Origin of the sequence: Paenibacillus sp. HB172176, from assembly GCF_011947265.1 — a bacterium.
In the GTDB taxonomy this organism is placed as follows: domain Bacteria; phylum Bacillota; class Bacilli; order Paenibacillales; family Paenibacillaceae; genus Pristimantibacillus.
Genome location: NZ_JAATHD010000036.1, coordinates 1 through 51,051 on the forward strand (window position 1 = coordinate 1; position 51,051 = coordinate 51,051).

Here is a 51,051-nt window from a genome sequence, read left to right on the forward strand (position 1 = left end):
AGTCTTGACGAATTTGAGAACATGGAAACCACATGCCATGCAATAGCAGTTATTTTCATACATTGGGGTGACGGAGCGGCGTCATGAATGTTTTATCGCCAATTAGAATTTGTAAGTTCGGGCTCCGAAAACTTATAAATTTTTATGTGGTAAGAAAAACGCCTGATGGCGTCCTTTGAAAGCAGCGACCTGTTCTAACGGACTTTTTGTCCTCTTAGACGCCGTTTCCCAACACTCGCTTGCTCTAACGGACTTTTTATCCTCTTAGCCAACCAAACGAGCGAAAAAACAACGGGATTAACCCGCTAAGAGGCGAAAATGTCCGTTAAAAATCTGCGCTGGCTAAAAAGAGCTTCTAAGGGTCGAAAAAGTCCGTTACAGTTGCAGGAATTACTCCCAAACCCCATACTTTCGGCCTTTCAGAGTCGGCGACCTAAAGCTTTGCAGTTCAAAGCAGCCTCGTACGCACATTACGATTTTATTTGTCATTTCCTATGACCCGAAATCTTATAAATTCTATAATTACAACAAAAGCCCCGACCTGGCAAAGCAGGCCGGGGCTTTTCACGTTTTAAGCTTCCACTGCTGCTGCTACCGGAGCCAGATCAACAGGGTATACGCTCACTTTCTTGCGATCGCGGCCGAAGCGCTCGAACTTCACGACACCGTCCACTTTAGCGTAAAGCGTATCGTCTTTGCCAATGCCAACATTCGTTCCAGGATGAATCTTTGTACCGCGTTGGCGATACAGGATGCTTCCGCCGGATACGGTTTGACCGTCCGCGCGTTTGGCGCCAAGGCGCTTCGAGCGGGAGTCGCGTCCGTTCTTCGTGGAACCAACACCCTTCTTGGATGCGAATAGCTGCAGATTCAATTTCAACATGGTGTACCCCTCCTTCTTGTAGATATCTTCATTGGAGCATTATTCGTTATAGTGCTCACGCAAGCTCACATGCTTGCCGTATGATTTCGCAATAGTGTCCAGCATCACGATCATCGATTCGAGCAGCAGTTGCACTCTCTCATCCGTATCCGCCTGAGCCGAAAGCGGAATGCTCGAGGACAGCCAGCCGTTCTTCATCTCCGCCGGAAGCCTGACGCCCGTCAATTGTTCAATGGAATTAACCGTGCCGACCGATACGGCCGATACGCCGGCGCAGACAATATCTTTGCCGGGCTTCGCGTATTTGGCATGTCCTTCGACAGCGAATGACGCGACGCGTTTGTCAGCACCCCGCACAATCGTAATCGTAATCATGGAAATCCGCTCTTACGCTTGGATTTTCTCGATTGTTACTTTTGTGTAAGGCTGACGATGACCTTGCTTGCGACGGTAGTTCTTTTTCGCTTTGTATTTGTAGACGATGATCTTCTGACCTTTGCCGTGTTTTTCGACTTTGCCAGTTACAGTCGCTCCAGCTACCAGCGGAGTTCCGGATACGAAGCCGTCGTTGCCGGTTACGGCCAGGACACGGTCGAAAGTTACGCTTTCGCCTTCGCCGCCGTCCAGCTTCTCGATGTAGATTACATCGCCTTCCTGAACCTTGTATTGCTTGCCGCCTGTTTCAATAATTGCGTACATGTGGTTGCACCTCCTTGTTTTCGAAGACTCGCCTAATAGAGGTGGCTGCTGCGCATGATGCCAGCCGCACTTAAACCTTATCGGAGCGGTACCCGTACGTCACTAATCTTATAGGTTGTTCAAAAAGCCCACTTTTGATCACGAAGTATACCAAGAAGCCTATTCGACATCGAATCTTGCATTCAGCCGAAACTTCCGTTGCTCACGTAGTATTCACTACGCTCCGCTACTCATTTTCTAGCTTCATACAACCTTCTCGGTGCTGAAAACTGATCTTTTTGAACACATATTATAAAACATTAGAAACATACACCCGAGTAGTTTACCATAATCATTCGCCTAATACAACCATCCCAAACAAATTTTCGTTTTGGGAATCTACTTCTATTTGCTAAGGCTTGGGCTGCTTGCCGGTGCCACCGCAGGTACGGCAATCCTCTCCAAGCTGCTTGATGGCGTTCTCCCGCATCTTCTTGCGGGTCAGCTCCATCAGTCCGAGTCTCGTCCATCCGACAATCGTGCATTTCGTGCCATCCTTGCTCGCTTCCTCCGTCATGAGAGACAGAATCCTCTGCCGGCTCTCCTCTTGCTCCATATCGATAAAATCAATGATGACCATGCCGCCGACATCGCGCAAACGCAGCAGTCTGGAGATCAGCTCCGCCGCTTCCCTGTTCGTCTGGTAGACGGTATCCTCCAAATGATGAGTGCCTGTAAATCTTCCCGTATTCACATCGACAACCGTCAGCGCTTCTGTCTCCTCCCAGACGAGATAACCTCCGCTTGCCATGGGAACCCGTCTGGAGAAGGCAACCTCAAGCTGCTCGGATACATGAAAGTGATGAAAGAGGTCCATTCCGCTTTCCGCTTGATACAGATGCAGTCTCTGGGACAGCGCCGGCGCCATCTCCCTGAGCAGCTCTTTCATTTCTTGAAAGCTGATCTTATGATCGATCCACACCTCATCGACGGCATCAGTCATGGAATCGCGTATGATGCGATGCAGCAATCTCGCCTCGCTGTGAATGAGCTCCGGCGCCCCGGCGGTTCCGCCGCGCTCGAGTATGGAATACCAGAGCGCTCTAAGCTTCTTCGCATCCTGGCCAAGCGCTTCCTCATTCTCGCCCTCGGCCGCCGTGCGCAGAATGATGCCTTCCTCCCCGCTTCGAGCTCCCTCGCCGAACAGGCGAAGTCTCTCCCTCTCGGCTTCCGCGGCAATCTTCTTTGAGACGCCGACATAACCGGCAAGCGGCATATAAACAAGATAACGACCCGGCAGGTTGTAATGCGTCGTCACTCTCGCTCCCTTGCCGCCCAGCGGATCCTTCACCACCTGCACAAGCAGCTCCTGTCCCGGCTTCGCCACATCCTGAATCGCAGGTTTCTCGCGAGGCTGCTTGTCCGTATGGGGATGCAGCAGATCATCGATATACAAGAAAGCGTTTCTGCCAAGACCGATATCGACGAAAGCCGCCCCCATCCCCGGGAGCACGTTTACGATTTTTCCTTTATAGATATTTCCGACAAGGCTTCCTCCGCTTGATTTTTCCATGAAAAAATCAATGAGCTGTCCCTCATGCAAAACAGCCGTTTGCAGCAAATTCCCTTCCACATGCACCAACATTTGCTTCATAACCCGAATTCGCCTCCAATCGCCGCCGACTTTTCTCTAGTTTAACTGAAAAGCTCGTGAACTGCACGATTTGGATTCGAGCCGGACAAGCAGCCTTCGACGATTCTCTGCTCGGGAAGCATCCGAAGCTCTTGCCGGGCATGCTCCAGCATGTAGACGAGATAGACCTTCTCCCGCTTGAACATGCGCGCGACGGACAGAATCGACTGCTTGCCGCTGACGATTAGCGGCGTTACCCCCTTGCCTCGATCAATGACCAGCTCCGCCGACCGTTCGCGATGCATGAGAAACCGATAAAACAAATAAGGAATATGACGCCGATAGGTCCAGTTCGTCATGAACAGGAAGCTCGCAACGATCAATACATTCAATTGCAAGCCATGCGCCTGAAGAAAAAGCGGAACAATCGCCGTCGCCAGCATTGCCGCGCTGAACAGGAGGCTAAGCCTTGCCGTCCATACGAGCGTTCTGTAATAGTTGAGCAGTATGCTCAGCAGGGCTTGCAGCAGCTTGCCGCCGTCAAGCGGATAAATCGGGAGCAGATTGAACAAAGCCAGCATCACATTCGCTTCAATGATATATTCCGCCCATGCGGCGTCCCACAGCCCTCCGGCTCCGCACCCCCACGCAGCCAGCGCCATCCATCCGTTCTGAAGCGGACCGGCAATCGCGACGATCGCTTCTTCCTTCGCCGATATCCCGCCCGCATCCTCTACTTCCGCTACTCCGCCGAAGGGCAGAAGTTTAACCTCAAGCACTTTCCAGCGGAAGGCTCTGGCCGCGAGCACATGTCCCAATTCATGCACAACGACGATAACGAACAGCGTCAGAAGCTCCGGGAAGTAGCCGGTCAATAGGGAAGCCAGCATAACCATGATAAACAAGGGATGCACAGACCATGCAATGCCGCGCCACTTAATCAAACGGAATCACGTCCACCGGGTCCATATACTGATCATCTTGCTTCACCGCAAAATAAAGCACCGGAACGCCGCTCTCGTTCGCTTCCTGCAGCTTTCCGATTTCGTCGCCGGCTTCGACCCAGTCATTCACGTGAACCTTGGCTTCGCCAAGCTTGCCATAGACGGTTACCCGATTGTTTGCATGCTGAATAATGACCGTATCCTGCTCCTTCGATACTTGAATGACTCTGCCCGTTTCCGCTGCGGACACCGCTGCCCCCGGCTCTCCTGCCAGCTCGATTCCGTTCAGCAGCTCCGCAAAGGTTCGAAGGAGCGAGCCGTTCCGAAGCGGCGTCACGATTGTCTGCTTGACCTGTCCGTCCACCAAGGCTGCGTCTCTCCGGTCATTCTGGAAGATGGGAATGAAGGACGGAGCTCCCGAAAACAGCTGCTCGTACCATGCCGCGGCGGCTTCGAAATCGAATTCATCCTTCATTGCTTGGTGGATGATGCCTTGTCCTTTCGTTGCCCACTCCTCATCGCCGCGGAAAATGCCCCATATTGCCGCGAACAGAATCAAAGCGATGAGGAACTTCCACTTCAATTCTTTGAAGAAAATGCGCATGCCGCTTGACTGTGTCGACCGATTGTCATACTCACCATTATCGGGGTAAGGAGCGCCCACATAGCTGCGCGGCGGCTTCTTGCTCCAATCCTCCTTATCCCATGACGCCCATGGATTCGGATTTTTTTTCCAAGCCAGCTCGGGATCGATCTGCAGCTCATGCTGCGCGGATAGAAAATCGTCTTCCCGGCGCTCGGAGCCGCCTTGTGCCGAAGATGTATCCGGCTGCCGTTGATTCAACTTCGTTCTCTCCGTTTTCGCCGAATCATCTATTTCCCGTATTCTTCCCGGACTCGCACCGCCGGAATCATGGTATCGCTCGACGATCGTTCGAATTTTGGCCTGTCTGCGCTCCTTCACATCATCCCGCAAGCCCATATTTACGCCTCCCCGCCCTCTTTGAACACTATCTTCTTTACATTTGTATGAACGGGGGCGGACAAGTATGCAACAGCAAGCTGCAAGCTCGCCTCATCCCGAGTCCCATGCTTGCAACATTACGTTAACCTCGGGATTGCGAATGAGACGACACTTGCGCGGAGAAAAGACGTTGCCCAACAAGATCGACTCTTGCAATCGGCAACGCCTGTGCTCTGTTCTCATTCAATTGTTTTCAATTCGCATCCATGTTTTGAATGCTGGCCCCTACTCCGCGAGCTCGTACACCTCTTGATGCGCTTTAATGCTGAATACAAGTCCGATAGAGAGCATGTTCAGAATAAGAGAGGTTCCTCCATAACTGATGAAGGGCAGTGTAATGCCTGTTATCGGCATCAGACCGATCATCATTCCGATATTCTGGAATACCTGGAAGACGAACATCGACACAACGCCTATCACAATATAGGAAGCCCTTCGGTCATAACATTTGAAAGCGATAATAATCATTCTGTAGATAAGCAGGAAGTAAAGCAAGAGCAAAATCGCGGCGCCCTGAAAGCCGAACTCCTCGCCCACGACGACGAAGATCGAATCCGAATACGCATAAGGCACGAAGCCGCCGTTTTTCATATCGCCATTAAGATAGCCGTCGCCGCTGAGGCCTCCCGATCCGATCGCGATTTTGGCATTCTCCGATTGAAGCTTGGCGTCCGCGCTCGCTTCTTCGGGATGAATATACGTATTGATGCGATCGAACCAATGCCCCTTCTTCTGTTCGATCAGATAGTCTTGAATTTCCGTGCTGAAGGTGTTGAACAGGAACACCGCAAGAAAGATAACGGCCAAGACAGCGGTAAGACCGACCGCCACATGAAGGTATTTCACATTGCCAATCCATAACATGCCGATGACAATAACGAGAAAGATGATGGCATTGCCGAGATCGGGCTGTATCATGACAAGCATGAACGGCAGGAAGGAGAAGGCTCCTATCGTAAGAAGATCCTGAGAAAAGTTCAGTCTGTCCCCTTGCCTTCTTCCCATGAGATAAGCAATGCCGATAATAAGAATAATCTTCATCATTTCGGCAGGCTGAAAGGAAAAATAGCCGCCCGGCAGCTTGAACCAACCCTTGGCGCCGTTGATCTCCGCCCCGAAAAAGTAGACGAGAACAAGAAGAGCCACTCCAATGCCGTATAAGACATGCCAGCTCTTCAGCACGATGCGATAATCGAACATGACCGCGACTATCGCAAGAAAGAAGCCTAATCCGAAAAATAAAACTTGCTTCATATCGTTATTGGCATAGAGAGGGTTATTGGCCGTGGCGCTGTTGATGACAATAACGGAAATGATCATGAGACAGACGAGAATAAGCAAAATCCCATAATCAAGTTTTTTCAGTTTATTCAGCACAAAGCAATCATCCTATTCCAAGAAACTTGCGGAAGCGCTTGAAAGCGCCGGATTTCTCGTCAAGAAGCATAAGCGGAACCATGTCGCCAAGGATGCGCCTTGCAATATTGCGATAGGCCATGGCCGCCCTCGAAGAAGGGTTCATAACCGTGGGCTCTCCGCTGTTGGCTGCTGCGATTACTTTCTCGTCATCCGGTACAATGCCCAGCAAATCCACGGCCAGCACCTGGCATATCTCATCGATATCAAGCATCTCGCCGTTCTTCATCATCGAAGGCCGAATACGATTTATAATCAGCTTGGAGGGGATTTTCTCCCCTTCAAGCAAACCGATTACGCGATCCGCATCTCTTACTGCCGCATTCTCGGGCGTTGTAATGACGATTGCCCGATCCGCGCCCGCAATTGCGTTGCGGAAACCATGCTCAATGCCCGCCGGACAATCGATTATGACATAATCATGCTCCTGCTTGAGTTCTTGAATCATTTTGCGAATTTGATCGGGCTTGACGGCGTCCTTGTCCTTCGTCTGGGCAGCCGGCAGCATATACAGCTCGTCAAAGCGCTTATCCTTCACGAGAGCTTGATTCAGACGGCAGCGTCCTTCCGCCACATCAACCAAATCATAGATGATACGATTCTCCAGTCCCATGACGACATCCAGATTGCGAAGACCGATATCCGTATCGACCATGCAAACCTTCTTGCCAAGCAACGCCAGCGCCGTTCCTACATTCGCGGACGTCGTCGTCTTGCCGACCCCGCCTTTGCCAGAAGTAACAACAATCGCTTCACCCATGCTCTACACTCCCTTTAAAAGTATTGGATTATTGCGGAAACGATGCAGGTGAGAAAGCTTGTCAATCTGCATCTCCTCTTCTATTAAATAAGCGAATTCCATTGCTGAATCCTGTGAAAGCCATTCATTCGGAGGCCTGCTGACAATATCCGCAATGCGCAATTGCGTCGGCCTCATCAGCGAGGTCGCAATAATCGCATCCTTCCTTCCGTTCATCCCGGCATGCGCCATGCCTCTGAGCGCCCCCAGCACGTAAATGTCGCCGGTGCAAAGAATCGATCCCCCGGGATTGACATCTCCAATCAGGAACAAATCCCCGTCATGCTCCAGGGTTTGACCTGAACGGACTATGGAAGTAAGCATCTGAAGCTTGCTTGGAACGCTGTTCATTGCCGGAGCAACATCCGATTCAATCGAGCTGATCATCAGATTGCCCTGGGCCCGAATAATCGCGGACAGCTTTTCCTTCTGCTCCTCCGTTATTAATCGTGATCCCAGCTTGACTGAGATATGAACAAGCGGTCCCGTCAGCAGCTGTTGATGCGTCTTCTCCAGTTTATATTTCAATTCGTCCAGCAGAGTCTCGAATTTGCATGTATCGTCGAGAAGGAACAGAAGACCTTCCTTTACGCCTTTAATCATTATATATTGCTTCTCGGTCACGGCCGTCCCTCCCCAACCTATTCAATTCTTCTTGAATGGAACAAAATCCTGCTTGTACCATTCAAATTATTCTTCGTCATTCTCTGCTGAGGCTTTGCCCTGCGCTACGAGAACATGCCTGACAGGAACATAACAAGCCAGCGCAAAGGCCAATTGAAGGAACAAGCTCGGAAGAATATGATGAAGCAAGGACCAGGCATAGGTCGTGTTCGTAATGCGGAATACGCTGTAGATGAAATAGAGGGCAGTGTCATAGAGAATGCACCCGAATCCGATAACGGTAAGCGCCATCAGAATAGTAACCCTCTTGCGTTCCAGGAGCACGCCAGTAAAATAACCAATTATCCCCATAATAAAAAAATGTGCGCCCATGAGATTGCCATAATAAACAACATCCTGCAGCAAGCCGAAGCCCGCTCCGAAAAGCAGCGCCTGATGGCGATTGCCGTAAAGCGCCGACAGCATCACAATGACGAATATAAAGTGCGGGATAAGTCTTCCGTCCAGGCTCCCCGGAATCAACCAGGGCATAATTGAGCCTTCAAAGACGAATAGAGCGAGCATGCATAGAACAAAGCGGTTCATGCTCATTCTTCAGCGCCCTCCATCTCCGGCACCTGAACGACGAACACCTCGGTCAGATGATCGAAGCTGGCAGAGAGCTTGACGGTTGCCGTGTAGGTCAAGCCGAAGTTGCCGACCTGCTTCGTCTCCACGGTTCCGACGCGAATGCCTCTCGGATACACATTGCCGAGACCGGAAGTGATAACGGTATCGCCGACCTCCATCTTGTCGTTCTCGGCAATCTTCGTCATAACGATGCGATCCGTTTCTCTGTCATAGCTGCTTAATATGCCAAAGGAATGCTCCTCGCGGCCTTGAATCGTCGCCGCAATGGAATTGAAGGTTGGCGACGCTTCGTTCAGCTCGGTAATCGGCGTAATGGTCGCCGTGTACGGCGTAACTGAGCTGACCAAGCCGATCAGGCCGTCCACCGTCGTGACGGCCATGTTCTTCTTCACGCCGTGCTTGCTCCCAAGATTAATATTCATCGTATGATTATAAGCATCATTGCTGATCGAGATGACTTGTGCGATCAAGTAATTATAATTATACATTTGCTTCTGCTGCTCGGTGAATTGCAGCTCTTCCTTATATCGCTCGTTCTCGTTTTTCACAAAATTATATTGAAGCTTGTCGCGCGAATAAGCAGCCGCCATGCTGCGCAGCTCCTCGTTTTCTTTGTATACATTCCGAAGATCCTTGATATCCTGGAAGAAGCCCGCTATTGAACCGGCGGGCTTGTAGAACCATTGCTGCACATAGCCGGCGGTATCCTTCACGAATTTCTCCGGCCAAGTCAGCTCACTGCGCTTGCTGAGTGAGAACCCGATAATCGCAATGAAGAGAATAAATCCGATCATAAGCATGAATACACGCTTATTTCTCATGAGATTTAACAGCGAGATCACCTGCCTGTCCTTAGAGCGGTAGTTCAAAAAGTCCGTATCATTATCTTTAAATACGAGTTCAAAAAGCCCGGTTTCAAGAATCGAGGAGATTGGATGAAACTAGAAAGTGAGTAGCGGAACGTAGTGGATACTACGTGAGCAACGGAACTTTCGGTTGAATTCAATATCCGATGTCGAGCTACTTACAGTTCTACTTCGTTATTGAAATTGGACTTTTTGAACATCCTCTTTAACGTTTCGAACGTCCGGAGGATGAGCCTCTGGTGCTCAGCATTGGAATATGATCAAGAGAACGTCCCGTTCCAATGGCCACGCAGTCCAGCGGATTTTCGGCTACGATAACGGGCATGCCGGTTTCGCGTTGCAGCAGCTTGTCCAGATTGCGAAGCAGAGCCCCGCCTCCCGTGAGAACGATTCCGCGATCCATAATATCCGCGGAAAGCTCCGGCGGGCATTTCTCGAGCGTAATCTTCACCGCGTCAACGATCGCGTTCACGGTATCCTGCAGCGCGTCGGTAATTTCATCCGATGTGATCGGCAGCGTCTTCGGCAAGCCGGATACGAGATCGCGGCCGCGAATTTCAAGCACCTCGGCTTGCTCCAGCGGCAATGCGGAGCCGATCTCCATCTTAAGCTGCTCGGCCGTTCTTTCGCCGATCATGAGATTATAAAGCCGCTTGATGTATTGAATTATCGCCTCATCCATCTCGTCTCCCGCAATGCGAATCGAGCGGCTGGTCACAATGCCGCCAAGCGAAATAACCGCCACTTCCGTTGTGCCTCCGCCGATATCGACGACCATGCTGCCGGTCGGCTCCCATACAGGCAGATCCGCACCTATCGCCGCTGCGAACGGCTCCTCGATCGTATGCGCATCGCGCGCGCCCGCCTGTTTCGCGGCATCCTTTACCGCTCTCTGCTCGACGGCCGTAATGCCGCATGGCACGCACACCATGACATAAGGATGCCTTGGGAATAGCGAGCGCTGCTTCTGCGCGGAACGGATGAAATGCTTGATCATTGTCGCGGTCGTTTCGAAATCCGCGATTACGCCGTCCTTCATCGGTCTGACCGCGCGAATATTGCCCGGCGTTCTGCCAATCATCCGCTTCGCCTGTTCGCCGACCGCCTCGATTGTTTTCGTATCTGTATTTAAAGCAACCACAGAGGGTTCTCTGACAACGATTCCTTTGCCCTTCACATACACGAGCGTATTCGCCGTGCCCAAATCAATGCCCAAATCCTTCGAAAATCCACCAAACATGTTCTTGCTCCCTTCTCCTTGCACAATCTTTCTTATTATATTACAGATGTCCTTGTTCCTTCAAACTAATAAAGCGGCCATCGCCGATGACCAAGTGATCGAGCACCTCGATGCCGACCAATTGACCGGCCTCCGCCAGTCTTTTCGTGAGCATGATGTCCTCAGGACTGGGGGCAGGATCTCCGCTGGGATGATTATGCGCGCAAATAATCGACGCGCTGCTGCATTTTATCGCCGCCCTGAACACTTCCCTGGGATGAACGAGGGATGCATTGAGTGTGCCGACGGATAATGTTTCCCGGGCAATAATATGATTTTTGGTATCGAGGAACAGCACGACGAAATGCTCTTTCTTCAAGTATCGAAGCTCTTCCATCACATAATCGGCTGCATCCTTCGGTCTGCGAACCGTGACGGTATCATCCAGACGGCTTCTGGTAATCCTTCTGCCAAGCTCGATGCCCGCACGCAGCTGAAGCGCCTTCGCAGGACCGATGCCTCTAATCGAAGTCAGCTCCTCCATGCTCATATCCATCAGATTGCGCAGATTTCCGCATTGCTTCAAGATAGACCCTGCCAAATGGACAGCGGATTGCCGCTGCGTTCCCGTTCGCAGCAATATGGCCAATAGTTCTGCGTGACTAAGCGATTCTGCCCCATATCTCATCATGCGCTCTCTTGGTCGTTCTTCATGGGGAACTTCACGCAAGGTGCTTATTTGCGTTTCCATGTCCCTCTACCGCCTTTTCTTCCCATTATAGTAACCGTTTCCTGTATTTACATTCGCTTCAAATGACATAAATCCGAAATTGGACAAGCATATCCGCCAGCCTGGACAGCGGCAGCCCTACCACGTTGAAATAACAGCCTCTTATGCCTTCGACCAGCGTTGCGCCCAAGCCTTGAATGCCGTACGCACCGGCCTTATCCATCGGCTCTCCCGTAGCGACGTACCGCTCAAGAATGTCATTGCCGTTATTCTTCATGGTTACGAAGGTTCGCTCATGGGAGAGACAGTATTCGCCAGTGCCGCCATGAAGCAGGGCGACACCTGTATATACCGCATGCTCTCTTCCTTGAAGCAAGGCCAGCATGCGCAAGGCATCGTCAGCATTCCCGGGCTTGCCCAATATATCATTGTCCAGCACCACGACCGTATCGGCCGCCAGAATAAGCGAGCTGCTCCATTCTTCCGCAGATTGCGCAAGTCTCTCTTTCGCCGCCATCGCTTTGCGAAGGCTCAGCTGTTCAACGGCTTCCCCAGGCGACCAATGTTCTTCGATGGTCTCGTCCGCATTCGTAGACAAAATAGAAACCGGCAAGGAAAGGTCCAGAGATGCGACCAGTTCCTTCCGGCGCGGCGACGAAGAAGCCAATACGAAACGGCTAATCGATTCGTTTTCACATATTCGGTTGTTCATTCTTCCTTCTTCTCCTTCATTCCTGCTGCAGAAGCAGCTTCATTATACCTTGCGGTACAGCCAAATTGCCGCAGCGGCTCCGATAATGCTGCATAAGCTAAGCTGCAAAGTCAAATTCATGCTGAATGTAAGAACGTATAAATCGAATGAGGGCGTCCAGGTTGTTTCAATTGATCTTGTGAGAAAGGTAAGTCCGGGCACGGAATCCAGCCATCTGGCTACGAGCGCGCCGGCGATTAGACCCAGTACAAGAAACAAGAAAAGGATCCATCCGTTTTTCTTCATCGTCTAATCCCTTTCGTCATGATTTGACACATGATTCTATTATACGCAGGTTGAGAGCCGTTTACAATGTGCTCATAGACTCAAACCATTCTTTTTGAATAAGCACCGCGTTCATGATCGAGGTTTGCGCGGACCACAGCTCCGAACCGGATGCCTTCTTGTTATATTCGACCATCGCCGCAGCAGCCCCATTCATGGCCGAGCCAAGACGAGTCAAGGCAGTATCGCCGCTCTTGTCGCTCATTCCCGACTTTATCTCCGAGAAATCGGCCTTCCATGTTTCAAAGCTTTTCTGCCAGGCCTCCGTAGCCGATTCACCGATCGGAGTGAACGGCGTTAGCTCTAGTTGTGCCGTAATCAACGAAACCCAACTGCCGATCAATTGATTCGTACCGGCGATAAAACCGCTGACATCGGAGACAGCTCCGTTGTAAGGAAATTCGTCCGGCGTGCTGACGACAATCTTCTTCTTATAGACCTCAAGTCCCGGCATGCGGCTGCCAAGCACTGCCGTCTTGCTTTCATCCCCTGTAATTCCTGCATAAACGCGGTAGTCTTTCCCGGTCTGATAAGCCGCTCCCGGCAAGCCCTTGGCGGACAATTGTTGGAGCGCCAAATCCCTTCCTTCAGCGTTGCTGAACACGCCGTACTGAAGCATGAAATAAGGATAGCTCTCGGCTTCCAGGCTAACCGTCCCGGAGACTTGGACGGCCGTTTGTCCACCGGCATCATCGATGGCTGCCGCCCCATCGTTATTCTCGTCCGTTGCGCTTGCCGGTTTGGAATCCCCTTTGCCGGAATCGACTGCGTCGGCAACATCGGCATTGGACGGATCCGCGGAGCCATTCGATGGATTCATCGGCCAGAGGGAGGCTCCCGTGAACAAAGTCAGAATGAAATAGCCGAACAATGCGCCTGTCGCCAGCGCTCCCGCGACCGAGAAGAACACTTGCATCCAGGAAGGACCCTTCCTGCCCTCCCCAAGCTGTTCCGCGTCCGCATAAGCTATTTCCGGATAATGGTCGGCTTCCGTATTATAGAAACCGCGGGATTCCTCGTTTTTCTCAACATACCTCGATCCCGCCCCCGTCGTGCGGATTGCCGTATCCTTCGCGTCTCTAATAAGCTGCTCCAAGGCGCCTATATCTTCTTGGACGGGGCCTTCCCAAGGCTTCTCTTCTCCTTGAGACTCTTCCCGCTCTATTTCCGGCTCTCGATCCCGATTGAACGGCACGACCTTGGCGGCCGCCGCCTGCTCCGTTTTCCGTTCTATGAAAACAGTCGGCTCCTTCGTCACTTCTCCTTGGAAGACCCGGCCTGTATGGTCAAATCGATAGGTAATTCGGTTTTTTGGCGTCATATGTCTCTCTCCTTCATCTAGCATTTGCTATTAGTCTATGAACGATATCTGAGAGATATGACGAATTAGTAGAAGAAACGCGAACAGAGCAGACTTCGCGAAGTCTGCTCTGTTCGTTTGGCATAGGAATCCAATCGCAGGAATCCCTTATGAATCGGCATATTGCTCCTCGAGAGCTTTCGCAAGCCCATCCGCAACTTTCCAAATATCCCCGGCCCCCATTGTGATGACAAGATCGCCGGGAGCTACCCGTTCTTTCAGCGCTTCGAGCACATCTTCCTTCTTTGCGATATATTCGGCGCTCGCATGACTATTGCTGCGTATCAGCTCTACAAGCTTGCTCGAGGATACGCCTTCAATTTGCTTCTCCCCTGCCGGTGAGTATATATCGGTAATAATGACTTGATCGGCATTCGGGAAAGCTTTGCTGAACTGCTCGAACAAGAAGAAGGTTCGTGTGTAACGCTGCGGCTGAAAAACAGCGATAATCCGTTTTCCCGTCGCCTTGGCCGCGCTGATCGTCGCCTGAATCTCGGTTGGATGATGAGCGTAATCGTCAATGACAAGGATGTTGTTCACTTCGCCGAGAACCTGGAAGCGCCGCTTCGCCCCTCTGAAGGTTTTGATTGCAGCTTTGACCGTATCGAAGGACAAGCCGGCCTCGAGGCAGGTAATGACCGTAGCCATGGCATTGTACACATTATGCAAGCCCGGCACGGACAGCTCGATATTGCCGAGAAGCACGCCTTCATGATTCATATCGAAGGAAACCTTGCGATCTCCAAGCACGATGCGATCCGCTTTGTAGGTCGCTTCCTGCTCGACGCTGTACGAAATCAACTGCGACTTGCGGTTATCGGATTCGCCTTCATAAATTTTTGGCAGCAATTCCCTGACCGTTTCGTCATCACAGCATACAATCGCCTTCCCGCCATCCTTCACCTGCTGCAGAAATTGAACATAGGCGGATTTCAGCTTCTCGAAATCTCCATCATAATTTTCCAAATGATCGGGTTCGATATTCGTTACGATGGCAATGCTTGGATGATACTGAAGGAAGGAACCGTCGCTTTCATCCGCTTCGGCAACGACGTACTCCCCTTTGCCCGCTTTCGCGTTCGTTCCGACATTGACAATTTCTCCGCCGATGATGTAGGTTGGATCTGCGCCGCAGGCTTCCATCACCAGCGCAATCATCGAGGATGTCGTCGTCTTGCCATGCGCGCCGGCGACGGCTACGCCTTTGCCTGCATTCATTAATCTTGCCAACATTTGCGATCTGTGGAGAACCGGAATGTTGAGCTCTTCGGCCGCCTTTCTCTCCACATTATCGTTTGTCAGCGCCGTCGAATAGACAACCAGATCCGCGCCCTTCACATGACCCGGTTCGTGGCCGATGAAGATGCCTGCCCCGTTGGCAGCCAGCTTCTCCGTTAATTCCTGCCTGGCGACATCCGATCCCGTTACTTTATAGCCCATCTCCAGCATAACTCTTGCAATGGCACTCATCCCGTAACCGCCGATGCCGATGAAATGAACATGTTCTGCTGTATTCAAAGACGGTTCACCAACCTTTTTCAGAATCCGAGTTATACAATAGGCGGGAGCGCACGTCAGCGATCAGATAAAGCGTCCCCGTCACGACCCCAAGGTCATTGCCCTCGGTTAACTGTTGTAATTTGTTCAATGCCTGCTTCCAATCCTTCTCGACAATCAATTCGAAAGGCTTGCTTTCATCGCTTTGCTCGCGCATTCTCCCAATCAATTCGCCTAACGCTTCCGCATTCAGCTTCATATGGTAATCGGCTTCTGTCACAATCAGCGTATCCACTAGTGGTAGTATATGCTTAATAGTAGCTTCATGATTCTTATTCTCGAGCATCCCGATCATAAGATGCAGACGACCGTAGTGATAGACGTTCCGAAGCGCGTCGGCAAGCATCGAAGCGCCTTCGGGATTATGCGCGCCGTCGATCAGAATGCGAGGCTCCTTCTGCACCATCTCGAGTCTGCCGGGCCATTCGGTCTGCATCAACCCTTCTCTCAGCGCATCATCCTCGATAATCATGGCCTGATACTGTCGCAATACTTCAAGCGCCATAATCGCTACAGCCGCGTTCTCAAGTTGATGAGCGCCGTTAAGCTTGATGGAGAGCCCTTCAATCGTTCGGAACAATCCCTCGAAGGTGAAGATCTGCTCATCCTCCCTCACAGACTGAACAGAGGTTTTGAATTGCTCGCCCAGCAAATAGAAGGAGCTTCCGGTCTCCTGCGCTTTCCTCCGAATGACCTCGATTACCTCAGGCTGGGCTGCAGCGCTGACAACGGGTATACCCGGCTTGATAATTCCAGCCTTCTCCGCTGCTATTGCCTCAAGAGTAGGCCCAAGGCGATCCATATGGTCATGCCCGACATTCGTAATGATGGACATGACGGGATACACGATATTCGTCACGTCCAGGCGCCCTCCGAGTCCCGTTTCCCAAACCACATAGTCAGGATAGACGACCGTCCCGAAATAGAGAATGGCCAGCGCCGTCGACACCTCGAACATAGTAGGCGAACCCAACTCCGTCTTGGCGATAGCTTCAACATGAGGCTTCAGCTTATTCGCGAGGCGAAGCAGATCCTCCTCTTCAATATCATGTCCGTTGTACTGGAAACGATTAGTGAATTTCGTAATATACGGCGAGGTGAACGTGCCCACATCGTACCCGCCTCTTACGAGCACATTCGTCAGAAACGAACAAGTGGAGCCTTTGCCGTTCGTACCGGCGACATGGATGAATTTCAATCTCCGATGCGGATTGCCGAGCCGCTCCATCAATTCGTGGATGCGATCAAGCCCGGGACGGATGCCGAACGGCACTAATCCGGTAATCCAGTCTACCGCGGATCCATAATCCGGCAGCGAAGAGGAAGAATGCTGCGTCATTTCTTGATTGTTTGAGTCTGTCATAGCTTCCTACCTTCCTCCATCTGGATTATCCTCGCAGCTCCGCGATTCGGGCAAGCACTTTACCGCGTTTGTCGCCATAGTCATTCATCTTGGCTCGTTCTTCCTCGATCACATGCGCCGGAGCCTTCGCCACGAATCCCTGATTCGCCAGCTTCTTCTCCACGCGCTCCACCTCTGCGTTCAGATGCTTCACTTCCTTCTCCAGACGAGCGATTTCTTGAGAAATATCGATCAAGCCCGCAAGAGGCAGGTACAGCTCCGCTCCGGTGACGATTGCGGTCATCGCCTTCTCCGGCGCAGCCATCGCCTCCGAGCATTCCAGCCTGGATGTAGCGCAGAAGCGTTTGATAAACTCTTCATTGCGAACCAGGATTGCCGCTTCAGCAGCTCCGGAAGGCTTGATGAGCAGCTCGATCTTCTTGCTCATCGGCACATTCACCTCGCTCCGGATATTCCGAACCGCGCGAATAATATCCATGAGCAGCTCCATTTCCTTCACCGCATCCGGCGCTTCGAGCTTGGCGTCATAAGTCGGCCATGCCGCAAGCGTAATCGTATCGCCTTCATGCGGAAGATGCTGCCAGATTTCCTCGCTGATGAACGGCATGAACGGGTGAATAAGCCGCTGCGTCCGGTCCAGTACATAGGACAGGACCGATTGCGTCGCAAGCCTGGCTGCTTCGTCGCTGCCGTTCAGGCTCAGCTTGGAGAATTCAATGTACCAATCGCAAAGATCATCCCAGATGAAATTGTACAGCACGCGCCCGGTTTCCCCGAATTCGTAGCTGTCAATGAGACGAGTCACATCCTTGACAGTCTCGTTCAAACGATGGAGAATCCAGCGGTCGGCCGTACCAAGCTTGCCGTCAAGCGCGATTTGCTCGTATCGGAAGCCCTCCAAATTCATCAGCGCGAAGCGCGATGCGTTCCAGATTTTATTGGCGAAGTTGCGTGCCTGCTCCACCTTTTCGTAACGAAAGCGGAGATCCTGCCCCGGCGTGCTGCCCGTCGAAATCATGAAGCGCATCGCATCCGCGCCGTATTGCTCGATAACCTCAAGCGGGTCAACGCCGTTGCCGAGCGACTTCGACATCTTCTGTCCATCCTTGTCGCGGACAAGTCCATGAAGCAGCACGTCTTTGAATGGCATTTCATCTGTAAATTCAAGGGCTGTGAAGATCATCCGCGCCACCCAGAAATAGATGATGTCATAGCCCGTCACGAGCACGTCGGTCGGGTAATAGCGTTTCAAGTCGTTGGTTTCATCCGGCCAGCCGAGCGTGGAGAACGGCCATAGCGCCGAGCTGAACCAGGTATCGAGCACATCGCCGTCCTGACGCAGATGGTCTCCGTCCAGATCTTCTCTCGAAACATGAATGTCGCCTGTCGCGTCATCATACCAAGCCGGAATGCGATGTCCCCACCACAGCTGCCTGGAGATGCACCAATCGCGTACATTCTCAATCCAATTGAGATAGATTTTCTCGAAGCGGTCCGGCACGAACTGCACGCCCTTGCCTTCCTTCTGCGCTTTGATCGCCGCCTCAGCCAGCGGCTTCATCGCAACGAACCATTGCGTGGACAAGTAGGGCTCGACAACGGCGCCGCTGCGCTCGCTGTGGCCGACCTGATGCACATGATCCTCAATCGAGACGCAAATGCCTCCCTCCTGCAAATCCTTCACCAGCTTCTTGCGGCATTCAAAGCGATCCATCCCTTGATAAGGACCCGCTTCCTCGTTCATCACGCCGGATTCGTCCATCACGATAATTTGTTCGAGCTGATGCCGCTCGCCAACCTCGAAGTCGTTAGGATCATGCGCTGGCGTAATCTTCACCGCGCCGGAACCGAACTCCTTCTCGACGTATTCGTCGGCAATGATCGGAATTTCCCTGTTCACAATCGGCAACAGAAGCATGGAGCCGATCAGATGCTTGTAACGTTCATCCTCGGGGTGAACCGCAACCGCAGTGTCTCCCAGCATCGTCTCCGGGCGCGTCGTGGCGACCGTGATGAAGCCTGAGCCGTCCTTCAGCGGATACTTCAGATGATACAAGTGGCCGCTGAGTTCCTTGTATTCCACCTCAATGTCGGAGAGCGCGGTGCGGGCAGCCGGATCCCAGTTAATAATTTTCTTGCCGCGATAGATCAGGCCCTTCTCGTAGAGCTTGACGAATACTTCGCGAACAGCCTTGGACAAGCCTTCATCCAGTGTGAATCTCTCTCTTGTATAATCCAGCGACAATCCCATCTTCGCCCATTGCTCGCGGATGGTGTCCGCATATTGCTCCTTCCAATCCCACACCTTCTCCAGAAACGCCTCGCGTCCCAAATCATGTCTGGTTTGCCCTTGCTCGCGCAGCTTCTGCTCCACCTTCGTCTGCGTGGCGATTCCGGCATGATCGGTTCCCGGCAGCCACAAGGCGTCATAGCCTTGCATCCTCTTCGCGCGAATGAGCACATCCTGCAGCGTGAAGTCGAGAGCATGCCCGATATGAAGCATGCCCGTTACGTTCGGCGGCGGAATAACGATCGTATACGGCTCCGCGTCCGGACGTTTCCCGGCAGCGAAATAATTTCCTTTGATCCAATAGTCATACCATTTCTGCTCCGCCGCCTTTGGATCATAAGTAGAAGGCATGCTTTGCTTTGTTTGTTGTTCAGACATTTATTTCATCCTCCATGTGCAAGATAAATGACATACAAAAAAACCTTTCGCCCCTGTAATAAAGGACGAAAGGCATTGCTTCCGCGGTACCACCTTTGTTCCGCCTGCTGCATAAGCAGAAGCGGCACTCCATACAATTAACGGCTGCTGCCGGCCGGAACTAAGGACTAGAAAACATCCGCTCATTCAGGCAACTCCAGGACGACCCGCATGCAGTTCATTCCTATGGAACCTCTCAGCGTAGGCGGTTCCACTCTCTTAAGGCGCGCTGCACACTCTTTCCCTTCAACGTTATTGACACCTATCTATGTGCAATCATACCGTTGTTGGCGGGAAGAGTCAACTGCGCAAGCTGATAATCCTGGTTAATTCGTAATAATTGGGCTTGGAACAATCATTTAAGGAATATAAAGCAGCTGCCCTTCCTCCACGGAAGATTCATGAAGGCCGTTATGAACGAGAAGCTCCCTCGGATTTATACTGTAACGCAGCGCGATCTGCTCCAGTGTTTCTTCCTTCTGCACAATACACATCCTGATTTTACGAAACTCATTCTCGTCTGCCTGTTTGCTGAGGAACAGCTTCTTCCATTCGATTTCTTCCTCAATCGTTTGCTCCCGAGCCGAATCGAGCTCCTGTTGCTGGGAGACAACTTCCTCTGCCGCGACTCTGGCCGCTTGTTCGCGTTTGCTGGATTGAAGAATGGAGCGGAAGCCGAGTCCCGATTCATCCTCGCTCGGCGAAGCGGACTTGCCTGAAAACGCAATCTGCACCTCTTGCCTGATCGGAGGCTGCTCCTCTTGGCGCGCCGCCTCTCCCAGCTCGGCGTTCAGCCGCTCTTCCGCAACAGCTTCCGCCTCCGCTTCCGCTGCGCGCAACGCTTCAATCGGGGAAGAGTCCGTCTCCTGACCGCTCGGAATTTGCTGATCAGTTTCCCTGTTCGAGGTTAAGAAATCTTGACCTCCGCTCTCCATCGACTCTTGCTCCTCCGCTTGCTGGGATGGAGCAAATGACTGCTGCGTCGGCAAGCTCCACTGCTGCCTCGCGCTCTCGAGAGCAGATTCGTAAGAAGGCTCAGTCTGCTCCCCGGACTGGAACTGCTCGCCTGTCGTTTCATCGGCTATGTAGGCTTGTTCCTTCTCCAGACGGCTGAGCGCCTCGTTCGCTTCTGCCTCATAAGCGGATTGCAGCGCTTCATCGGCAAGCGACCCGGCTTCGCTCCCGGTCTGCTGCTCCTCGATGTTCTCCTGCTCCCGAACCTCTCTCTCATGAACGGCCGTGAACGGCTCCTCCTCCCATTCAAGAGGCTGTTCCGCGCTCGATTCGGCCGAAATGCCTCTTAACGACAGAACGCCAGTAATGTTGAGAGTCCGCGCCGACAGCAAATCCACGTCGAAATTATCGATTTCGATCGAGATATCGTCCAGCCGCGCAACCCGGTTCATCGGAAGCGATATTTCTACCGGTATCCAGTGCTCGAGCGTAAGCGGCCCCGTTGCGGCAGATTGGCTCCTATAGACTCCGCTTAGCAGCAGCTGTCCTCTTAGAATGGCCTGATCCCCCTGGTCAATGACTTGAATGCGGGGCACAAGTTCAATTTCCTCAAGCTCATCTATTGCTGCGACATCATCCGGCAGATGAACTCTTTCATAAACGTCAAACCGCAATCCGTTCGTCTGATTAGACATGCCAAAGTCCTCCCTTCCTATACTGAATGCTTGGTCAAAGCTACATTCATTACTTATCTATATGGGATAAGAGGCGGGAGCATGACTGTCTTTTTCATCTCTCTTCAATTCGCTTGGCAAAAGCATGGAGCCAGGACGGTCGTGGCGCTTCAACCACGATTTTATCGCCATGCAAGGGATGTGAGAATAACAGCGTCTCCCCGTGCAAAGCCTGGTGCTGCAACGCCCGGTCCGCCCCTCCGTACAGGACGTCTCCTGCAAGCGGATGGCCGATATAGCTCATGTGCACGCGGATCTGATGCGTTCTGCCCGTTTCAAGCCGCAGCCTCAGAAGCGACCACTGATCGTTTGCCGCCAATTTTTCGAAACGGGTTAACGCCTTCTCGCCGTTCGGAGATACTCTCCGCCGCTTGGCATGATGACGATCTTTGCCAATGGGCTGATCGACAACTCCTGCCTTTTTGGATACATATCCCTCCACAACAGCGAGATAGATTCTCTCGATCCGCTTCTCGCGCATTGCTTCGTCGAGCCTGAACTGAGCCAAGTCGTTCTTCGCATACAAGACGGGCCCCGACGTATCGTCGTCCAGTCGGTGAATATGCTTCACGGCAAGCGGATCTCCCACGTTTAATAAATGGCGGGCAGCCGCCTGGTCAAGCGTGCCAAACTGTCCCGCGTAAGAGCTGTGAACCGGCATTCCCGCCGGCTTGTGCAGTACAAGGCAGTAATCGTCCTCGTAGAGAACGGGAACCGCGTGCTCCAGCTCCATGCGCATGGCAGCTCGGTACAATTCATCCTCGGCAGGCTTCACCGCGGGGAACGCCAGCAGTTGGATGCGACCCTCTCGCAGTCGTATGCCGCCAATCGAGAACAGTCGGTTGATCCACTTGGCCGGGAACATGGAGCGGGCCAGCAGCCATTGCCGCAATTGATGCGGATGGCTGCCGGCCCCGAATTGTTCTAGCTCAAGCTCCAACCACTCGCCTCTTCTTGAAGCTTGTCTCTCTCTCATAACGCGATGCCTCCAGCTTCCTAAGAAAGTCTGCTTAACGCTTCGTCATGCGCCGCTATGGTAGCGTCGATATCCTGGTCGTTGTGCGCCGCGGATACGAACATGCCTTCGAACTGCGAGGGCGCGATCGAGATGCCCAGATTCAGCATATGTCCGAAATAGGCTTTGAATCGATCCACATTCGCGCTCTTGGCCGAATCGTAATTGATGACGGTCTTCTCCGTGAAGAACGGACAAATCATCGATCCGACGCGATTGATTGTCGACGGTACATTATGCTTCGAAGCATTCTCTTCAAAACCCAGCTGCAAACGAACAGCCTTCCGTTCGAGCGACTCGTAGACATCTGGCGTAAGCAGCTTGAGCGTCGTGTAGCCCGCAGCCATGGCGAGCGGATTGCCGGACAGGGTTCCCGCTTGATAGATCGGGCCGCTCGGCGCCATCATCTCCATCAAGTCTCGTCTGCCGCCATACGCGCCGACGGGCAATCCCCCGCCGATAACCTTGCCGAAGCAGGTTAGATCCGGCGTGATGCCATACAGCCCTTGAGCGCAGCTATAGCCGACCCGGAACCCGGTCATGACCTCGTCGAAAATAAGCAAGCTGCCGAATTCGCTTGTAATGTCTCTCAAGCCCTCCAGGAATCCAGGCAACGGCGGGACAACGCCCATATTGCCGGCGACGGGCTCTACGATAATGCATGCGATCTCTTCACCGAACTTCTCGAAAGCAAGCTTGACGGATTCGAGATCATTATAAGGTACCGTTATCGTATGCGAAGCGATCGATTCCGGAACGCCTGGGCTGTCAGGCAAGCCGAGCGTCGCGACGCCGGAGCCCGCCTTGATGAGCAAGCTGTCCGCATGGCCGTGGTAGGAACCCTCGAATTTCATGATCTTGCTTCGTTTCGTATACCCTCTGGCCAGCCGCAAGGCGCTCATCGTCGCTTCTGTGCCGGAATTCACCATCCGCACAACATCAACCGATGGCACGCGTTCGCAGACGAGCTCCGCCATCAACGTCTCCAGCTCAGTCGGAGCGCCGAAGGAGGTGCCCTTCTCCGCCGTTTTGCGAATCGCTTCGACGACCTCCGGATGAGCATGCCCCATAATAAGCGGCCCCCATGAGCCGATGTAATCAATATAGACATTGCCGTCAATATCATAGATCCGGCAGCCTTCTCCACGCTCTGCATAAACAGGCGTCAATCCAACCGATTTGAAGGCCCGCACCGGGCTGTTGACGCCTCCGGGAATGACCTTCTTGGCCCTTGCGAACGCCTCCGCCGATTTTTTGTCTATTCTTACGCCATCTGACATTTCTTCATTCTCCCTTCAACCAGCGAGCAACATCCTTCGCATGGTAGGTAATGATGATATCCGCGCCGGCGCGCTTCATGCCGGTCAGCGTCTCGAGCACAACGGCCTTCTCATCGATCCAGCCATTCGCGGCTGCCGCCTTCACCATCGCATATTCCGCCGAAACATTATACGCAACTACCGGCAGATCGAACTGCTCCTTCAGCATACGAATCATGTCCATATAAGCAAGCGCGGGCTTCACCATCAGCATATCGGCGCCTTCCTGCACATCCGACTCCGCCTCGCGCGCGGCCTCGCGCGCATTCGCCGGATCCATCTGGTACGTCTTGCGATCGCCCGATTGCGGCGCGGAATGCGCGGCGTCCCGGAACGGACCGTAGTATGCGGAGGCGTATTTAACAGAGTAGGACATGATCGCGATATCCTCGAAGCCCGCTTCGTCGAGCCCTGCTCGGATTGCATGCACGAACCCGTCCATCATGTTGGATGGAGCGATAATATCCGCTCCCGCCTGCGCCTGGGACACCGCGGTGCGAACTAGCAGCTCCAGCGACCTGTCGTTGTCCACCACCGCCGCTCCCGTTAGCTCATCCTGACGAATAAAGCCGCAATGGCCATGATCGGTATAATGACACAGGCAAGTGTCGGCGACCACTACAAGCTCCGGCGCCCATTCTTTAACCGCCCTGATCGCTCTCTGCACAATGCCGTCCGTTTCATAAGCGGAAGTGCCCAGCTCATCCTTATGGTTGGGTATGCCGAACAGCAGCACCGAAGTAATTCCGGCGTCTACAATATCTTGAATTTCATCCTTCAATCGATCAAGCGAATAATGATACACGCCTGGCATGGACGGAATTTCTTCTTTCCTATTTTCGCCGCATGCAACGAACAAAGGATAGATGAAATCGTATCGGTTCAGTACCGTTTCCCGCACTAAACCCCGCAAGCCGGGCGTACGGCGCAATCTCCGATTTCGCGTAACAGGATAACTCATTGCTTATCGCTCCTTCTTCAGTTCTATTCGGATTCTCCCGCGCGTGTTGCTGCCCTTCGGGCATCCACAATCGCTTGTATTAACCCGTCGATGGTTGAATCCAGAGCCTCGACGGTCACCTCGAGACCCGCCGCTCGAACCGCCTTCGAAGTAATCGGTCCAATGCTGGCAACAGGCACGCCCGCAAGAAGCTTGGCCGGCTCCTCGACGCCGCTTCGGCGCAATACCTCCATCAAATTCGCCACCGTTGACGAGCTTGTGAAAGTAATCATGCCGATTTCCTTCTCGCGAATCATCTCCAATGCCCAATCCTCTTGCTTCTCCGCGAGAACCGTCTCGTAGACATCGATAACCGTCGTCTTAAGTCCAAGGCGCTCAAGCTCTCTCGGCAGTACCTCGCGCGCCAGGTCGCCTCGCGGCAGAAGCGCGCGCTGACCCGCTTGCAGCTTGTCCTGAATGCTGTCAAGCAAGCCTTCCGCATGGAAGCTGACGGGCAGCTCTTCGCAGATCAAGCCTCGCTTGGCGAGCGCCTCGGCCGTCTTCGGGCCAACCGCGGCAATGCGGGCTTTGTTGAAGCTTCGAATATCGAGCTTGAAACGGCTTAGATAGCGAAAAAAATAGTCAACGCCGTTCACGCTTGTAAACATCAACCAATCATAATGCTGCCCAGCTGCCATATGCTCCCGAATATGCTCCGCGGCATCAGGATCGGAAGGCTCCCGAACTGCAATAACCGGGAATTCGCAAGGCTCGCCGCCGAGCTCCTCTATGGCTGCCGACAGCTCGCTCGCTTGCTCCCTGGCTCTTGTAACCAATACTCGCAAGCCGAATAACGGCTTTCTCTCGAACCATCTCAGCTTCTCGCGCTGCAATACAACCTCGCCGACGACAATGACAGCCGGCGGCTTGAAATTCGTCTCCCGTACGATTTGCTCGATTGAGCTCAAAGTGCCGACGATCGTCTGCTGCTCGACCCTCGTTCCCCAGCGCACAAGCGCAACCGGCGTATCGGAAGGCTTGCCGTGGCGAATAAGCTGTTCGGCAATATACCCGATTTTGGCAACGCCCATGAGAAAGATCAACGTGCCGGTAGCATTGGTCACCTTGTCCCAATGGATGGAGCGGTCCAGCTTGTCCGGGCTTTCATGCCCGGTAACAATCGAAAGCGACGACGCCAGGTCGCGATGCGTGACCGGAATGCCGGCATAAGCCGGAACGGCTATCGCCGAAGTAATGCCCGGCACAATCTCGAATTCGATGCCATTGTCATAGAGCAGCCCGGCTTCCTCGCCTACCCGACCGAAGATCGTAGGATCTCCGCCCTTCAGCCTGGTCACCGTCCTGCCTTGCAGCGCAAGATCGACGAGAAGATGATTGATTTCCTCCTGCTTCATCGTATGCCGATCCGGCAGCTTCCCTACATAAATCCGTTCTGCCTCGCTCTTGACATGCTGAAGCAAACGCGGACTTGCAAGCCGGTCATACACCACAACATCGCATTCCTGCAAGCATTGCAACCCCCGCACAGTTATCAGCCGGGGATCTCCCGGTCCCGCGCCGACCAAATAAACCTTCCCCTTCTTCATGTTCAGCCTCCGATTTCAGCAAGAATTCGGTCCGCTCCGCCGGCGATAAGCACATTCGCAACATCTCTGCCGAGCTGCTCCGGATCGCGTCCCCGCTGCATTTCCTTGAGCAGGGTTGCGCCGTCGGGCGTGCCTACCATGCCCGTTAGCTCGAGCAGCGGCTGCTCTCCTTCTTCCTGCGATACAAGAGTCGCGTAAGCGCCGATCGGCACTTGACAGCCACCGTGCAAGGTGCCGAGAAAGCTTCGTTCCGCAAGCACGGCAAGCTCCGTCTCTCTGTCGTTCAGATGCGCGAGCAGTTCCCTGATCTCCGTGTCCTCCGAGCGACATTCGATGCCCAGCGCGCCTTGTCCGACAGCGGGCAAGCATATATCAACAGGTATAGTGGCCGATATGCGATCCTCCCAGCCCATCCGCGTCATGCCTGCAGCCGCAAGCACGACCGCTTGAAAGCCTTCCGTATCCAGCTTGCGAATACGCGAATCAATATTTCCCCGAATCGATTCCAACTGCAGGTCCGGCCTTGCATGCTTCAGTTGACTTGCTCGTCTGAGGCTGCTGGTTCCTACTCGCGCCCCTTGCGGAAGATCGTCGATTGAACTTCCTTCCTTCATGATCAAACAATCGAGCGGCGTGAACCTTCGCGGCGTCGCGCCATTCATCAGCCCCTGGGGCAGCTCGTAAGGCATATCCTTCATGCTATGCACCGCAAGATCAATTTCCTTATCCATCAGCGCCTGTTCGATTTCCTTCACGAACAAGCCTTTGCCTCCCACCTTGGATAACGTTACATCCAGGATCCGGTCTCCCTTCGTCACTACCTTATGAATTTCGAACTGATAGTTGTAGCCGTGCTGCTCGCAAATTTTTTCCAGAGCTTCTATGACTTGACCGGTCTGCGTCAATGCAAGTCCGCTTTGTCTTGTTCCTACTACAATTACGCGTTTATCGCTCTTATTCGTCATTAATCGTTTCTCCCCTTCAGCCTCTTCAACAAATGAAAGAACCACCGCTGAGCGTCTCCGCCAGCATTCTGTTCCTCCAAAATTTCCTGGGCCGCCAATTGAAGTATTTCTCTTCTGAGCTTGCGGTCCTCCACTTGTTCGAGCACCACAGTCCGAAGCGCTCTCAAATCCGCCACCGCTTCGCCGTAAGCTTTGTCTATGTAAGATTCAAGCTCTTGCCCAAGCTTGCGGGCAAGCGCCGGGCTTGCTCCGGATGTCGTTACCGAAACGAGCAAATCGCCTCTGCGAACCGTCGAAGCCGTCAGGAAGCTCCCTCCATCCGAATAATCCGCCCGGTTGCACAGAATTTGCCGTTGCTTCGATTGCTCGGCTATCTCTTCGTTAAGAGGCGCGTTGTCCGTTGCGGCGATAATCAGCCAGGCTTCGCAATAATCATTCTGTTCGAACGCTCTTCTAATCCAGCGGGCCTTTCCCGATTCCACAAAAGATTGTATGCCTTCCGTTGCAACAGGACTAATCACATCGATTCGGTTTGCGCCCGCTTGAACGAGTCCCTTCAGCTTGCGCTCGGCAACCGGACCTCCTCCAACGATAACGCATCGCATTCCGCTTACCCGCAAGGCAACCGGATAATAACCGTTGCCGTCAAGTTCCTCCATAACGTTCCTCCTTCCGTTGCGAGCCTAATGAAACGAAGACAAGGAGCTGGTCAACACATTCAGCAGCATAACGGCAAATGAAGCCAGATACAGCTTGGCCAGCTGCTGAGCGGGCTTTTGATTCACCGCCCGTTGATAGACATAGACAATGTACATGATTAACGCCCCGACGGAGCTGAGCACCTTCCAGTCCAGCAGCAAATATTCCCGACCTTCCACCAGCAACGATGTGACCGCAACGGCAAGCGACATCGCGAGGAGCGGCAGTCCAACAATAACCGTTCGATCCACATAACGCTCAATGCTGTCCAGGCTGGGAAATCGGCGCACAAATCTCGACCACTTCTTATGTTTCAATCGATGATGCAAGAACATATACATGCCCGACAGCAAAGCGCCGATCGTAAGCGCCGCGTAGGCGCATAGAACGAGGCTGATATGAACGTAGAGCATCTCCCTCATCGTATCCGACATGGAATAGTCCATTCCGTCGGACGGACTGCTGTACAGATTGAGCGCAAGCACGGCAAAGCCCACGACGTTCACGAAGAAAACAATATAATCGATGGCTATAAATCGGCTAATAACAAGCGACACGGTCACAAGCAGCCAAGAGAAGCCCAGCCAATACTCGAATGGCGAAATCTCCGGCAGTTGAAGATGCGACAGAAGCTTCGACAACAAGTATACCGTTTGCAATCCCCAAACAAAAATAAGCAGCCCTGCACCTATCCGTTTGGCTCTCCGACTTGCGCTCATAAAATCGGAGAAATAAAACAGTAAGCTCAGGGCGTATATATATATAATCACATCATATATCCATTTCTCTGTTGCCATGGCTCCTCCAATCCGCAACTGCCGAGGCGAAACGGTTGCGCCTCCTTCTGTCCGCAAGGCGTGCTTCACTCAGGAGAATGGGCGATTGCCGCCTTCAAGATCATGGATGCGCGAAAACGGGCACGGCAGTCACAACCGGAGTTTGCTTATGACCAAGAGCAGACTTTATCGTCTCGGCATTATCTTCAAGCTTAACGTCTTCCGCTTGCCGGGATTGATTTAACTGCTCTTCGAGAGCGAATAACTTGACGAACATATCCATTGCTTCTTCGGGATGCTTCTCGCCAGCCATCTCTTTGATGCGTAGAATCGGGTCCTGCATCATTTGGTTCACAATGCTCTTCGTCAGCTTTCGAATAACCTTCATCTCATGCTCGTCCAGGTCAGGAAGCTTCTTCGTCAAGCTGTCCATCGTTTCCATATGGATGTCTGACGCTTTCGTCTGCAATGCGCGGATAAGAGGCACTACTCCCAGCGTTCTATACCATTGATCGAATGCGGCCAGCTCCTGGCGAATCATCTCTTCGATCTTGAGAGCCTCCGAACGGCGCTGCTCCAGATTGCTCTGCACGATATTCTCGAGGTCGTCAATATCATACAAGAACACATTCTCTACAGCAGCTATGGATGGATCAAGATCTCTGGGAACGGCGATGTCAATCATGAACAGGGGCTTGGATTTGCGCCTGCGCATAGCCTCCTGCACTTGTTCGCGTGATATCACAAAACCATCGGAGCCCGTCGAACTAATCATAATATCAATTTCGTGCAGCTTCGAGATCGCTTCCTCCATCGAATAAGCCGTCCCGTTGAATTTATCTGCCAAACTGGCTGCCCGCTCGTAAGTGCGATTCACCACAATCACTTGCGTCGCGCCGTTCGCATATAGATGCTTGGCGGTCAACTCGCTTGTTTCGCCAGCTCCTAGAATCATAACAGACTTCTTGTGGAAGGATCCGAATATTTGCTTGCCGAGCTCGACTGCCGCATAGCTGACCGATACCGCGCTTTCCCCGATCATCGTCTCCGAATGCGCGCGTTTGGCCATAGTGACAGCCTGCTTGAACAGCATATTGAATACCGTTCCTGTCGTTTTCTCCGCCTGAGCCAAGAGAAAGGCTTGCTTTACCTGTCCCAAAATTTGAGTCTCTCCGATAACCATCGAATCAAGCCCGCTTGTGACGCGAAAGAGATGTTCGATCGCCTTCTCGTCCTCGTACATGTACAGATGATTCGTAAACTCTTCTCTTGATAGTCCGAACCACCTCTCCATGAAGCTGCGAATATAATGTCCGCAGAGCTGATGCCGGTCAACGACAGCATAGAATTCCGTCCGATTGCAAGTGGCGACGATCACACATTCCATGATGCTCTTCGTGTCCATTAGGCCTCGCAAGGCCCGTGGCAGATCCTTTTCGGCGAAAGTGAATTTCTCCCTCACTTCCACAGGCGCTGTTCGATAATTTAGTCCGACTGAAATGATGTGCATCTCTTCCCACCTGCCTCCTTGCTTCGATGAAAAACAATCCGTTTCCTTCTCTTTGTCATGATTATAACATAATTCGACCAATCCTTAAGGCTTCATATATGAATAATGTTTGAAAATTACATCCCCATTATTCCCTTTTTGCCCAAAGAAATAACCATGGATTGCTCCATGGTTATTCCCATATCATTCATGAATGAGCTTGCTTGCTAGACAAGCTCGATTTGTTTCATATCCGGCTCTACAACCTGTAATTCACCCATGCCGCGAACAAGCTTCTTGGCATGCGCCGTCTTCGGCTTCAATACGGCAAGCATGTAATCAATCGCCAGCTGAGGATCAACCGTTTCACCGCAGGTATAACAGTCAAGCGCGGCAAAGCCTCTCTCAGGATACGTATGAATCGAGAGGTGACTCTCTGACAGCAGTACGAGCACCGTTGCGCCTTGAGGCTCAAATTGTTGGCCCTGTACGGACAATACCGTGGCTCCACAAGCTTCTGCAGCCTCTACCATGTGAGATTTCAAAAATTGTGCGCTGTTCAGCAAATCAAAATCTACACCCCAAGCATCAACAGCAACGTGTCTTCCGAAAGTTGAGTATTCCATCTTCCGGTTCCCCCTTCCTAGGAATAAAATGTTTGAAAAATTTCATCCGCTAGGACCTACGTCATTCACTTCCCGAGGGTTTAAGCTCTCGCAACATATCCATGTCCTGAGTGAATCCTGGTTCCTAATTTGGCACTCCAATTGAATCGCATTACAATGTTTTCAACGAAACTAAAAATAACATCTATCCGTAAGAATTGCAATAGTTTTTTTCAAAAACATTCCCTGCTGTTCGCCCAAAAAGAAAAGAGACCGCTTGGAAGCGATCTCCATCAAATTCTCCCCGTGCCAGCCGTTATGCCTCCAGTACAAAAAGCTTATGCGTAAGCTGGGAAAGCCGCCGGTCAATTTCCTCAAGCTCATGCGAGCCTGGAGCTTGATTGCGCAAATCCAGCAGCTCATTAACCGCTCCTTGAATAAGAGAAATTTCCCTCTCGATCAAGCGGCTCCGGAACACACGCTCCAGCTGTCCGAGCGTATCCTTGTGTTCGAACACGACTCGTTGTCCAGAAGCTGTGCTCTCGACAATAAGCTGCACCGCGCCGTTCTTATAGTGATAGATCATCGTATAATGGCTGTATATGCGATTGACAATCGCGCTGCCTCGAAACGTCGACAGGGCTTTGCGCATCGCGTTCGTCAATTTGGGTGCAAGGAGTCGGCAATTAAGTTCACACACATAGCCATCCTGCCTGCGTTCGAAAGTTAATCTGATTTCTTCCCTTCCGGCCACATCCTGCAGGACAAGCTCTTGATTACCGTTATCGAGCACCAGCACCTGCGATCGCAGCTGTTGATCCTCCATAAATGTAATAAATCGGGCCATTTCTTCATGCTTCAGCTGCAATTTAGCGTTAACATACTCAGTGGCTAGCCGCTTAGCCATAAAAATCAATCCTCAATTCTTTGAGACTCTGTTCCTCTTCCTTATGAGAGCCTTATCAGCATTGCTTATTAACATTATACGTGATCCGGCCGATATATTCCTGCTTGCGAGCTTCGATATTTACGCATATTTCAAGAAATATCGGAATTATCAGCGAGTAATCCAATAAATTGCGCTGTATCCTCTGCTTTTGCGAAGAACTTCCTGCGCTTTCTTGCTTATCTGGCGATTTTCTCGGATATGATCTGCCACAGTTCATCGCGTCCAAGCCCCGTCTCGGACGAGAACAGCACAAATGGATCCTCGGGCTCCGCCTCCAGCACCGTCTTCACCATCTTCACATGCTTGGCCCACTTGGACTTTGGAATCTTATCGGCCTTCGTGCATACGATGCAGGTTGGAATCTCATAATGCTTCAGCCACTTGTACATGAGTTGATCGTCTTTCGACGGCTCGTGGCGGATATCGATAACGAGCAGCTGCAGCTTAAGCGGCTCGCGCTCCTGCAGATAGGTCTCGATCATGGTTCCGAATTGCTCCCGCTGCGTCTTCGAAACCTTGGCGTAGCCGTAACCGGGAAAATCGACCAAGTATATGAGATCATTCACGCGATAATAGTTAAGCTGCTGCGTCTTTCCAGGCTGGGAGCTCGTTCGAGCCAAGTTTTTGCGAAGAATTAATTTATTGATAAGAGATGATTTCCCTACATTCGAACGCCCTGCCAGAGCGATCTCCGGCAAGGCATCCTCAGGATATTGATGCGGCTGGACCGCGCTTATAATAAATTGTGCGTCTGTAATTTTCATGAAATGGTCGTCCCTGCTTTCTCCTCCGTTGCTGCCGGCAGCAGCGCATGCTCCAGAACTTCATCCATATGGCTGACGGGCACGAACGTCATATCGTCCCGTATGCTGTCCGGAATATCGCGCAAATCGCGCTCATTGTCCCTGGGCATCACTATTTTTTTGATTCCCGCACGGTGAGCCGCCAGCGACTTCTCTTTCAACCCGCCGATCGGCAACACCCTGCCTCGCAGCGTAATTTCTCCTGTCATTGCCACATCCTTATTGACGTAACGCTCCGTCAGCGCCGAGATGAGCGCAGTTGCCATTGTAATGCCGGCGGACGGTCCATCCTTCGGAATGGCGCCTTCGGGTATATGGATGTGGATATCATTCTTCTCGTGAAAGTCGGAGTCGATTCCAAGCTGGCTCGCGCGCGATCTTGTGTAGCTGAACGCGGCTTGCGCAGACTCCTTCATCACGTCGCCAAGCTTGCCCGTAAGCGTCAGCTTGCCCTTGCCCGGTAGCACGGTTACTTCAATCACAAGCGTGTCTCCGCCGACCTCGGTCCAGGCGAGACCCGTAACCGCTCCGATTTGATTCTCGATTTCCGCTGTGCCGTACCTGAATTTCGGAGGTCCAATCCACTCCTTCATCAGCGCCGTGTCGACCTTAAGAGGTTGCTGCTCCTCGCCCTCCCCCGGCTTGCTCGAGACGAAAAATTTGGCTGCCTTGCGGCATACGGCAGCGATCTGCTGCTCCAGATTGCGAACGCCCGATTCTCTCGTATATTCCCGGATCAGCAGCTGTACCGCCTCTTGGGACAACTGCAGCCGATCCTCCTCTATGCCGTGATCGCGCTTCTGCTTCGGCACCAGATACCGGACGGCAATCTCCAGCTTCTCAAGCTCCGTATAGCCGGGAATATAGAGCACTTCCATGCGATCAAGCAACGGACGCGGAATATTATGCATGGCGTTGGCCGTTGTGACGAACATGACCTTGGACAGATCGAAGGGCAGTTCAATATAATGATCGCTGAACGTATTGTTCTGCTCCGGATCCAGCACCTCAAGCAGCGCTGAAGCGGGATCGCCGCGGAAATCCATCGCCATCTTGTCAATCTCGTCGAGCAAGAAAACGGGATTCGAGCTGCCTGCCGTCTTCATGCCTTGAATGATTCTCCCTGGCATGGCTCCGACATACGTTCTGCGATGCCCCCTGATCTCAGCTTCGTCGCGCACCCCGCCCAGCGAGATGCGGACGAATTTCCGATTAAGCGATTTCGCGATAGAGCGAGCCAGAGAGGTCTTCCCCACGCCCGGAGGGCCGACGAGACAGAGAATCGGTCCTTTCATCTCTTTGACGAGCTGCTGCACCGCCAAATATTCGAGCACCCTCTCCTTCGGCTTCTCGAGGCCGTAATGATCCTCGTCCAGTATCGTCTCCGCTTTGTCCAGGCTCAGATCGTCTTCCGTTGCAGCCTTCCACGGCAATGCCAATAACCAATCGATATAATTGCGGATGATCCCACCCTCCGCCGAGGATGGAGGCATCTTCTCCAGTCGATCTATCTCCTTGATCGCCTTCTCTTGCACGGATTCCGGCATGCCCGCTTCCACAAGCTGATTTCTCAGCTCTTCCGCTTCTCCGGCACGCCCTTCCTTCTCGCCGAGCTCCTTCTGAATCGCCTTCATCTGCTCGCGCAAATAATATTCCTTCTGCGTCTTCTCCATCTGCTTCTTCACGCGTTGATTGATCTGTCTCTCCAGCTCGAGCACCTCGCGCTCGTTATTCAGCAGATCAAGCAGCTTCTCGAGTCTGGCCCGGACATCCACCGTCTCCAGAATATCTTGCTTGTCTTTGATCTTCAGCGACAAATGGCTGGTAATGACGTCGGCAAGACGCCCCGGTTCATCGATATCCGATACTGCCGCGTAAGTCTCGGGCGTCACCTTCTTCGATAGCGAGATATAATGCTCGAATTGGCTGAGCACCGTTCTCATCAGCGCATCGACCTCGGTATCATCCGATTCGTCCTCGTGAAGCTCTTTTACCTGTACCTCATAGAATTGATCATTCGCCAGATAGCTCTGCACCTCTGCCCTTACAACGCCTTCCACCAGGACACGAATAGTCCCGTTAGGCAGTTTAAGCATTTGACGCACCTTGGCGATCGTCCCGACTTTATAAATATCCTCCTCGGCAGGATCTTCGATATTCACTTCGGATTGCGAGCAAAGCAAAATCATGTGATCATTCACCATCGCATGCTCCAGCGCGCGAACCGACTTGTCTCTGCCCACGTCCAGGTGAAGCACCATGCTCGGATATACAAGCAGCCCCCGTAGCGGAAGCAAGGGCAAAGGACGGCTTTTCGATTTGCCAGATCCCATACCGGCACCTCCATTCATTAACTTCTGCCTTTATTTTATCATTCAGCGGATTCCGCCTGCAAATAGGGAAGGGTCGGAGGGACGAACAGCTCCGTTCCAAACGGCGTTTCGGCCTCTGTTGCCGGCAACGCGGACTTCGGAAATACATGCTTGAATACTTCTTCAATACGGTCGACCCCAATAACCTTCAATCCGTTAAGATCGGCAAAAATCGCCTGCCAGTTTTCTTTCGGAATAATAACCTGCTCCGCACCTGCCTGAAATGCCGCCTCCACTTTGGCCAGGACGCCGCCTACCGGCTTCACATTGCCGTGAATGCCGACTTCTCCCGTCATTGCCAGCTTATTGTCGATCTTCTCCTTGCGAATGGCGGAGGTGATGGCTGTCGCCATCGCTATTCCTGCAGAGGGGCCGTCGATTGGCGTTCCTCCGGGAAAGTTAATATGCAGGTCGAAATCCTGCGGATTGAGGCCGATGCGCCTCAGAACGGTCAGAACGTTCTCAACCGATCCCTTCGCCATGCTCTTGCGCCTCAGAGTCCTGGAGCCGCCGCCAAGCTCTTCTTCATCCACTACGCCTGTAATCGTGAATTGGCCTCTTCCTGCACCGGCCGGAATGGCGCTTACCTCGATCTCGAGCAAGGTGCCCAGATTCGGCCCATACACCGCCAGCCCGTTCACGAAACCCACCTGAGGCATTGCAGGAACCTTCCGATCCGGACGCGGCGGAATTTGCGAGCTGTTCACCACCCATTCAATGTCCGCCGCCGTTATGGCGTCCCGCTTCTCGGACAAGGCGACGCCTGCCGCCAGTTGAATAACGTTAACCGCTTCCCGGCCGTTGGTCGCGTATCGCTTTACCACGTCGATCGCCTCCGGACAAGGTCCGAATCCAATTTTCTTCACCGCGTTCCGGGCAACCTCGGCGATTTCATCCGCGAGCAGCGGACGGAAATAGACCTCCATGCAGCGAGAGCGAATCGCTGGAGGAATATCCTGAGGCGAACGCGTCGTCGCTCCTACCAGCCTGAAATCCGCAGGCAAGCCATTCTGAAAAATATCATGAATATATACAGGTATATTCGCGTCCTCCGAATTATAATACGCGCTTTCCAAATAGACCTTGCGATCCTCGAGCACCTTCAGCAGCTTATTCATCTGAACGGGATGCAATTCCCCGATTTCATCGATGAACAGAATGCCTCCATGCGCCTTCGTGACAGCGCCCGGCTTAGGCTGCGGAATACCCGCCACGCCCATAGCTCCTGCGCCTTGATAGATTGGATCATGCACGGAACCGATAAGCGGATCCGCTATGCCCCTCTCATCGAATCTCGCGGTAGTCGCGTCGATTTCCGTGAATTTCGCTTGGGGCAGAAACGGCGAGCTCGGATTTTTTTTCGCTTCCTCCAGCACCACTCTGGCTGCCGCCGTTTTCCCTACTCCGGGAGGTCCGTAAATAATGACATGCTGCGGATTCGCACTGCATAATGCCGCTTTGAGCGCGCGCAATCCGTCTCGCTGTCCGATAATATCCCCCATCGTCTGCGGACGTGTCTTCTCCGCCAACGGTTTTGTCAGCGAAACCGATCTCAGTTTTTTCAGTTTATCCATTTCCTTCTTCGACTCGCGGTCAACCGCCGATCGATTGGTCTTCTGATTGCGAAGCAAATTCCAGAAATACAATCCAATTACCACAGCAAAAAAAACTTGAATCAACATTAATACGAGACTTAAATTCATCGTCTACCCGCTCCCTTCAAAATCATCCGTATTATGACAGTATTGCCTCTTGGATGATGGAATAATCGCGGGTTGCTGTTCGAAATGATAAATTACGGAATTTCTCCTGAGGAAAAGAAAGAAACTGCCTGAAGGAAATCAAAATCTCCTTTCAAGCAGCTCCTCGCGAGTTATGAATGCACATGATTGCTTCGGCCCGGAATCTCTCCCGTAGCCTCGAACACTCTTACGATTTCATCGATTTCCTTCTTCAGCTCGCTTAGCAGCTCCGCTTCGGGCACTTTGCGAATCATCTCGCCATAGCGGAACAGCATCCCCTCGCCTCGCGCGCCGGCGATGCCGATATCGGCCTCCCGCGCTTCTCCCGGTCCGTTAACCGCGCAGCCCAATACGGAAACCTTGATCGGCACCTTGATTTTCGAAATATATTCTTCCACTTCATTGGCGATAGAGAATAGATCGATATCCAATCTGCCGCAGGTTGGGCATGAGATTAGCGTTGCCGCATTGGTGATTAAACCGAAGGTTTTGAGAAGCTCCCTTGCAACCTTCACTTCCTCGACCGGATCAGCGCTTAGACTGATTCGTACAGTATTGCCGATGCCCATCGCAAGCAGCGCCCCGATGCCCGCGGAGCTTTTGATCGTGCCGGTATGCAGCGTCCCTGCCTCCGTGATGCCAAGATGAAGCGGATATTTGATCTTCTCGGCCGCCATGCTGTATGCCGCGATAGCCATCGGAACGTCGGAGGCCTTGAGCGAGACGATAATATCGTGGAAATCAAGCTCTTCCAGTATTCCGATATGGAACAATGCGCTCTCCACCATCGCTTCTGGAGTCGGATAACCGTATTTCTCGAGCAGATGGTTTTCAAGAGAACCGGCGTTCACGCCGATTCGAATCGGAATGCCTCGCTCCTTGCAAGCCTTCACGACCGCTTCAACCTTTTCTCTTCGGCCGATATTGCCCGGGTTGATACGTACTTTGTCTACACCGTTCTCAATGGCTGCGAGCGCCAATCGATAATCGAAATGAATGTCGGCGACAAGCGGTATGTGTATTCTGCGCTTGATTTCCTTAATGGCCTCGGCGGCTTCCTTGTTGTTGACCGTTACTCGAACAATCTGGCAGCCGGCTTCCTCAAGTCGCAAGATTTCGGCTACCGTAGCTTCGACATCCGCCGTCTTTGTCGTGCACATGCTCTGAATGATAACTTCGTTGCTTCCGCCAATGGTCAGATCGCCGACTTTTACCGCAACCGTATCCTGACGCTTGTACATTAATCATCTCTCCCATGAACGTCAAAGTCCACCCCATGCACGGCACTTTCGCTTATGTGCAAAGGGTGGAAGGCTCCTCCGTCTTATTCCAATGCTTAGGCGCTTTCTTCCTTCTTCTTGTTCTTCTTGGAAGTCAGCTCCGGCATAATCTTCTCTTGCACCGATTTCTCGGTTATGAGACATGTATTCACATCGTCGCGAGACGGCACTTCATACATCACATCGAGCATAATGCCTTCAATGATCGCGCGAAGCCCCCGTGCGCCCGTATTGCGTTTGATCGCTTCCTTCGCAATGGCGTCCAGCGCAGCCGGCTCGAAGTCCAGCTTCACATTGTCCATCTCGAGAAGCTTCTGATATTGCTTGACAAGAGCATTCTTCGGCTCCGACAGAATCCGAACCAGAGCCGGTTCATCCAGCGGCTCCAATGTAGAGATAACCGGCAGGCGGCCTACGAATTCCGGTATGAGGCCAAACTTCAGCAGATCCTCCGGCAATACCATGGACAGATATTCACCAGCCTTCAAATCCTTCTGCGTCTCTCCGGACGAGTTAAAGCCAATCACCTTCTTGCCGATTCTGCGTTTGATCAATTGCTCCAATCCGTCGAACGCGCCGCCGCAGATGAACAGAATGTTGGTTGTGTCGATCTGAATAAATTCCTGATGCGGGTGCTTGCGTCCACCCTGCGGAGGAACAGAAGCTACCGTGCCCTCCAAAATCTTCAGAAGGGCCTGCTGCACGCCTTCGCCGGATACATCGCGGGTAATCGATGGATTCTCGGATTTGCGAGCCACTTTGTCAATCTCGTCAATATAGATGATGCCGCGTTCGGCTTTCTCCACATCATAATCGGCTGCCTGAATCAGCTTGAGCAGGATGTTCTCGACATCCTCGCCGACATAGCCTGCTTCCGTCAACGAAGTTGCGTCAGCGATTGCGAAAGGCACATTCAAGATCTTGGCCATCGTTTGCGCGAGCAGCGTCTTCCCTGAACCGGTTGGGCCCAACAACAGAATGTTGCTCTTCTGCAATTCGACATCCTCGATTTTGCTGCCCGAGTTAATTCGTTTGTAATGATTGTAGACGGCAACGGAAAGAGATTTCTTCGCGAATTCCTGCCCAATCACATAAGAATCCAGAATCGATCTGATTTCTTGCGGCTTCGGAATATCCTTCAGATCCAGCTCCTCTTCATTGCCGAGTTCCTCTTCGACGATTTCCGTGCAAAGCTCGATGCACTCATCGCATATATAAACGCCCGGTCCGGCAACAAGCTTGCGGACCTGCTCCTGCGATTTGCCGCAGAAGGAGCATTTCAGTTGACCCTTCTCATCGTTGAATTTAAACATATACTCACCCCTTCGATGAACTTATTGTTGGATTGGCGAAGTGATTACTTTGTCAATCAAGCCGTAATTCAGCGCGTCTTCGGCGCTCATGAAATTATCGCGGTCCGTATCGCGATCAATCTTCTCGTAGGACTGTCCGGTACGCTCTACATAAATTTGATTCAGCTTCTGCTTCGTCTTCAGAATCCAGTCTGCATGGATTTTAATATCCGTTGCCTGGCCTCTGACGCCGCCGAGCGGCTGATGAATCATCACTTCCGCGTTCGGAAGCGCGAAACGCTTGCCCTTCGCCCCGGCCGTCAAGAGCAAAGAACCCATGCTGGCCGCCATGCCCATGCAGATGGTAGATACCTCGGGCTTAATGTATTGCATCGTATCGAAGATCCCCATCCCGGCAGTAACGGAGCCGCCCGGGGAGTTAATGTAGAGATGAATGTCCTTCTCCGGATCGTCGGCCGCGAGAAACAACAACTGAGCAATTACAGAGTTTGCTACATCATCATCAATAGCGCTCCCGAGAAAAATAATGCGATCCTTAAGCAAACGGGAGTAGATATCGTAAGAACGTTCTCCGCGATTTGTCTGCTCGACTACAATCGGTACTAGATTCATGCGACCAACCTCTTTTCGTTTTAGACTTCATTACACCATCATTGTAACACGTACGATTATTGATGTCATGTTGCCACTACTACAGTATACGGCGGGAATGCTTTGTTATGTACGCCGACTGGATGGAAAGGGCCTTGCAAATTGCAATATGTAGGGTAGAAATAAGGCACGTGACAATCACGCGCCTTATCATAGGGTATATCTTATTCTTCTATGCGAGAAAACGCAAATGGCTTAAACGGTTTTGCTGTTGTCAAGCAAAAATTTAATCGTCTTGCGAAGAAGAACATCCTCTTGCAGATTGCTTATATTTCCGTTCGCCGCGAAGATGCTGCGAAGCTCTTCCGCCGGGCGATTGTATTGCTTGGACAGCTTCTCAAGCTCTTCTGTCAGATCTTCTTCCGTTGCTTCAAAGCCCTCCGCTTTGGCGATACCTTCAAGAACCAGGTTGTTGCGAACGCGCTTCTCGGCATCCGAGCGCATTTGTCCGCGAAGAGCGGCTTCGTCTTGACCGGAGAACTGGTAGTACAGCTCCAGATTCATGCCCTGCATGCTAAGACGGCTTTCGAAATCCTTCAGCATGTAGTCGACTTCCGTATCGATCATCGCATCTGGAATTTCCACTTCAGCAGCGGCTGTAGCTTTATCCACGACTGCAACTTCAAGCGCTTGCTCGGCTTCCTTCTCCTTGCGCTCTTTCAGCGTGTTCATCAAATCCTGCTTATACTCTTCCAGCGTATCGAATTCGCTGACATCCTTCGCGAACTCATCGTCGAGAGCAGGAAGCGATTTGCGCTTCAGTTCATGCAGCTTCACCTTGAACACGGCAGGCTTGCCTGCAAGATGCTCGGCTTGATAGCTTTCAGGGAAGGTTACTTCGACATCCTTGAAATCGCCGATTTGCATGCCTACAACCTGATCTTCAAAGCCGGGAATGAAGGAACCGGAGCCCAGCTCGAGCGAATAACGTTCGCTGTAGCCGCCCTCGAATTGCTCGCCGTCGACATAGCCGTCGAAATCGATAACCGCCGTATCTCCGTTTTGCGCTTCTCCCTCTTCTACCACTACTAGCTCCGCATGACGTCCTTGCAGGCGCTCAAGCTCGGCTTGCAGCTCCTCGTCCGTTACTTCCGAGGAAACCGCCTCGACTTCAAGGCCTTTGTAATCGCCAAGCTGAACTTCAGGCTTCACCGTTACTTTGGCGCTGAATTTGAAAGGTTGTCCTTTCGAGAATTGCGTGACATCAATCTCGGGACGGTCAACCGGCTTGATATCATTCTCCTGAACGGCAGCGGTGTACGCTTCAGGCAACAGAATATCAATCGCGTCTTGATACAGGCTTTCCACGCCGAAGCGCGATTCGAAAATGCCGCGAGGCACTTTGCCTTTGCGGAATCCAGGAACGTTGACCTTCACCGCAACCTTCTTAAAGGCTTGATCCAATGCCGATGCTACTTTTTCTGCTTCAACCTCAACTTCTATCGAGACAAGGTTCTTGTCTATTTTTTCCCATGTTGCTTTCATTTTATGCCTTCCCCTCCAAAAATGCGCATGCATCTTATGTTTTTCACGTCACATAAACCATTCTATTATATACAACCTGTACGAGCATTTCAAGTGGGAGGTTCATCATCCCCGGCATGCAGCAGCATCGCCACGCTGCGCAGCGTTCTGCACGCCTGCTCATACCGAAATCTAAGACTGTCCGTAATGCCGTATGTATCCCGATTGTCATCATCGTTCGCGGAGCCGTATACCGTCAATTGCAAAGTCAGATGCAGAGCCGCCGCGTAACAATCCGTCGTTTCTTCGTCATCTCTGAGCATCCAATTGTAGGCAGATGTGCCGTAAAGAAATTGCAGGCTTTCCTTCCATAATTCTCTTGCGAAATGCGGCAACGTCGGGTCGTCGTTCTCCGCCACCCGCTCCGTTCTCTCCAATATTCGCAATACGGTACGCGGAAATTCCTCCAGCGAGAGAGGGGTGTCCTCAATGGCCAAATCGACGGCTTCATCCATCCGTTCGAGCGAAACCGCGCCTGTCGCGCCTCTCTTTTTCAAGCATTGCAGAGCTTTGAATTGAACCATGGGATGTATGGAATCATCCTCTTGCAGCCAATTGCGGATATCATCGCTCACTTGCTCCGCTTCCAGATAAACCGCCCTCTCGAGCGCGAGCATCTGCTGATCGATCATGGGATGATGCTGCATGATATACATCACTTGATTCAAATAAGCCTCGTCCTGCATCGGCGGATTTAGCAATTCACGTCGAATTTTCTCCTCCGTCGGCTCCTCGCTTCCCTCGCTCCGAAGCTCTGCGCCTGCATAATCGCCTTCGGGAAACGCCATATCCAGCCATTCGAGCAGCGACTTCCACTCCTCGTAATGATGCTTCTCCTTTCCCTGACAATGGAGCAGGAACCCTAGAAGCTCCTTCGCTTCCCCGTACCGCTCCGACTCCAGCATGCGGGTCAGACTAATTTGATATTGATCCAGCATATTCGGAAACAAGTAGACATTGTTTTTGGCTTCTGTTTGTGGATCTTCAGGTATAGTGATGATAACACCGCCTTATGATGCTTCCATTCGCATGAATTCTTAATCTTGCGATAGATTATAACATGACTGTCCCAAAGATAAAAATAGGACCGAATTTTCCTTTTTCCAAAATTTATACTTGCGCATTCCCTATATCGCATGTTATATTATTTTGCAGTGTCCCAGTAGCTCAGTTGGATAGAGCACTCGCCTTCTAAGCGAGTTGTCGGGGGTTCGAATCCCTCCTGGGACGCCATTTCTATCATGAATTGTTCGATCCTATATGTAAAACCTCCAAACCCTTGTTCATCAAGGATTCGGAGGTTTCTTTCATTTCTTCCTTCTATGGGTTCAGCCAACGCAGCAATTCCGCTATCTTCTCCTCATGCAATTCGCCGCTGTTGTCGAATACAAGCACGGATTTCTCCGGCAGCTCCCAATTAATCTCGGGAACGAAATCGACCCGCTTCTGGAAATCGCTCCAATGATCCAGCTTCCACTGATCCCTCACGGTTTGACGTTCCACGATGCGCTCCTTCTGCAGCTCCATATCCTGAAGCGTGACCACCAGCACGCGGACATCCACTTCACTGCGCGCGAGTCCCGCCGCGGCCACCACATCTTCAATCCACTGTTTGTTCTTTAGCTCCGCCGTGAACGGCGAGATCATGAATACGTTTTGGCCCGCAGCCAAATTCTCGATGCACACATCCTTCGCCGTGTCGTACTCCAAGTCTCTTAAATTTTTCTTGTAAAAGTCGGAATCCCGGTCATTCTTGTCGAGTCCCTTCATTTCCAGAATCGCTTCGACAAAACGTCCGCCAATCGTATCTCTATCCAGAAATGCGGCCGGAATGGATGTGCTTAATTTTTTAGCGACAGTCGTTTTGCCCGTCCCGGCAACCCCGACAAAAAATATTAGCTTTTGCAATCGATACGCCTCCACTCGTTTTGAGCAAATTTTCATAGGAAAGTATATCATTTAATAACGAAGAAGCATATCAATTTCCTTGAATCGCTCGTTGGAGCGAGCGCTGGGACAGACATTTTGCGCATAAATTCAGCATATAACTGTTATTATCGCTACTCGAGTCCAGCATAGAGAGGAATGAGACGGATGTGCGGAATTACCGGCTGGATTGATTGGAACAGTGACCTGACCAAAGAAAGCGCGGATTTGGAACGAATGACCGAAACGCTTGCCCCGCGCGGACCGGATGCCTCCGGCACCTGGATATCCGCGCATTGCGCGCTTGGCCACAGACGACTGTCGGTCATCGATCCCGAGAACGGCGCCCAACCGATGATTCGTTACACAGGAGACGACCAATTCGTCATTGTCTACAATGGAGAGCTCTATAACGCGCCCGAGCTTCGGAGAGAGCTTGAAAGCAGGGGGCGCAGCTTTACGACGACCTGCGATACGGAAGTGCTGCTCGGTGCGTTTATGGAATGGGGAAGAGCCTGCGTCGAACGCTTCAATGGCATCTTCGCTTTCGCGATATGGGATGTTACCGCGCAGGAGCTGTTCCTCGCGCGCGATCGATTAGGCGTGAAGCCGTTATTCTACAGCCGAGCGGATGATTTGTTCCTGTTCGGCTCGGAGCCGAAATGTTTGCTGGAGCATCCCGCAATGAAGGCGGAGGTCGGCGCGGCGGGATTAGCCGAAATCTTCGTCATGGGTCCCGCCAGAACGCCGGGGCAGGGCGTATACAAAGGTCTTCTCGAGGTGCGTCCGGGACAATGCATGGTTGTCAATCAGGCCGGCGTGAAGATCATCACTTATTGGAAGCTGCGCAGCACGCCGCATGAGCAGAATGTGGAGCAAACCGCGCAGCATGTGAAGGAGCTCTTGACAGACACCGTCGAGCGGCAGCTTGTGTCCGATGTGCCGGTCTGCACCTTGCTGTCCGGGGGGCTGGATTCCAGCGCGCTGACGACGCTGGCCGTTAATTATTACAATGCGGGCGGACAGGGCAACGTGCATACCTATTCCGTCGATTATCGCGATAATGACAAAAACTTCAAAGCTCACGCCTTTCAGCCGAACAGCGACGCGCCATGGATCGAACGCATGACGAAGCATCTCGGCACGATTCATCACAGCATTCAATTCGATACGCCTGAGCTCGTCGTCGCGCTTCGGGACGCTACTTTGGCGCGCGATCTCCCCGGCATGGCGGATGTGGACGCTTCGCTGCTCTTGTTTTGTCATGAAATCAAGAAAGGCGCTACCGTCGCCATATCCGGCGAGGCCGCCGATGAAATATTCGGAGGCTATCCCTGGTTCCATCGCGAGGACGCGCTCAGTGCGAATACATTCCCATGGTCGCTTGCCACGGCGATGAGGGCGGATTTGCTGGCGCCGGAAATCGCGGATTGGATTCAGCCGCAAGCTTATATCGCCGAGCGCTACGAAGATGCGGTCGCGGAGGTGCCGCAGCTGTCTTCGGAGGATGAGAATACGCGGAAAATGAGGCGCATGTCTTATTTGAACATTACGCGCTTCATGCCGACTCTGCTCGATCGCAAGGACCGCATGAGCATGGCTGCGGGACTCGAGGTGCGGGTTCCGTTCTGCGACCATCGACTGGTCGAATATGTATGGAATATTCCTTGGGAGATCAAAGCCGCCGGCGATCGCGAGAAAGGCATACTTCGCAAGGCGCTGAAAGGCGTTCTTCCAGACGATGTGCTGACACGGAAGAAAAGTCCTTATCCGAAGACGCATAACCCGAATTATCTCACGGCAGTCCGAAAACTTCTGCTTGACGTGCTTAACGAACCCAGTTCGCCGCTGCTTCCCCTCATTAATGTAAAAAAAGTGCGGGAGCTTGCCGAGGCGGATTCGGCGAATTCCAACATTCCGTGGTTCGGCCAATTGATGTCGGGACCGCAGCTGTTCGCCTATTTGTATCAAGTTAATTTATGGCTCAGTCATTATAAGGTAGCGATTAAATAACACGGGATGAAGCTAATGCGACAGTTGAGGCGCAATGACATTCCAAAGGCGATAGTAGTGAGAGGCTTTGCAAGGAAGTAGGTTTTGAGGATGAGTGCTGGGCTGCGTGTTGGGATGTGTGCTGGGTTGCTCATTGAGATAGGTGTCGGGTTGCGTGCTTGGTCGCTCGTTGAGATGAGTGTCGGGTTGCGTGTTATAGAAGATGGGCCTTGTAAGTAAAAGCTTTATCGTCAGGGCTTCGCTTGGAATGAGGCCGTCATGCGCGCAGTTATACTGGAATTATTCCTTCTTATTCCGACCTTGCTGTTTGAATATGTTGATATACAGGAATTTCTCCAGTATATTTCTTAATCCTGCCCTCCCACAGCCGGAATCAGGTAAATATACGGGAACTTTTCCAGTTTAAACGTGAAAAATGGTTTTTTCGCGTCATTATACTGGAGGAATTCCAGTTCAACGACCATTATGCACGGGAGTGGACGGCTGCGAAGACGCGGCGAAGATGCCGCGAAGGCGACCCGGAGGGACAGCGAGGGCGACCCCCGATAGGACCGCGTTGGCGGCCCGAAGGTCCCGCTAGGGCGACCCAAAGGCGCCGCGAGGGCGCGGCGAAGGTTAGCCGCAACCGGCGCTCTTAGGCGGCCGCCTATTCCACCGCGGTAATCAGCTTCACGAGCAGCGCTCTTATCGCTTCGCCGCGATGGCTGATTTCGTTCTTCTCCGATTTCGACAGCTCGGCCATGCCGAGCCCCAGCTGCGGCAGATAGAAAAAGGGATCATAACCGAAGCCTCCGTCGCCATGGGGCTTGTCCGTAATAACGCCGTCGACCGCGCCCTCGGCTTCAATAAATCGGCCCGCCCCCGGATCGTACAGCGCAAGCGCGCAGACAAACTGCGCCCGGCTCAGCATACGAGAGCCGTCCGCCAGCGCAGACTCATCCGGCAAAGCAGCGCCGCGGGCCTCCAGCTCCCGAAGCAGCTTCGCGTTATTGTCGCTGTCCGAAGCGCCTTCCCCCGCGAATCTCGCCGAATAGATGCCCGGCTCGCCGCCGAGAGCGGCAACGCATAGCCCCGAGTCATCCGCGAGCACCGGAACCCCAAGCAAGTCTCCCGCCGTCTTCGCTTTGATCCTGGCATTGGCCGCGAAGCTTTCTCCATCCTCAACGATATCTCCGATCTCCGGATATTCCCGAAGGCTCGTCACTTCCTTGCCAAGCTTCGCGAGAGCTTCCGCAAATTCCTTCACCTTGCCCTCATTCTTCGTTGCGATAACGACAAGCCGCTGCTTTGCTAATAGATCGCTCGACATCTCTTCCTCAACCTCCTATTCGCGCGGACGCTTCTCCCAAAGCCGCCTTCTGCGCTTCAATTAATTCCGCAATGCCTTGCTCCGCAAGCTGCAGCAGCTCGTTCAGCTCCGTGCGCGAGAATGGAGCTTCCTCGCCGGTGCCTTGCACCTCAACGAATTTGCCCTTGCCCGTCATGACGACGTTCATATCCACCTTGGCCTTCGAATCCTCTTCGTAATTCAGATCAAGAAGCGCCTTCTCCTGAATGACGCCTACGCTCACCGATGCCAGGAAATCCGTAATCGGATACAGTCCGAAGTTAGCCGTCTTCGAAAGCTTGTGCACGGCAAGCGACAACGCGACGAACGCGCCTGTAATGGAGGTCGTTCTCGTGCCTCCATCCGCTTGAATCACATCGCAATCAAGCGTAATCGTTCTCTCGCCCAGCGCTTGAAGATTCACGACGGAACGAAGCGCCCGTCCGATCAAACGCTGAATTTCCATCGTGCGCCCGGTGAGCTTCCCCCTGACAGCCTCGCGCTGATTGCGCGAATGCGTCGCCCGGGGCAGCATCGCGTATTCCGCGTTGATCCAGCCCTTGCCCTGCCCCTTCATGAACGGCGGCACTCGCTCCTCTACCGTCGCCGTGCATATGACCTTCGTGTCTCCTACCTCTATTAGAACCGAACCCTCCGCATGCTTATTTACATTCGTCGTTATTTTCACCTGGCGAACTTGATTCGGTTCCCGCTGATCTATTCTCATTTCCCGATTCCTCCTGAACGTCTTCTTCTCTATTCCACGCAATCCCATCCATTCTATCACAAAAGAACGAACCAAGCTCATCGCTTGATTCGTCCCTCAGCTTCGATATTCAAAATTTCTTAAGGTCCCGTATCCAAATTATGATTTCAGCGCATTCACATGATGCGGGCGTGAGACCGGAGCACTGTACGAGTTATCTTGGGTATCCACAATATTCGTCTCGCCGTTAATTTCAATCTGCACCGAGGTTGCCGAAGTATTATCGGTCAGAGAAAGCACGATAGCCTGAAGCATCTCCGACGGCATTTTTTGTCCCGCCTCATAAGAATCGTCAGACAGATCGATGGTGACCACGCCGTCCTTCTCGTCGATGCTGTTCACGACTACATCCGGCATTATGACACTCGTTAATTCCTTCTTGTTCAGCGGTCCGGCAATCAACTCCTCCATGGCGGCCAAGGCGCGCGAATCGGAGCGGGCGATAAGCCTGGTCACCGGTACGTAATATTGATCGTCATCCATCGTTTGCGCCGAGAAATAGAGCGTGACCGGCGAAGAATTCGACATATTGACGCCGTCCGCTGTTTCAATGTTGATACCGATCGCTCTTGTCAAATCCTCATCCATCGGATAGCCCGCTACCGGCATTTCGGTCAAATGTTCCCCGTCTACGGACAACTCGACCCCCGTAACGCCGTTCATCGCCGTCAATGTCCACGTAATCGCCTCCACAATGGAGCGTTCGTCGTCCGAGCTGTAGTCGACGAAAGGACTTGAGAAATTGACCATTGCGATTCCATCCTGCGTTTCGTAAGAGAGAATTTGCGTCCCTTGCGGGATCATCGCTCTGAAATCATCAGGAAGCTCAGAAGCGTAGCTGCCGTTGTCCACCATCATCTCAAGCGCGAGCTGTCCGGGCTCTTCGCCGGTTTTAAGCGAAGCCGGGAGGGAGACCGGCGCAAGATAGCCGTTGCGATCCTGAAGGTAGACGGTGAGGCTCGACACATCGCCTTGCGAATCAAGCGAGCCCGTCGAATCCCCGTCGATGCCGTCCGTTGTCTCCACCTGCGGCGGATCGATCGCTTTGCTTGTCTGCTGCGAGAACAATCCGCATCCAGCAGTCCATGCGGGCAGCAGCAGTAAGGAAGCGGCTAATGCGGTATGACGAATCCATCTTTTTTGAATCATGTGAATAATTCCTCCCCAATCTTGATTTAGCCTGGCGGCTTTGTACAACTCCTTATTTGTAGTAATATGTATACGAGCCCTTCCCTGTTTTAGACCAGTTTTGTCCATAAAATCATGAGGGGGAACTAAAAAGATGCGGGATACAAACAGGTACAGCTTAAACAGCAGCAAAGTAGCCGCCGCGACAGAGGAATGGCTGACGAAGCGCGGAGTCACAAAATTGGCGATTGCCGAGCTCGCCCATTTCCTTCAGAAGGATTATTTCCCCGGTCTTACGCCCGAGGATTGCATCGAGCATGTGGATGCCGTATTGTCCAAGCGCGAGGTTCAGAACGCGGTTCTGACCGGCATTCAGTTGGACTTGCTTGCAGAGGAAGGAAAGCTTATGGCGCCTCTGCAGGACATGATCAAGCATGACGAAGGCTTGTATGGCTGCGATGAAATATTAGCCTTGTCCATTGTGAACGTATACGGAAGCATCGGCTTTACCAATTTCGGTTATATCGACAAGCTGAAGCCTGGCATACTGGTGCGCTTGAACAGCAAGGACAGCGGGGAGATTCACACCTTTCTCGATGACATCGTCGGAGCCATAGCGGCATCGGCGGCAAGCCGTATCGCGCATCGCAAGCAGGCCGAGCGCGAGAACAACACGACCCCTCCGCTCGACTAAGGGTATCCTTCAACTAAAACAGCCTGCAGCGGCATGCCTCCTTATCGAAGCATACCGCCGCAGACTGTTTTCCAATTCAATCGCTTATTCCGCTATCATTTCGCTTTATCGTACCACTCGTTTACTTCCTTCGTAATTTGCTCGCCGCCGGACTTCATCCAATTGCTGACCATTGTATCAAAGGAATCGAGCGGCTGCTGGCCGTAGATGATCTTGCTGAACGTCTCATTGAGCAGCTTGTTCAGCAGCTCGTTCTTGCTCTGCATCGTTTCGGTCAGAGGCCCCATATAATAGTTCTTCTTCCGAATATCCTTCTGATCGAGAACAATCTTCATTGCCAGGGAATTCTCCTTGGTGCGCGTATTGAATTCCTGCTTCTCGTAAGGCGTGACGGGAGCTTCGCCGCTCGACAGCTTCACATGCGTGTCGGCATAAAGCGTCGGAATTCGCGCACCTTCATACGTCAAGGCGTAATACAGCGGCGGCGCCGTCTGATCCTTCAAGCCTGGGAACAACTCCGGATATTTCGCGATATCGGCGGTCAGACTGCCGTCGGGCAGCAAGGCGTAATCGTAGCCCTCCGCGAAGCCGTTCTCGAACTCGCTTCCGGGCTGCGGATTCGCAGTATTTTCGAAGAACCAGTTATAATAATGCAAGATGGCTTCCGGATGCTCCGAGTTTTTATTGACGAAGATATAGCCGTTGGAAGGCGGATTGCCTCCTGCCGAGCCAATCGTTCCGTCGTCGCCGCTCGGAACGGGATACGGCATATAGCTTGCGCCGGGCACATTGTTCAGAAGATCCGGGAACGGCCAGGCCGGAAGCCAGTTCGGACCGAACATGATGCCCGCTTCTCCTTTGGTGAACAGCTCGGAGCCCGTCGACTCGTCATAGAGCGCAGAATCCTGCGAAATATAGCCTTTATCCATCCACTCCTTCAGCTTCGCCAGCGCTTCCTTAGCCGCCGGATCCACGGAACCGTGCTCAAGCTTGCCCTCCGCGTTCAAATTCCACTGTCCCGGCATGGTCCCGTACGCGCCGAACACGAAGCCGATATCCGTCATCCAATTGTTGAAGCCGTGCTTGAAGCCTGTCGCAAGCCCGATCGTATCCTTCTTCCCGTCGCCGTCCGGATCTTCGTTGACGAAAGCGTCCATGACCGCCTCCAGCTCGGAGAGCGTCTTCGGCGCCTGCATGTTCACTTTATCCAGCCAATCCTGACGAATCCACATGACTTGATCGCCGTTGTATGCATAATCGAGAATCGGCAGAGCCATCTTGTCGCCGTCGCGCGTAATCGGCAGCCATATCGCGGGATCGAGAGCGAGTCCTTCTTTGTAGGTCTCGTTCGCATATTGATCCACCAGATCGCCGACAGGCATGAATTGACCGGAATCGATCAGCATATTAACCGTTTCCATATCTCCGCGATACACGACGACATCGGGCATCTTCTCGCCAGAGGAGAGCATCAATCTCAGTTTCGTCTTATAGGCGTCATTCGTATTGGTGACTACCCAATCATACTTGATGTCGATGCCAAGACGCTCTTTGATCAATCTTGTGTGCACGTTGTCCTCGATGGATTCGCCCGACTTGAACACGGAACCGTTCTCGTTGAGTCCCCATACCGTCGTCAGCGTAATCGGCGCCGAGTATTTGCCATTCGCAAAGTCGCCTTCTTTGCCGGGATCGGCAGCTGCTGCATTCGCGTCATTTGAGCTCATCGGTGCACGGGTAACGCTTGAAGCTTCATTTCCGTTGTTGTTTCCGCTTGAGCAGGCTGTTACTGAAGCGGCGACCGATGCAATCATGAATAATGATAGCCATTTTTTCATCGTCATCCCCCATAAGTTATATTTTGTTAATATTAGCGATATTTAACTCATCGCCTTATCCCTGAATCCGTGATGCCTTCGTTGCGGTCTCTACTAGGATCTCCGAATTATGGAAAACGAGTTTTGAAATTTAGTCTATTCCGTCATTCACAT

Annotated in this window: 45 protein-coding genes and 1 tRNA gene; 3 read left to right on the forward strand and 43 right to left on the reverse strand. The window is 52.4% G+C overall.

Going from position 1 to position 51,051, the window contains the following annotated elements:
• Positions 1-571 precede the first annotated feature (571 nt).
• The 38 genes from rpmA to HFP08_RS27195 all read right to left on the reverse strand — a co-directional run bounded on the left by rpmA (position 572) and on the right by HFP08_RS27195 (position 42,156).
• Entirely contained in the window at positions 572-883 is a 312-nt protein-coding gene (gene rpmA / locus HFP08_RS27010) for a 50S ribosomal protein L27 (protein ID WP_168123749.1), read from the reverse strand.
• 39 nt (positions 884-922) lie between these two features.
• On the reverse strand, positions 923-1,258 hold the full coding sequence (locus tag HFP08_RS27015; protein WP_168123750.1) for a ribosomal-processing cysteine protease Prp: 336 nt from the start codon (positions 1,256-1,258) through the stop codon (positions 923-925).
• 12 nt (positions 1,259-1,270) lie between these two features.
• On the reverse strand, positions 1,271-1,582 hold the full coding sequence (rplU, locus tag HFP08_RS27020) for a 50S ribosomal protein L21 (RefSeq protein WP_168123751.1): 312 nt from the start codon (positions 1,580-1,582) through the stop codon (positions 1,271-1,273).
• A 391-nt stretch (positions 1,583-1,973) separates the two neighbouring features.
• Positions 1,974-3,215, reverse strand: coding sequence for an Rne/Rng family ribonuclease (locus HFP08_RS27025; protein WP_168123752.1), 1,242 nt, complete (start codon positions 3,213-3,215; stop codon positions 1,974-1,976).
• 41 nt (positions 3,216-3,256) lie between these two features.
• Positions 3,257-4,138 (reverse strand): M50 family metallopeptidase, encoded by an 882-nt coding sequence (locus tag HFP08_RS27030; protein ID WP_168123753.1) that lies wholly within the window; start codon positions 4,136-4,138, stop codon positions 3,257-3,259.
• A complete protein-coding gene (locus tag HFP08_RS27035; RefSeq protein ID WP_168123754.1) occupies positions 4,131-5,120 on the reverse strand; it encodes a M23 family metallopeptidase in 990 nt (329 codons plus the stop codon). The genes HFP08_RS27030 and HFP08_RS27035 overlap by 8 nt, the downstream gene beginning before the upstream one ends.
• 267 nt (positions 5,121-5,387) lie before the next feature.
• A complete protein-coding gene (locus tag HFP08_RS27040; protein ID WP_168123755.1) occupies positions 5,388-6,539 on the reverse strand; it encodes an FtsW/RodA/SpoVE family cell cycle protein in 1,152 nt (383 codons plus the stop codon).
• Positions 6,540-6,546: 7 nt separating this feature from the next.
• Entirely contained in the window at positions 6,547-7,338 is a 792-nt protein-coding gene (gene minD / locus HFP08_RS27045) for a septum site-determining protein MinD (RefSeq protein ID WP_168123756.1), read from the reverse strand.
• A 3-nt stretch (positions 7,339-7,341) separates the two neighbouring features.
• The gene (locus tag HFP08_RS27050) at positions 7,342-7,980 is read right to left on the reverse strand and encodes a septum site-determining protein MinC (RefSeq protein WP_240941908.1); all 639 of its coding nucleotides are present in this window, start codon (positions 7,978-7,980) and stop codon (positions 7,342-7,344) included.
• Positions 7,981-8,067: 87 nt separating this feature from the next.
• Entirely contained in the window at positions 8,068-8,592 is a 525-nt protein-coding gene (gene mreD / locus HFP08_RS27055) for a rod shape-determining protein MreD (protein ID WP_168123758.1), read from the reverse strand.
• Positions 8,589-9,452, reverse strand: a complete 864-nt coding sequence (gene mreC, locus HFP08_RS27060; RefSeq protein ID WP_168123759.1) for a rod shape-determining protein MreC — start codon at positions 9,450-9,452, stop codon at positions 8,589-8,591. The genes mreD and mreC overlap by 4 nt, the downstream gene beginning before the upstream one ends.
• 250 nt (positions 9,453-9,702) lie before the next feature.
• The gene (locus tag HFP08_RS27065; protein WP_168123760.1) at positions 9,703-10,737 is read right to left on the reverse strand and encodes a rod shape-determining protein; all 1,035 of its coding nucleotides are present in this window, start codon (positions 10,735-10,737) and stop codon (positions 9,703-9,705) included.
• A gap of 40 nt (positions 10,738-10,777) precedes the next feature.
• Entirely contained in the window at positions 10,778-11,467 is a 690-nt protein-coding gene (gene radC, locus HFP08_RS27070) for a RadC family protein (RefSeq protein ID WP_168123761.1), read from the reverse strand.
• A gap of 58 nt (positions 11,468-11,525) precedes the next feature.
• Positions 11,526-12,158 carry a Maf family protein gene (locus HFP08_RS27075; RefSeq protein WP_168123762.1) on the reverse strand — a complete coding sequence of 211 codons (633 nt, stop codon included), beginning with the start codon at positions 12,156-12,158 and terminating at the stop codon, positions 11,526-11,528.
• A 42-nt stretch (positions 12,159-12,200) separates the two neighbouring features.
• Entirely contained in the window at positions 12,201-12,443 is a 243-nt protein-coding gene (locus tag HFP08_RS27080; RefSeq protein ID WP_168123763.1) for a DUF4321 domain-containing protein, read from the reverse strand.
• Between the two features lie 61 nt (positions 12,444-12,504).
• Positions 12,505-13,803, reverse strand: a complete 1,299-nt coding sequence (locus tag HFP08_RS27085; RefSeq protein ID WP_168123764.1) for a hypothetical protein — start codon at positions 13,801-13,803, stop codon at positions 12,505-12,507.
• 147 nt (positions 13,804-13,950) lie between these two features.
• Positions 13,951-15,360, reverse strand: coding sequence for a UDP-N-acetylmuramate--L-alanine ligase (gene murC, locus HFP08_RS27090; protein ID WP_168123765.1), 1,410 nt, complete (start codon positions 15,358-15,360; stop codon positions 13,951-13,953).
• Positions 15,361-15,367: 7 nt separating this feature from the next.
• Positions 15,368-16,762, reverse strand: a complete 1,395-nt coding sequence (locus HFP08_RS27095; RefSeq protein ID WP_481856626.1) for a bifunctional folylpolyglutamate synthase/dihydrofolate synthase — start codon at positions 16,760-16,762, stop codon at positions 15,368-15,370.
• Between the two features lie 25 nt (positions 16,763-16,787).
• The gene (locus HFP08_RS27100; protein ID WP_168123766.1) at positions 16,788-19,430 is read right to left on the reverse strand and encodes a valine--tRNA ligase; all 2,643 of its coding nucleotides are present in this window, start codon (positions 19,428-19,430) and stop codon (positions 16,788-16,790) included.
• A 398-nt stretch (positions 19,431-19,828) separates the two neighbouring features.
• Positions 19,829-21,118 (reverse strand): LysM peptidoglycan-binding domain-containing protein, encoded by a 1,290-nt coding sequence (locus tag HFP08_RS27105; protein ID WP_168123767.1) that lies wholly within the window; start codon positions 21,116-21,118, stop codon positions 19,829-19,831.
• Between the two features lie 94 nt (positions 21,119-21,212).
• Entirely contained in the window at positions 21,213-22,133 is a 921-nt protein-coding gene (locus HFP08_RS27110; RefSeq protein ID WP_168123768.1) for an RluA family pseudouridine synthase, read from the reverse strand.
• 20 nt (positions 22,134-22,153) lie between these two features.
• Positions 22,154-23,452 carry a glutamate-1-semialdehyde 2,1-aminomutase gene (gene hemL, locus HFP08_RS27115; RefSeq protein ID WP_168123769.1) on the reverse strand — a complete coding sequence of 433 codons (1,299 nt, stop codon included), beginning with the start codon at positions 23,450-23,452 and terminating at the stop codon, positions 22,154-22,156.
• Positions 23,453-23,456: 4 nt separating this feature from the next.
• Positions 23,457-24,452: a porphobilinogen synthase gene (gene hemB / locus HFP08_RS27120; protein ID WP_168123770.1), complete on the reverse strand. Its 996-nt coding sequence runs from the start codon at positions 24,450-24,452 to the stop codon at positions 23,457-23,459.
• 23 nt (positions 24,453-24,475) lie between these two features.
• Positions 24,476-26,038, reverse strand: a complete 1,563-nt coding sequence (gene cobA / locus HFP08_RS27125; protein WP_168123771.1) for a uroporphyrinogen-III C-methyltransferase — start codon at positions 26,036-26,038, stop codon at positions 24,476-24,478.
• A gap of 2 nt (positions 26,039-26,040) precedes the next feature.
• Positions 26,041-27,003, reverse strand: coding sequence for a hydroxymethylbilane synthase (hemC, locus tag HFP08_RS27130; protein WP_168123772.1), 963 nt, complete (start codon positions 27,001-27,003; stop codon positions 26,041-26,043).
• Positions 27,003-27,662 carry a precorrin-2 dehydrogenase/sirohydrochlorin ferrochelatase family protein gene (locus tag HFP08_RS27135; protein ID WP_168123773.1) on the reverse strand — a complete coding sequence of 220 codons (660 nt, stop codon included), beginning with the start codon at positions 27,660-27,662 and terminating at the stop codon, positions 27,003-27,005. The genes hemC and HFP08_RS27135 overlap by 1 nt, the downstream gene beginning before the upstream one ends.
• A 24-nt stretch (positions 27,663-27,686) precedes the next feature.
• Positions 27,687-28,499, reverse strand: coding sequence for a cytochrome c biogenesis protein CcsA (ccsA, locus tag HFP08_RS27140; protein WP_168123774.1), 813 nt, complete (start codon positions 28,497-28,499; stop codon positions 27,687-27,689).
• Between the two features lie 100 nt (positions 28,500-28,599).
• Positions 28,600-29,988, reverse strand: coding sequence for a glutamyl-tRNA reductase (hemA, locus tag HFP08_RS27145; protein WP_168123775.1), 1,389 nt, complete (start codon positions 29,986-29,988; stop codon positions 28,600-28,602).
• Between the two features lie 206 nt (positions 29,989-30,194).
• Complete coding sequence (speD, locus tag HFP08_RS27150; RefSeq protein ID WP_168123776.1) at positions 30,195-30,593, reverse strand: adenosylmethionine decarboxylase; 399 nt, start codon at positions 30,591-30,593, stop codon at positions 30,195-30,197.
• 295 nt (positions 30,594-30,888) lie between these two features.
• Positions 30,889-31,479 carry a non-ribosomal peptide synthetase module gene (locus HFP08_RS27155; RefSeq protein WP_168123777.1) on the reverse strand — a complete coding sequence of 197 codons (591 nt, stop codon included), beginning with the start codon at positions 31,477-31,479 and terminating at the stop codon, positions 30,889-30,891.
• 218 nt (positions 31,480-31,697) lie between these two features.
• Complete coding sequence (gene yihA, locus HFP08_RS27160; protein ID WP_168123778.1) at positions 31,698-32,285, reverse strand: ribosome biogenesis GTP-binding protein YihA/YsxC; 588 nt, start codon at positions 32,283-32,285, stop codon at positions 31,698-31,700.
• Positions 32,282-34,657, reverse strand: a complete 2,376-nt coding sequence (lon, locus tag HFP08_RS27165) for an endopeptidase La (RefSeq protein ID WP_168123779.1) — start codon at positions 34,655-34,657, stop codon at positions 32,282-32,284. The genes yihA and lon overlap by 4 nt, the downstream gene beginning before the upstream one ends.
• 38 nt (positions 34,658-34,695) lie before the next feature.
• A complete protein-coding gene (gene lonB, locus HFP08_RS27170; RefSeq protein ID WP_168123780.1) occupies positions 34,696-36,399 on the reverse strand; it encodes an ATP-dependent protease LonB in 1,704 nt (567 codons plus the stop codon).
• A gap of 170 nt (positions 36,400-36,569) precedes the next feature.
• Positions 36,570-37,679, reverse strand: a complete 1,110-nt coding sequence (ispG, locus tag HFP08_RS27175; RefSeq protein WP_168123781.1) for a flavodoxin-dependent (E)-4-hydroxy-3-methylbut-2-enyl-diphosphate synthase — start codon at positions 37,677-37,679, stop codon at positions 36,570-36,572.
• 95 nt (positions 37,680-37,774) lie between these two features.
• The gene (gene clpX / locus HFP08_RS27180; protein ID WP_168123782.1) at positions 37,775-39,031 is read right to left on the reverse strand and encodes an ATP-dependent protease ATP-binding subunit ClpX; all 1,257 of its coding nucleotides are present in this window, start codon (positions 39,029-39,031) and stop codon (positions 37,775-37,777) included.
• 21 nt (positions 39,032-39,052) lie between these two features.
• Positions 39,053-39,643 carry an ATP-dependent Clp endopeptidase proteolytic subunit ClpP gene (gene clpP / locus HFP08_RS27185; RefSeq protein WP_168123783.1) on the reverse strand — a complete coding sequence of 197 codons (591 nt, stop codon included), beginning with the start codon at positions 39,641-39,643 and terminating at the stop codon, positions 39,053-39,055.
• Between the two features lie 234 nt (positions 39,644-39,877).
• Complete coding sequence (tig, locus tag HFP08_RS27190) at positions 39,878-41,167, reverse strand: trigger factor (protein ID WP_168123784.1); 1,290 nt, start codon at positions 41,165-41,167, stop codon at positions 39,878-39,880.
• An 89-nt stretch (positions 41,168-41,256) separates the two neighbouring features.
• A complete protein-coding gene (locus HFP08_RS27195) occupies positions 41,257-42,156 on the reverse strand; it encodes a hypothetical protein (protein WP_240941907.1) in 900 nt (299 codons plus the stop codon).
• Between the two features lie 206 nt (positions 42,157-42,362).
• Here HFP08_RS27195 and HFP08_RS27200 point away from each other — a divergent pair.
• Positions 42,363-42,439: transfer RNA gene (locus HFP08_RS27200), tRNA-Arg, on the forward strand.
• 87 nt (positions 42,440-42,526) lie between these two features.
• On the opposite strand, the gene HFP08_RS27205 is transcribed toward HFP08_RS27200, so the two are convergent.
• Complete coding sequence (locus tag HFP08_RS27205) at positions 42,527-43,114, reverse strand: P-loop nucleotide/nucleoside kinase family protein (RefSeq protein ID WP_168123785.1); 588 nt, start codon at positions 43,112-43,114, stop codon at positions 42,527-42,529.
• A gap of 186 nt (positions 43,115-43,300) precedes the next feature.
• Between HFP08_RS27205 and asnB the strand changes: the two genes are divergently transcribed.
• Positions 43,301-45,145, forward strand: a complete 1,845-nt coding sequence (asnB, locus tag HFP08_RS27210; RefSeq protein WP_168123786.1) for an asparagine synthase (glutamine-hydrolyzing) — start codon at positions 43,301-43,303, stop codon at positions 45,143-45,145.
• Positions 45,146-45,791: 646 nt separating this feature from the next.
• Here asnB and rdgB read toward each other — a convergent pair.
• From rdgB to HFP08_RS27225, 3 genes are all read right to left on the reverse strand, one after another.
• On the reverse strand, positions 45,792-46,454 hold the full coding sequence (rdgB, locus tag HFP08_RS27215; protein WP_168123787.1) for an RdgB/HAM1 family non-canonical purine NTP pyrophosphatase: 663 nt from the start codon (positions 46,452-46,454) through the stop codon (positions 45,792-45,794).
• Between the two features lie 7 nt (positions 46,455-46,461).
• The gene (gene rph, locus HFP08_RS27220) at positions 46,462-47,199 is read right to left on the reverse strand and encodes a ribonuclease PH (RefSeq protein ID WP_168123788.1); all 738 of its coding nucleotides are present in this window, start codon (positions 47,197-47,199) and stop codon (positions 46,462-46,464) included.
• Positions 47,200-47,337: 138 nt separating this feature from the next.
• Positions 47,338-48,387: a GerMN domain-containing protein gene (locus HFP08_RS27225; RefSeq protein ID WP_168123789.1), complete on the reverse strand. Its 1,050-nt coding sequence runs from the start codon at positions 48,385-48,387 to the stop codon at positions 47,338-47,340.
• Positions 48,388-48,520: 133 nt separating this feature from the next.
• On the opposite strand from HFP08_RS27225, the gene HFP08_RS27230 reads away from it, so the two are divergent.
• A complete protein-coding gene (locus tag HFP08_RS27230; RefSeq protein WP_168123790.1) occupies positions 48,521-49,060 on the forward strand; it encodes a phosphatidylglycerophosphatase A family protein in 540 nt (179 codons plus the stop codon).
• A gap of 95 nt (positions 49,061-49,155) precedes the next feature.
• Here HFP08_RS27230 and HFP08_RS27235 read toward each other — a convergent pair whose 3' ends face one another.
• Positions 49,156-50,898, reverse strand: a complete 1,743-nt coding sequence (locus HFP08_RS27235; RefSeq protein ID WP_168123791.1) for an extracellular solute-binding protein — start codon at positions 50,896-50,898, stop codon at positions 49,156-49,158.
• Positions 50,899-51,051 lie beyond the last annotated feature (153 nt).

Coding starts and splice junctions, on each gene's coding strand:
- mreC (WP_168123759.1), bottom strand. CDS start 9,452: ATGAGAAATAAGCGTGTATTCATGCTTATGATCGGATTTATTCTCTTC.
- HFP08_RS27235 (WP_168123791.1), bottom strand. CDS start 50,898: ATGAAAAAATGGCTATCATTATTCATGATTGCATCGGTCGCCGCTTCA.
- HFP08_RS27050 (WP_240941908.1), bottom strand. CDS start 7,980: ATGATTAAAGGCGTAAAGGAAGGTCTTCTGTTCCTTCTCGACGATACA.
- HFP08_RS27075 (WP_168123762.1), bottom strand. CDS start 12,158: ATGAACAACCGAATATGTGAAAACGAATCGATTAGCCGTTTCGTATTG.
- HFP08_RS27080 (WP_168123763.1), bottom strand. CDS start 12,443: ATGAAGAAAAACGGATGGATCCTTTTCTTGTTTCTTGTACTGGGTCTA.
- HFP08_RS27015 (WP_168123750.1), bottom strand. CDS start 1,258: ATGATTACGATTACGATTGTGCGGGGTGCTGACAAACGCGTCGCGTCA.
- hemB (WP_168123770.1), bottom strand. CDS start 24,452: ATGAGTTATCCTGTTACGCGAAATCGGAGATTGCGCCGTACGCCCGGC.
- HFP08_RS27230 (WP_168123790.1), top strand. CDS start 48,521: ATGCGGGATACAAACAGGTACAGCTTAAACAGCAGCAAAGTAGCCGCC.
- tig (WP_168123784.1), bottom strand. CDS start 41,167: ATGAAAGCAACATGGGAAAAAATAGACAAGAACCTTGTCTCGATAGAA.
- ispG (WP_168123781.1), bottom strand. CDS start 37,679: ATGTACAAGCGTCAGGATACGGTTGCGGTAAAAGTCGGCGATCTGACC.
- HFP08_RS27135 (WP_168123773.1), bottom strand. CDS start 27,662: ATGGAGGAACTTGACGGCAACGGTTATTATCCGGTTGCCTTGCGGGTA.
- HFP08_RS27095 (WP_481856626.1), bottom strand. CDS start 16,762: ATGACAGACTCAAACAATCAAGAAATGACGCAGCATTCTTCCTCTTCG.
- rph (WP_168123788.1), bottom strand. CDS start 47,199: ATGAGAATAGATCAGCGGGAACCGAATCAAGTTCGCCAGGTGAAAATA.
- lon (WP_168123779.1), bottom strand. CDS start 34,657: ATGGGATCTGGCAAATCGAAAAGCCGTCCTTTGCCCTTGCTTCCGCTA.
- rdgB (WP_168123787.1), bottom strand. CDS start 46,454: ATGTCGAGCGATCTATTAGCAAAGCAGCGGCTTGTCGTTATCGCAACG.
- hemA (WP_168123775.1), bottom strand. CDS start 29,988: ATGCACATCATTTCAGTCGGACTAAATTATCGAACAGCGCCTGTGGAA.
- HFP08_RS27100 (WP_168123766.1), bottom strand. CDS start 19,430: ATGTCTGAACAACAAACAAAGCAAAGCATGCCTTCTACTTATGATCCA.
- rplU (WP_168123751.1), bottom strand. CDS start 1,582: ATGTACGCAATTATTGAAACAGGCGGCAAGCAATACAAGGTTCAGGAA.
- rpmA (WP_168123749.1), bottom strand. CDS start 883: ATGTTGAAATTGAATCTGCAGCTATTCGCATCCAAGAAGGGTGTTGGT.
- clpX (WP_168123782.1), bottom strand. CDS start 39,031: ATGTTTAAATTCAACGATGAGAAGGGTCAACTGAAATGCTCCTTCTGC.
- HFP08_RS27085 (WP_168123764.1), bottom strand. CDS start 13,803: ATGACGCCAAAAAACCGAATTACCTATCGATTTGACCATACAGGCCGG.
- radC (WP_168123761.1), bottom strand. CDS start 11,467: ATGGAAACGCAAATAAGCACCTTGCGTGAAGTTCCCCATGAAGAACGA.
- minD (WP_168123756.1), bottom strand. CDS start 7,338: ATGGGTGAAGCGATTGTTGTTACTTCTGGCAAAGGCGGGGTCGGCAAG.
- HFP08_RS27025 (WP_168123752.1), bottom strand. CDS start 3,215: ATGAAGCAAATGTTGGTGCATGTGGAAGGGAATTTGCTGCAAACGGCT.
- speD (WP_168123776.1), bottom strand. CDS start 30,593: ATGGAATACTCAACTTTCGGAAGACACGTTGCTGTTGATGCTTGGGGT.
- ccsA (WP_168123774.1), bottom strand. CDS start 28,499: ATGGCAACAGAGAAATGGATATATGATGTGATTATATATATATACGCC.
- clpP (WP_168123783.1), bottom strand. CDS start 39,643: ATGAATCTAGTACCGATTGTAGTCGAGCAGACAAATCGCGGAGAACGT.
- mreD (WP_168123758.1), bottom strand. CDS start 8,592: ATGAGCATGAACCGCTTTGTTCTATGCATGCTCGCTCTATTCGTCTTT.
- HFP08_RS27035 (WP_168123754.1), bottom strand. CDS start 5,120: ATGGGCTTGCGGGATGATGTGAAGGAGCGCAGACAGGCCAAAATTCGA.
- HFP08_RS27225 (WP_168123789.1), bottom strand. CDS start 48,387: ATGATTCAAAAAAGATGGATTCGTCATACCGCATTAGCCGCTTCCTTA.
- hemL (WP_168123769.1), bottom strand. CDS start 23,452: ATGTCAGATGGCGTAAGAATAGACAAAAAATCGGCGGAGGCGTTCGCA.
- HFP08_RS27105 (WP_168123767.1), bottom strand. CDS start 21,118: ATGTCTAATCAGACGAACGGATTGCGGTTTGACGTTTATGAAAGAGTT.
- lonB (WP_168123780.1), bottom strand. CDS start 36,399: ATGAATTTAAGTCTCGTATTAATGTTGATTCAAGTTTTTTTTGCTGTG.
- HFP08_RS27155 (WP_168123777.1), bottom strand. CDS start 31,479: ATGGCTAAGCGGCTAGCCACTGAGTATGTTAACGCTAAATTGCAGCTG.
- asnB (WP_168123786.1), top strand. CDS start 43,301: ATGTGCGGAATTACCGGCTGGATTGATTGGAACAGTGACCTGACCAAA.
- cobA (WP_168123771.1), bottom strand. CDS start 26,038: ATGAAGAAGGGGAAGGTTTATTTGGTCGGCGCGGGACCGGGAGATCCC.
- HFP08_RS27110 (WP_168123768.1), bottom strand. CDS start 22,133: ATGAGAGAGAGACAAGCTTCAAGAAGAGGCGAGTGGTTGGAGCTTGAG.
- yihA (WP_168123778.1), bottom strand. CDS start 32,285: ATGAAAATTACAGACGCACAATTTATTATAAGCGCGGTCCAGCCGCAT.
- hemC (WP_168123772.1), bottom strand. CDS start 27,003: ATGACGAATAAGAGCGATAAACGCGTAATTGTAGTAGGAACAAGACAA.
- HFP08_RS27065 (WP_168123760.1), bottom strand. CDS start 10,737: ATGTTTGGTGGATTTTCGAAGGATTTGGGCATTGATTTGGGCACGGCG.